Consider the following 57,378-nt stretch of genomic DNA (forward strand, 5'->3'; position numbering starts at 1 on the left):
GACCGGTTTTCGCGGGCGCTATTTCGTGCTCAAGGGCCATCTGTCGCCGCTCGACGGCTTGGGGCCGGAAGCCATCGGCATTCCCCAGTTGATGGCGCGGATCGAAGAGGCCGGCACGTTCGCCGAAGTCATCCTGGCCACCAACCCGACCGTGGAAGGTGAAGCCACGGCGCACTACATCGCCCAATTGCTCAGCAGTAAAGGCCTGATCGCCTCGCGCATCGCCCACGGCGTACCGCTGGGTGGCGAGCTGGAACTGGTGGATGGCGGGACGCTGGCGCATTCGTTTGCGGGGCGTAAGCCGATTTCGTTGTAATCGCATCAAGCCGAAAAGATCGCAGCCTGCGGCAGCTCCTACAGAAAGACACCGATCCCCTGTAGGAGCTGCCGCAGGCTGCGATCTTTTGATCTTCTATCTGTCTCTTGTAAACCAAGCAAGCGCTCGGTTAACTTCACTGACCCCTTCAGTGGAGCTCGCCGATGTCTGCCTTTCAGGAATACTTCGACCCCAGCCACCAATTGGTCCGCGACAGCGTCAGACGTTTCGTCGAGCGCGAGATTCTTCCTGATATCGAGCAGTGGGAAGAGGCCGAAAGTTTTCCTCGCGAGCTCTACCTCAAGGCCGGCGCCGCGGGGATTCTCGGCATTGGCTACCCGGAGGCTTACGGAGGCAGCCACGAAGGAGATCTGTTCGCCAAGGTTGCCGCCAGTGAAGAGTTGATGCGCTGTGGCTCTGGCGGGCTGGTTGCCGGCCTGGGGTCGCTGGATATCGGCTTGCCGCCCATCCTCAAGTGGGCCCGGCCCGATGTACGGGATCGTGTGCTGCCCCAGGTGCTGTCGGGAGAGAAGATCAGCGCCCTGGCAATCACTGAGCCCGGGGGCGGCTCCGACGTCGCCAACCTGCAAACCCGTGCTGTGCGCGACGGCGATTTCTATCGGGTCAGTGGCAGCAAGACTTTTATCACCAGCGGTGTGCGTGCGGATTTCTATACGGTTGCGGTGCGAACGGGCGAGCCAGGTTTCGGTGGCATCAGCCTGTTGCTGATCGAGAAGGGCACGCCAGGTTTCACCGTAGGACGGCAGCTGAAGAAAATGGGCTGGTGGGCGTCAGACACCGCTGAGTTGTTCTTCGATGATTGCCGAGTGCCTGTAGGAAACCTGATCGGCGCCGAGAACATGGGCTTTGCCTGCATCATGGGCAATTTCCAGAGCGAACGCCTGGCCCTGGCGTTGATGGCCAACATGACCGCACAACTGGCGCTGGAAGAGAGCCTGAAGTGGGCGCGCCAGCGCGAAGCCTTTGGCAAACCGATCGGCAAGTTTCAGGTGATCAAGCATCGCCTGGCCGAGATGGCGACCGCGCTGGAAGTGTCCCGGGAATTCACATACCGCCAGGCCGCGAAAATGGCGGCGGGGCAGGGCGTGATCAAGGAGATTTCCATGGCCAAGAATTTTGCGACGGATACCGCAGACCGGATCGTCAACGATGCGGTGCAGATTTTGGGTGGGCTGGGTTATATGCGCGAGAGTCTGGTGGAGCGGCTGTACCGCGACAACCGGATCCTGTCGATTGGCGGCGGGACGCGGGAAGTGATGAACGAAATCATCAGCAAGCAGATGGGGCTGTAATGCAAAAGATCGCAGCCTTCGGCAGCTCCTACAGGATCAAAGCCATCCCAATGTAGGAGCTGCCGAAGGCTGCGATCTTTTGATCTTTGTTACTTATCAGTCAACGCAAACTGCGTCAGGCAGAACGTAGGAATGCCCATGTCTTCCAGACGCTGCGAGCCACCCAGTTCTGGCAGATCGATGATCGCCGCCGCTTCATGCACCCGGGCGCCCATTCGGCGGATCAGGTTGGCGGCGGCGATCAGGGTGCCGCCGGTGGCGATCAGGTCATCGAACATCACCACCGAATCCCCTTCGCACAGGCTGTCGGCATGCACTTCCAGGAAGGCTTCGCCGTATTCGGTCGCATAGCCCTCGGCCAGTACGTCAGCTGGCAACTTGCCTTGCTTGCGGAACAGCACCAACGGCTTGTTCAACTGATACGCCAGTACCGAACCGATCAGGAAGCCACGGGCGTCCATCGCGCCGATGTGGGTGAAGTCAGCCTCGACGTAACGGTGGGCGAAGCTGTCCATCACCAGGCGCAGGGCCGTGGGCGACTGGAACAGCGGGGTGATGTCGCGAAAGATCACACCCGGTTTCGGGAAGTCGATGACAGGGCGGATGAGGGATTTGATGTCGAAGGAGTCGAAGACCATCGTGGTGTCCTGGCAGGGCTGCAAACGGCGAAGTATAACGGCGGCTGAACCCTTTCGCTCAGCCGCAACGTTTTGTTTCAGCCTTCCAGTGAACCACCGGCCAGGGCGCACAGCTGGATCGGGTCGATAATCCGGATTTCCTTGCCTTCTGCCGCAATCAGTTCGTTTTGCTGGAAACGGGTAAAGACCCGGGACACGGTTTCCACTGCCAGGCCCAGGTAGTTGCCGATTTCGTTGCGCGACATGCTCAGGCGGAACTGATTGGCGGAAAAACCCCGGGCGCGGAAACGTGCCGAGAGGTTGACCAGGAAGGTGGCGATGCGTTCGTCGGCGGTCTTTTTCGACAACAGCAGCATCATCTGCTGGTCGTCACGGATCTCGCGACTCATCACCCGCATCAGCTGACGGCGCAACTGCGGCAATTGCAGGGCCAGTTCGTCGAGGCGTTCGAAAGGGATTTCACACACCGAGGTGGTTTCCAGGGCTTGTGCCGATACCGGGTGCTTTTCGGTGTCCATGCCCGACAGGCCGACCAGTTCGCTGGGCAGGTGGAAGCCGGTGAGCTGTTCTTCACCACTGTCGCTCAGGCTGAAGGTCTTGAGGGCGCCAGAACGGACTGCGTAGACAGAATCGAAGGTATCGCCCTGGCGAAAGAGAAACTCGCCTTTTTTCAGCGGCCGGCCGCGTTTGACGATTTCGTCCAGCGCATCCATGTCTTCCAGATTCAGCGAAAGTGGCAGGCAAAGAGGGGCCAGGCTGCAATCCTTGCAATGGGCTTGATTATGAGCGCGCAGTTTTACTGGCTCGGACATTTCTTCAATCCTTGTGGGAAATCACACATAAGACGTAAGGGTAACTCACCATAGGATATCGAGGCCAGTCTGAGGCGCTTGCTTGCAGAATTAGATTACCCGCGAAAAGCGCTGGCGGCTGTGTTGTTCCAGATACGCGTCGAACACCATGCACACCGAGCGCACCAACAGTCGCCCGGCGGGCAGGATGGTGATCCGGTCGCGATCGAGTTCGATCAGCCCGTCTTTGGCCATGTCTTGCAATTGCGGCCAAAGATCGCCGAAGTAGCCTTGGAAATCGATGTTGAAGGCCTGTTCGATCGCGGAAAATTCCAGGCTGAAATTGCAGATCAGTTGCTGGATGACCGCACGCCGCAGCCGGTCATCGGCATTGCACAGCAGGCCGCGGCTGGTGGCCAGTTGTGACGTGGCAAGGACGTTCTGATACTCGGTCAGGTCGCTGCTGTTCTGGCAGTACAGGTCACCAATCTGGCTGATCGCCGACACGCCGAGGCCGATCAGATCGCAATGACCGTGGGTGGTGTAGCCCTGGAAATTGCGTTGCAGGGTCGATTCTTCCTGGGCAATCGCCAGTTCATCGTCGGGCAGGGCGAAGTGGTCCATGCCGATGTAGCGATAGCCGGCGCCGGTCAGTTGCTCGATGGTGCGCTGCAGCATTTCCAGTTTCTGCGCGGGTGTCGGCAGTTCATTGCTGTTGATGCGCCGTTGGGGCATGAAGCGTTCCGGCAAGTGGGCGTAGTTGAACACCGATAACCGGTCCGGTTGCAGGTTGATGACCTCTTCGACGGTGCGGGCGAAATTCTCCGGTGTCTGTCTCGGCAGGCCGTAGATCAGGTCGATATTGATCGAACGAAACTGCAAGGTACGGGCGGCATCGATCACCGCGCGGGTTTCTTCCAGGCTTTGCAGGCGATTGACTGCGCGTTGCACCGCCGGGTCGAGGTCTTGCAGGCCGATGCTGACCCGGTTGAAACCCAGTTCGCGCAGCAGGCCCATGGTCGACCAGTCGGCCTCGCGCGGGTCGATCTCGATGCCGTAGTCGCCGGAGTCGTCGTCCAGCAAATTGAAGTGTTTGCGCAAATGCGCCATCAACTGCCGCAGTTCGTCGTGGCTGAGAAAGGTCGGCGTGCCGCCACCGAAGTGCAGTTGCTCGACTTTCTGCGTAGGGTCGAGGTGGCAGGCGATCAACTGGATTTCCTGTTCCAGGCGCTGCAAATACGGCTGAGCCCGGCCTCGATCCTTGGTGATGACCTTGTTGCAGGCACAGTAATAGCAAATGTTCGCGCAGAACGGCACGTGCACGTACAGCGACAACGGGCGTTGGGCCTTGCGGCTGTCGCGCAGGGCATGGAACAGGTCGAAGGTGCCGACCTGGCTGCTGAATTGCACGGCGGTCGGATACGAGGTGTAGCGTGGTCCCGCCAGGTCATAACGGCGGATCAGATCGGTGTCCCAACGAATGGCGTCGAGCATCATGCGGGCATTCCCCCCGGATAGGCTGGCAGTGTCAGCCACTTTATGCGAGGGCGGGGTGGGGCATCTTGATTTACATCAAGATCAAAAGATCGCAGCCTGCGGCAGCTCCTACATGGATCGCGTACACCTGTAGGAGCTGCCGAAGGCTGCGATCTTTTGCTTCTAGTGCCCCATCAACCAATGCTGATGCGGCCCCGGCAAGGTCCAGATGCCGAACAGCATCACCAGCAATCCGCCCGCCATCCGCACACTGCGCTTGCGCAACACTGCGGTGACGCGCTCTGCAGCCAGGCCGGTCGCCAGCAAAACCGGCCAGGTGCCGAGCCCGAACGCGAGCATCAACAAGGCACTGTCCAGTGCGTTGCCCTGGCTGGCCGACCATAGCAAAGTGCTGTAGACCAGACCGCACGGCAGCCAGCCCCAGAGCGCGCCCAACAACAACGCACGGGGAACGTTCGACACCGGAAGCAAGCGGTTGGCGACTGGCTGGATATGCCGCCACAGGCCGCGACCGAGGCTTTCGATACGGGTCAGACCGCTCCACCAGCCGGCCAGGTACAGGCCCATGGCAATCAGCAGCAACCCGGCGAGAATACGCAGGAACATCGCCGCCGGGCTGTTGGCCACGGCCCATCCGGCCAGACCGATCAACAGTCCGGCGCAGGCATAGCTCAGGATCCGTCCCAGGTTGTAGGCCAGCAGCAGGCGGAAGCGCCGGCTGCGTTGTTCCTTGGGAATCGCCAGGGTCAGCGCGCCCATCAAGCCGCCGCACATGCCCAGGCAATGGCCGCCGCCGAGCAAGCCGAGGATCATCGCAGACACCAGCAGAGGCGCCAATTCAAGCATGGGGCGGGGCCTTGTCGTCCGTTTTGGCCGGTTGGCCGCTGGCCTCATCGACGGCGGCGGTGTGGTTCGGGTCCTGGTCGTCGAACAGGATGCTGTGGGCCGGGCCGTCGAGGTCGTCGTACTGACCGCTGTCCACCGCCCAGAAGAAGATATAGACGGCGATGGCCACGATCAGCAATGCAGCGGGGATCATCACGTATAGAGCAGGCATCTGGACTCCATGCCCGCGCGGCTCAGGCCGGCAGCGGGCGGGTTTCTGGCGTGGTGCTGGCGGCGGGCGCGCTCGGCATGCGAGTCAGGCGCAGCGCGTTCAACACCACGGTCAACGAACTGATCGACATGCCCACCGCCGCCCATACCGGCGTGATCCAGCCGAGGGCGGCGAAGGGCAACATGAGGCCATTGTACAGCCCGGCCCACAACAGGTTCTCGATAATGACCCGACGGGTGCGCCGCGCCAGGCTGAAGGCTTGTACCAGCGCGTCGAGGCGGTTGGACAGCAACACGGCATCGGCACTGGTTTTCGCCAGGTCGGTGGCCGAGCCCATGGCGACGCTGATATCCGCAGCCGCCAGCACCGGCACGTCATTGACCCCGTCCCCGAGCATCAACACCTTGCGACCTTCCTTGTGCAGTTGTTGCAGGACCTGCAGTTTATCGTCCGGACGCAAGCCGCCACGGGCTTCATCGATACCGAGTTCCGCGGCCACGCTGGCGACCATCGGCGAGCTGTCGCCGGACAACAACAGCGTGCGCCAGCCCCGCGCCTTGCACGCGGCCAACAGCGCGGGCGCATCGGCCCGCAAGCGATCATCGAGGACCAGCCAGGCCAGCGGCCCCCGGCTGTCGCCAAGCAGCAACCATTGGCCGGCTTCTTCGGGCATCGACGGCACCATGGCGCCGCTGAGTTCGCAGACGAAACGCGGTTGGCCGATGCGCAGGCGGCGCCCATCAACCAGCCCCTCCAGGCCAAGGCCCGGTGTGCCGTGGACTTCTTCGGCAGCCATCGGCGCACGACCGAAAGCACGGGCAATCGGGTGCTCGGAGCGGTTTTCCAGGGCGGCGGCGAGGCCCAGGCATTGATCGCTGTCGAGCGCTCCGAGGGGGCGGATCGAGCGTAACGCCAGGCGACCTTCGGTGAGGGTGCCGGTCTTGTCGAAAATCACTGTGTCGATCTGGTTCAGGCCTTCCAGCACATGACCACGGGTCAGCAACAGACCGAGTTTGTGCAGTGTGCCGGTGGCAGCGGTGAGGGCGGTCGGCGTGGCCAGCGACAAGGCGCACGGGCAGGTCGCCACGAGCATCGCCAGCACGATCCAGAAGGCCCGCGATGGGTCCAGTTGCCACCACAACAGGCCAATCGCGGCAGCTGCGATCAGCGACAACAGCAGGAACCATTGCGCGGCGCGGTCGGCGATTTCCGCCAGGCGCGGCTTTTCGGCCTGGGCACGATCGAGCAGGCGAACGATGGCCGAGAGGCGAGTGTCCTGGCCCAGGGCCTGGACCTCGACGGTCAGTGCGCCTTCGACGTTCATTGTGCCAGCGGTGACCGCGTCGCCCAGGGTACGGGGTTGCGGCAGGTATTCGCCGGTCAGCAGCGACTCGTCGACACTCGACTGGCCGTCGAGGATCTTGCCGTCAGCCGGGAGAATGGCGCCCGGATGAACCAGCACCTGATCGCCAATACGCAATTCACTGAGCAGAATGCGTTCGCTCTGGCCATCGGCTGTCAATCGCAGGCACGAGGCGGGCAGCAGATTAACAAGCTGTGCGGTGGCGGCGGCGGTGCGTTCGCGGGCGCGGCGTTCCAGATAACGCCCGGCCAGCAGGAACAGAGCAAACATGCCGACGGCATCGAAATACAGTTCGCCGACCCCGGTGATCGAGGTCCAGATCCCGGCAATGTAGGCGCTGCCGATGGCCAGCGACACCGAAACGTCCATGGTCAGGTGACGGGTGCGCAGATCGCGCATGGCGCCTTTGAAGAACGGCGCGCAGCTGTAGAACACAATCGGGGTGGTGAGGAACAGCGCGACCCAACGCAGGATAGTGTGCAGTTCCGGGCTGAGGTCGATGTTGAATTCAGGCCAGGTGGCCATGGTTGCCATCATCGCCTGGAACCACAGCAACCCGGCCACGCCGAGCTGGCGCAGGGCCAGGCGGTTTTCGCTGGCCAGTTGTTCGCAGGCTTGGTCGGCCTGATACGGGTGTGCGGCGTAACCGATGTGGCGCAGCTCGCTGAGGATCTGGCTCAGCGGCAATTGCCCGTCGGCCCAGCGCACGTGCAGGCGATGGTTGGACAGGTTCAGGCGCGCTTCGTCCACCGCCGGCAAGGTGCGCAGGTGTTTTTCGATCAGCCAGCCGCAAGCCGCGCAACTGATGCCTTCCATCAATAGTGTGGTTTCGGCGAGTTCACCGTCGTGGCGAACGAAGGGTTGCTGGACATCGGCACGGTCGTACAGCGCCAGTTCGTCCACCAGTTGCACCGGCAACGCTTCGGGGTTGGCCGAAGCTTCGCTGCGGTGCTGGTAATAGCTTTCCAGGCCGCCGGCAACAATGGCCTCGGCCACGGCCTGGCAACCCGGGCAGCAGAATTCGCGGGTTTGCCCCAGGACCGCAGCGGTGAAGCGGCTGCCGGCCGGGACGGGGAGCGCGCAGTGGTAGCAGGGGGTTGGGGTAGTCATCAAATATTCCGTAGGAGCTGACGAGTGAAACGAGGCTGCGATCTTTCTGGATTGATTAAAATGCAAGATCAAAAGATCGTCCGAACGCGGCCCGAGCCTTCGGCAGTTCCTACAGGTCTTCGGCACCTTGCAGCGGTTCGTCACCCAGCAGCAGGTCCTTGTCATGGCTGACCATTTCTTCTTCGAACATGCGCCAGATGTGCTCGTCCTGGGTGCCGAGCAATTCGACAAAACGCCGGCCTTCGACCTTGTCGCCCAACTGGCCGATGTAGCGGCCCTGTTCGGTTTCGCTGCGGGTCAGGGTGATCTTGCGATCCTTTTCCGGCTGGGTCGGCGAGATCAGGTTCAGCTCCAGGGTGCCGGGCTGACTGTCGCCGCTCAGGCGCAGGTCAACCTCGCCGGTCATGCCGTCGAGATGAACGCTGGCGCGCATTTTCAGGGTCTGGGCCAGCAGCTCGCGGTCGAGGGAGCGGTTGATGCCTTTGCCGGCCTCGTAGTAGTTGTCGTTGACCAGGTTGTCCGGGTTCTTCACCGCGATGGTCACCATGGACAAGGTCAGGGTCACCGAGCAGGCCAGGATCCCGATGATGATCCACGGCCAGAGGTGCTTGTACCAGGGACTTGCGGCAGTTGCTGCGGGCATGTTCAGTTCTCTCAACGATTCTGTGGGCCGATGAACCGGCTCTTGGCTTCAATGCGGACGCTGTCGTCATCGGCGTCCTTGAGGATGAATTTCACCTCGTTGGTGCTCGACGGCAGTTTTTCCGGTGCGACGGACAGTTCGGCAGGCTGGCTGACGATCTCGCCGGCCGCGACCTTGATCTCGCGTCGACCCTGCAATTTGAGATCCGGCAGGCCGGAGGCTTCGAGCAGGTAGGTATGGTCGCGCTGGTCCTTGTTCATGATTTTCAGGCTGTAGACGTTTTCGATCCGCCCTTCGGCGTTCTCGCGGTACAGCACGCGGTCCTTGCTGACATCGAAGCCCACCAGCGCACGCATGAAGAATGCCGTCACCAGCAAGCTGATCATCGCCAGCAGCACAATGGCATAGCCAATCAGGCGCGGACGCAGTTTATGGGTTTTCTGCCCGGACAGGTTGTGCTCGGTGGTGTAGCTGATCAGCCCGCGCGGGTAATCCATCTTGTCCATGATGGCGTCGCAGGCATCGATGCAGGCGGCGCAACCGATGCATTCGATTTGCAGGCCGTCGCGGATATCGATACCCGTCGGGCAGACCTGGACGCACATGGTGCAATCGATGCAGTCACCCAGGCCCTGGGCCTTGTAGTCGATGCCTTTTTTACGCGGGCCACGGCCTTCGCCACGGCGCGGGTCGTAGGAAACGATCAGGGTGTCCTTGTCGAACATCACGCTCTGGAAGCGTGCGTACGGGCACATGTAGATGCACACCTGTTCGCGCAACCAGCCGGCGTTGCCGTAAGTGGCGAGAGTGAAGAACCCGACCCAGAAGTACGACCAGCCATCCGCCTGGCCGGTGAAGAACTCGAACACCAGTTCGCGGATCGGCGAGAAGTAGCCGACGAAGGTCATGCCGGTGACGAAACCGATCAACAGCCACATGGTGTGCTTGCTGAGTTTGCGCAGGAGCTTGTTGGCGCTCATGGGCGCCTTGTCGAGCTTGATGCGTTGGTTGCGGTCACCTTCGGTGACTTTTTCGCACCACATGAAGATCCAGGTCCAGACGCTTTGCGGGCAGGTATAACCGCACCAGACCCGTCCGGCGTACACGGTGATGAAGAACAGGCCGAAGGCGGCGATGATCAACATGCCGGACAGCAGAATGAAGTCCTGGGGCCAGAAGGTGGCGCCGAAAATGAAGAACTTGCGCTCCGGCAGGTTCCACCACACGGCCTGGTGACCGCCCCAGTCCAGCCATACAGTGCCGAAATACAGCAGGAACAACAGGGCTCCGCCGGTCATCCGCAGGTTGCGAAACAGGCCGGTGAAGGCGCGGGTGTAGATTTTTTCCCTGGAGGCGTAGAGGTCGACGCTATTGTTCGCATTCTTTGTGGGTGGAGTGACGTCGTGTACCGGAATCTGGTTGCTCATCATTGCATCCCACGGCAGTGGAAAAATGCCTCGGTCAGTACGTGCCGACCGCGGTCAAAAAGGAGTGTTGCAGTGGCGCAATGATACGCCTCTCGCTCTAGCCTGCGGGTGCGACCTTTGGTCACGTTTGGCAAAATCATTTGATGGTGTAATGACTTGAATCAATTGACTTGAGAATTATGGACGGTTTTGCGCATGTCGCCGGTCATTCGGTCCACGGGTAGAAGCGTTACTACTGTGTGCGGCGATCGACAACCTCGAAGTAGGTGCCGGGCATTACCATTGGTCGAAACCATTGGACACTGCCGAACAAACAAAAGGGCCCCGCCAATTCACATTGGCGGGGCCCTTTTTTGTTGCTTCAAGCGTTTGCCTTACTCGGCGTCCGCTGCCTTCTCGCCGTGAGACAGGCTGTAGACGTAAGCGGCCAGCAGGTGAACCTTGTCGTTACCTTGCAGCTGCTCTTGCGCAGGCATCTGGCCCTGACGGCCGTAACGGATGGTCTGCTGCAGTTGAGCGAAGCTCGAACCGTAGATGAACGCTGCCGGGTGAGTCAGGTTAGGTGCGCCCATCGCCGGGGTGCCTTTGCCTTCCGGACCGTGGCACGCCACGCAGTTGGTAGCGAACAGTTTCTGCCCGGCAACCGGGTCGGCCTTGGCGCCGTCCGGAAGCTTGCGGCCATCGAGGTTGGTCAGGACAAACGCGGCCACGTCGGCCACGCCTTGCTCGCCAATCACTTCAGCCCACGCAGGCATCACCGCGTGACGGCCGCCCATGATGGTGGTCTTGATGGTTTCCGGCTCGCCGCCCCAGCGCCAGTCGGCGTCGGTCAGGTTCGGGAAGCCATAGGCGCCCTTGGCGTCGGAACCGTGGCAAACCGAGCAGTTGGAGGCGAACAGGCGGCCACCCATCTTCAGGGCTTGCGGGTCCTTGGCCACTTCTTCGATTGGCATGGCCGCGAACTTGGCGAAGATCGGACCGAACTTGGCGTCCGACCTGGCCATTTCCTTTTCCCACTCGTGAACGCCGGTCCAGCCGGTCTGGCCGTTGGCGAACGCGGTCTGCTTCTCGTTATCGAGGTAGTTGTAACCCGGCAGCAGGCCTTTCCAGTTGCCCAGGCCCGGGTACAGCACCAGGTAGCCGAGGGCGAAGATGATGGTGCCCACGAACAGCATGAACCACCATTTCGGCAACGGGTTGTCGTACTCCTCGATCCCGTCGAAGGAGTGACCAACCGTCTCGTCGGTTTGCTCGGCGCGCTGACCCTTGCGGGTGGACAGCAGCAGCCAGGTCAGGGCGAAGATGGTGCCGAGACTGAGGACTGTGACGTACAGACTCCAGAATGTAGTCATTCTTTGTTACTCCTAGAAGCTTGCTCGACGTGCTTGATGGCTTCGGGATCATCCGCGAAAGGCAGCAAGGTAGCGTCTTCAAACTCCGACTTGCGCTTGGGACTGAACACCCACAGTGCCAGTCCGATGAAGGCCACCATCACGACAACGGTGCCCAGGCCACGAATCATCCCGATATCCATCCAGATCACCGTTTGCTTTTGATGATGGTGCCCAGGCCCTGCAGATAGGCCACCAGCGCGTCCATTTCGGTTTTGCCCTTCACAGCATCCTTGGCGCCGGCGATGTCTTCGTCGGTGTAAGGGACGCCGAGCGTGCGCAAGACTTCCATTTTCTTGGCGGTGTCTTTGCCGTCGAGCTTGTTTTCCACGAGGAACGGGTAGGCCGGCATTTTCGACTCGGGCACTACGTTGCGCGGGTTGTACAGGTGCGCACGCTGCCAGTCATCGGAGTAACGACCGCCGACACGGGCCAGGTCCGGACCGGTCCGCTTGGAACCCCACAGGAACGGGTGGTCCCAGACGCTTTCACCGGCGACCGAGTAGTGGCCGTAGCGTTCGGTTTCAGCACGGAACGGACGGATCATCTGCGAGTGGCAGCCGACACAACCGTTGGCGATATAAACGTCCCGGCCTTCCAGTTCAAGGGCGGTGCGGGGCTTCATGCCCTCGACCGGCTTGTTGGTGACATCCTGGAAAAACAGCGGAACGATCTGGGTCAGGCCGCCGATGCTGACGGCGATGACCATGAAGAAGGCCAGCAGGCCAATATTCTTCTCGACTGCTTCATGCTTCATCAGTGAGCTCCAACTACGGCAATCTGTTCGGCGGCTTTGGCTTCAGCCGGGTTCGAGGCGCGTACGGTACGGAATACGTTGTAGGCCATGAACAACATGCCGGTGGCGAAGAACGCACCGCCCAGGGCACGGACGATGAAGCCCGGGTGGCTGGCTTGCAGCGCTTCGACGAACGAGTAGGTGAGGGTGCCGTCATCGTTGATTGCACGCCACATCAGGCCCTGGGTGATGCCGTTGACCCACATCGAAGCGATGTAGAGCACGGTACCGATGGTCGCGAGCCAGAAGTGGGTGTTGATCAGGCCGGTGCTGTGCATCTGCGCACGACCGAACAGTTTCGGGATCATGTGGTAGACCGCGCCGATCGAGATCATTGCAACCCAGCCCAACGCGCCGGCGTGTACGTGGCCGATGGTCCAGTCGGTGTAGTGCGACAGGGAGTTCACGGTCTTGATCGCCATCATCGGCCCTTCGAAGGTCGACATGCCGTAGAACGCCAGGGAGACGACCAGGAAGCGCAGGATCGGGTCGGTGCGCAGCTTATGCCAGGCGCCCGACAGGGTCATCATGCCGTTGATCATGCCGCCCCAGCTTGGCGCCAGCAGGATGATCGACATCGCCATGCCCAGGGACTGAGCCCAGTCCGGCAGTGCGGTGTAGTGCAGGTGGTGCGGACCTGCCCAGATGTACAGGGTGATCAGCGCCCAGAAGTGCACGATCGACAGGCGATAGGAGTAGATCGGGCGTTCGGCCTGTTTCGGCACGAAGTAGTACATCATGCCCAGGAAGCCGGTGGTCAGGAAGAAACCCACGGCGTTGTGGCCGTACCACCACTGGATCATCGCGTCCGTCGCACCCGAGTAGGCCGAGTAGGACTTGAACAGGCTGACCGGCAGCGACATGTGGTTGACGATGTGCAGCATCGCGGTCACGACGATGAACGCGCCGTAGAACCAGTTACCCACATAAATGTGCTTGGTCTTGCGCTTGACGATGGTGCCGAAGAACACCAGGCCGTAGGTGACCCAGACAATGGCCAGCAGAATAGCCAGGGGCCATTCCAGTTCCGCGTATTCCTTGGTGGTAGTGAAACCCATCGGCAAGGTAATGATCGCGCCGACGATCACCGCTTGCCATCCCCAGAAGGTGAAGGCGGCGAGGCTGTCGGAAATCAGTCGCGTTTGGCAGGTTCGCTGCACGACGTAATAAGAAGTGGCAAACAGTGCACATCCACCGAAGGCGAAAATCACCAGGTTGGTGTGCAGCGGGCGCAGGCGTCCAAAGCTCGTCCATGCCAGACCGAAGTTCAACTCCGGCCAGACCAGTTGCGAGGCAATGAAGACACCGAGCCCCATGCCAAGGATCCCCCAGACCACCGTCATGATGGCGAACTGGCGGACTACCTTATAGTTATAAGCAGTCGGACTGATTGCTGTGCTCATTCTAAGGTTCCACGGTTTGGGTGTTTTATTAGGATTAAAAATCGGCCGCAAGTATGGAGAAAGCAAGGGGTCATTGCAACGCGCCATGACCTGGGTCAATGCTTTCAAAAGCTGATTCTGCGGCCTTTCCATGCGCCGCGTAAGGACAAATTTGCCCGCGGGCAAAACGTCCCGGCGGACTGATCAGGCGAGGGGGTCAGGTCGGATGTAACGGGGTGTGTTCAAACGCAACGTTTGGCTGACCGGAGGCAACTGGCGCGACAGCCGGTATCTACCAGCCTTTGCGGCCTGTTCATCGGGCAGATTCGTCGAACACATCGTTCAGGGTCGACCTGGAACCGGCACCGGCCAGTCCGCATCGGGGGAAGCTTAGACCCGAATCCGGTGATCCGAAAGAAAGTCTGCGGGAGGGTGCGACAATGGGTCGCAAAGGGGCAGGGAACTGCCGCATCCGGGAGAATGCGGCAGCAGAGCGGTCGGGATTTATTTGCGGTTGTCTTCAGCCTGCAGGCGCTCGGTATTCAAACCGTGGGACAGGCTGTACACATACGCGGCCAGCAATTGCACCTTGTCATTGCCCAGCAGTTCGTTCTGCGCCGGCATATGGCCCTGGCGACCATGCCGAATCGTCTGCTCAAGCTGCGTCAGGCTTGTACCGTAAATGAAGCCGGCCGGGTGCGTCAGGTTCGGCGCGCCCATGGCTTCAGTGCCCTGGCCGTTTGCGCCATGGCAGGCGACGCAGGTGGTGCTGAAGGCTTGCTGTCCGGCTTGCAGGTCGACTTTGCTGTCGGCGGGCAGCGGCAGGCCGGCCAGATCATGGCGCACATAAGCGGCGACGTTTTTCACACCTTCCTCACCCAGGACTTCACCCCAGGCCGGCATCATCGCCATCCGGCCACCCATGATGGTGGTCTTGATGGTTTCTGCGCTGGCGCCCCAGCGCCAGTCGCTGTCGGCCAGGTTGGGGAAGCCGAATGCACCCTTGGCGTCCGAGCCGTGGCACACCGAACAGTTGGAGGCAAACAGGCGGCCGCCCATTTTCAGTGCCTGCGGGTCCTTGGCCACTTCTTCCACGGGCATCGCCGCGAATTTGGCGAAAATCGGTCCGAACTTCGTGTCAGCCTTGGCCATTTCCTTTTCCCATTCATGCACCCCGGTCCAGCCGTTTTCGTAGCCGGGGAGGATGCCTTTCCAGTTGCCCAGGCCGGGATAAAGGATCAGGTAGCCGACGGCAAACACCAGGGTGCCAACGAACAGCATGAACCACCATTGCGGCAGCGGGTTGTCGTACTCCTCGATGCCGTCGAAGCTGTGGCCCATGGTCTGGTCGACACTGCCCTTGGTTTCGCCCTTGCGGGTGCTGAGCAGCAACCAGGTCAGGCCGATCAGGCTGCCGATGGTCAGTACGCAGATCCACGTACTCCAGAAGGTGGTCATGGCCGGGTACTCCTTGTTGCTGATTCTTCAGTGATGTCGGGTTGTGGCTCGTCGGCGAAGGGCAGCAGGCGCGCTTCGGCGAATGCCGGGCCGCGCTTGCCGTTGAATACCCACAACGTCAGGCCGACGAAGGCCACGAACACCACGACGGTGCCGAGGCCGCGGATCATTCCAGTGCTCAATTCAAACATTGCTCACCTCTTGCTCTTGATGGCAGTGCCGAGCACTTGCAGGTAGGCGACCAGTGCATCCATCTCGCTCTTGCCCTTGAGGGAAGCGACGGCCCCGGTAATGTCCTCGTCGGTGTACGGCACGCCCAGGGTGCGCATGGCCTTGATCTTGGTTTCGGTATGACTGCTGTCGAGCTGATTGGCCACCAGCCACGGGTAGGCCGGCATCTTTGACTCCGGCACGACATTGCGCGGGTTGTACAAGTGCGCGCGGTGCCAGTCATCCGAGTAGCGCGCGCCGACCCGCGCCAGGTCCGGTCCGGTGCGTTTAGAGCCCCACAGGAAGGGGTGATCCCACACGCTTTCACCGGCCACCGAGTAGTGACCGTAGCGTTCGGTCTCGGCGCGGAACGGCCGGATCATCTGTGAGTGGCAGCCGACGCAGCCTTCGCGGATGTAGATGTCGCGACCTTCCAGTTGCAGTGCGGTGTAGGGCTTCATGCCTTCCACCGGTTTGTTGGTCACGTCCTGGAAGAACAGCGGAACGATCTGGGTCAGGCCGCCGATGCTCACCGCCAGGATCATCAGCAGCAGCAACAGGCCGACGTTTTTCTCGATAGTTTCGTGTTTCATGGCGGACTCCTCAGGCCATCTGCGCGGCAGCGGCGACTTCGGCAGGCTGCGAGGCCCGCACGGTGCGCCAGGTGTTGTAGGCCATCAGGAACATGCCGCTGAGGAAGATCGCGCCGCCCACCAACCGCACGACGAAGCCTGGGTGGCTGGCCACCAGGGTTTCGACGAAGGAGTAGGTCAGCGTGCCGTCTTCGTTCACCGCACGCCACATCAGGCCCTGGGCGATGCCGTTGACCCACATCGAGGCGATGTAGAGCACGGTGCCGATGGTGGCGAGCCAGAAGTGCGCGTTGATCAGGCCGATGCTGTGCATCTGCTCGCGGCCGAAGACTTTCGGGATCATGTGGTACAGCGCGCCGATGGAGATCATCGCCACCCAGCCCAAGGCACCCGCGTGTACGTGGCCGATGGTCCAGTCGGTGTAGTGGGAGAGGGCGTTGACCGTCTTGATCGCCATCATCGGCCCTTCGAAGGTCGACATGCCGTAGAACGCCAGCGACACCACGAGGAAGCGCAGGACCGGGTCGCTGCGCAACTTATGCCAGGCGCCCGACAGGGTCATCATGCCGTTGATCATCCCGCCCCAGCTCGGCGCCAGCAGGATCAGCGACATCACCATGCCCAGCGACTGCGCCCAGTCCGGCAGCGCGGTGTAGTGCAAGTGGTGGGGGCCTGCCCAGATGTACAGGGTAATCAGCGCCCAGAAGTGCACGATCGACAGGCGATAGGAGTACACCGGACGCTCGGCCTGTTTCGGCACGAAGTAGTACATCATCCCGAGGAAACCGGCGGTGAGGAAAAAGCCTACGGCGTTGTGCCCGTACCACCATTGCACCATCGCGTCGGTGGCACCGGAGTACAGCGAGTAGGACTTGGTGAAGCTGACCGGCAATTCCATGTTGTTGACGATGTGCAGGATCGCCACGGTGATGATGAACGCACCGAAGAACCAGTTACCGACATAGATGTGCTTGGTCTTGCGCTGCATGATCGTGCCGAAGAACACGATGGCGTAGGCGACCCAGACAATGGTGATCAGGATGTCGATCGGCCATTCCAGTTCGGCGTATTCCTTGGAACTGGTGTAGCCCAGCGGCAGGCTGATGGCCGCCAACAGAATCACCAACTGCCAGCCCCAGAAACAGAACGCGGCGATTTTCGGTGCGAACAGCCGGGTCTGGCAGGTACGTTGTACTGAATAAAACGAACTGGCGAACAGTGCGCAGCCGCCGAAGGCGAAGATCACCGCGTTGGTGTGCAGCGGGCGCAAGCGGCCGAAGCTGGTCCACGGCAAATTGAAGTTGAGTTCGGGCCAGACCAACTGGGCAGCGAGAAAAACCCCGAGCCCCATGCCGACGATGCCCCACACCACCGTCATAATGGCGAATTGGCGGACCACCTTGTAGTTGTAGGCGGTACTGATAGAAGTGTTCATGGTTCCCCATCCACGGTTCAGCCGAAGTGAGCGCACTCGCGCAAGGCAGCGCACCCTTCGGCCGGAGTTATAGGCAGACTAAAAGCGAGGCAAGCATGGACAAAGGGCACAATGCCGGTATTGACGGGGATCAATGGGCGCAGTGCGTGCGGGATCATGGATGGTTGTGGAACGCCGCCGCTGGCAAGGCTGCCGCGACGCTGATCCTCGCCCATGGCGCCGGCGCACCGATGGACAGCGACTGGATGAGCGACATGGCTGCACGCCTCGCCGCGCAAGGCCTCAACGTGTTGCGCTTCGAGTTTCCCTATATGGCGCAGCGGCGCCTCGATGGCGGCAAACGCCCGCCGAACCCGGCGCCGAAACTGCAGGAGTGCTGGCGCGGGGTGTATGCCCAGGTGCGACGTCATGTCACTGGGCCGCTGGCCATCGGCGGCAAGTCCATGGGCGGTCGCATGGCCAGTTTGCTGGCTGATGAGTTGGGCGCGGATGCGCTGGTGTGCCTGGGGTATCCGTTTTATGCCGTGGGTAAACCGGAGAAGCCGCGGGTTGAGCATTTGGCCGGACTGAAGACGCGAACCTTGATCGTGCAAGGTGAACGCGATGCGCTGGGCAATCGGGAGGCGGTCGAGGGGTACGCGCTATCGCCGGGTATCGAGGTGTTCTGGCTGGTGGCGGGGGATCATGACTTGAAGCCGTTGAAGGCTTCGGGGTTTAGCCATGAGCAGCATTTGGCGGCTGCGGCGGGGAAGGTGGTTTCATTCCTTCAGTGAAAGATGTGGTGTTGCAAATGGCCTCTTCGCGAGCAAGCCCGCTCCCACAGGGTTTTGCACTGTACATAAATTCAAGCCACACCAAATATCACTGTGGGAGCGGGCTTGCTCGCGAAGAGGCCTGTCCAGGCGATATACATTTCAGACTGGCAATAAAAAACCCGGAAGTGTTCACTGTCCGGGTTTTTATCATTCCAGCAGCAATCAGCGGTTAAACCGCTCCACCAACGAATACTGTGTATTGGCAGTCTTGGTCAGCTCTTCACTCAACAACGCCGAGTTCTGTGCCTGTTCCGAGGTCTGGTCTGCCAGTTGCGAAATGTTGCTGATGTTGCGGCTGATCTCTTCGGCCACGGCGCTTTGCTCTTCGGTCGCGGCGGCGATCTGGGTGGTCATGTCGGTGATGTTGGCCACCGCTTCACTGATCCCCACCAGTGCCTGGTCCGCTTCCAGTACCCGCGCCACGCCTTCTTCAGCTTGACGGTGCCCGGCCTCCATGGTTTGCACGGCCGTGCTGGCGGTTTGCTGGAGCTTGGCGATCAGCGCATGAATCTGCCCGGTGGACTCGCTGGTGCGTTGCGCCAGTTGACGGACTTCGTCGGCCACCACCGCAAAACCACGACCCATCTCGCCGGCACGGGCCGCTTCGATGGCGGCGTTCAGCGCCAGCAGGTTGGTCTGGTCGGCGATGCCTTTGATCACATCGACCACGCCGCCGATTTCGTTGCTGTCCTTGGCCAGTTGGGTCACGGTCACGCCGGTTTCACCGACCACCACCGACAGGCGCTGGATGGCTTCGCGGGTTTCCCCGGCGATGTCACGACCGCGACCGGTCAGGCGATTGGCTTCCTGGGTGGCGTCGGCGGTGCGTTGCACGTGGCTGGCGACTTCCTGGGTGGTGGCGGCCATCTGGTTGACCGCGGTGGCCACCTGTTCGGTTTCGACCCGTTGACGTTCCAGGCCGCTGGAGCTGTTGTGCGCCAGGGCGTCGGACTGTCTGGCCTGATCGGTCAGGTGTTCGGCCGTGTCCTGCAGACGCGTCAGGCAGGTTTTCAGGCGTGCTTCCTGGCTCAGGATGGACATTTCCAGGCGCGCCTGGGCGCCGCGACTGTCGGTGTACATCTGTGCGATCAACGGATCGGAGGTGGTTTGCTCGGCCAGGCGCAGCAAACGCTTGAGGCCTCGCTGTTGCCACTGGAGGCCCATCAGGCCCAGCGGCACCGAAAGACCGGCAGCCAGGGCAAACCCCCAATGGGAGTTCAGCGATGCACCGATCATGAAGCTCAATTGGCTGACCAGGATGAACGGCAGCCAGTCCTGCAGGATCGGCAGCCATTTATCCGAGGAGGGAATGGCCGACTTGCCCTGGTTGATGCGTTGGTAGAGCGCTTCGGCGCGGCGGATCTGTTCGGCGGTGGGCTTGACCCGTACCGACTCGTAACCGATCACCTGTTTGCCTTCGAAAACCGGTGTCACATAGGCGTTCACCCAGTAATGATCACCGGTCTTGCAGCGATTCTTGACAATGCCCATCCATGGCAAGCCTTGTTTCAGCGTGTCCCACATGTGGGCGAACACCGCGGCCGGGACGTCGGGGTGACGGACCAGATTGTGCGGTGCACGGATCAGTTCCTCTCGGGAAAACCCGCTGATCTCGACGAAAGCGTCGTTACAGTAGGTGATCATGCCCTTGGCATCGGTGGTGGAAATCAACCGTTGCTGAGCCGGGAAGGTCCGCTCGCGTTGTGTAATTGGCTGGTTGTTACGCATGGCTTTTTTAATCCGCAAGGCTTTCAAGTGCTATATCGGCGAAGCCGGCGGATTGTTGAGCTTATTTTTCGATAATCAGCGATGCGTCGCAAAATGACCCTTGCGTCAGCCGGCGAGCATCGGATAGGTGAACAGACCGAAATGCAGCAGGTTCAAGCCAAAGTGACTGGCAATGGCGGCGCCCAGCCCGCCGAACCGGTAGGCCAGGCCATAGCCGACCCCGGCCAGCGTTGCCAGCAATACCCACTGCCATCCTGCGCCGATATGGGCCAGGCCGAAGACCAATGACGCCAGCAGCAGGGCGAGAAGTTCACCGTAGGGCCGGTCTTTGAGGTGTCGGCTCAGGCCGCCCTGAATGTAGCCACGGAACAGCGCTTCTTCGACCAGCGTCACTAGCAGCAGATTGTTCAGCAACCACAGCCAGGCTTGATCCGGCCATTTCGGCGACCAGGCGATGACCCCCAACAAGAGCGCGCCGCCCAATGCCAGCATGGCGCTCAAGGTCAGGGCCAGTGCGGTGGCATACAGCGACAACCGAAGTGAACGGCGACCGACAATCCACGGACAAACCAGTAACAGCCAGAAGCCGATCAGCGGTTTGTCCAGGTTCAGGTGCATGGCGAATGACACGGCATCGTCGGTAAAACGCTGGGGATCGATAACGCGACCGTTATAGAAGCCGGGTAGCCAATGCGTCGCCAATGCCAGGGCCAGGACGATGAACAGGCCGTGGCCGAGGTAGCGGGCAAAAGGGATGTCGCGTTGGCGGACGGCGACACCTGCGACCAGCAACAGGAACACCGAAATTGCCGAGAGCCAGCCGAGATGGCCGTAGGTCAGCGCCAGGCCGTAGCCGAAGGAAAGCAGGGCCAGAAACGTCCATGGCAGGGCAATCATTTGAAGTCCTTAGAGATGAATAGCTTTTGTGGCGAGGGAGCTTGCTCCCGCTGGGCTGCGAAGCGGCCCCAATAACAATCAACCCGGTGTGCCAGATGAAATGCATCTGCAGGGCTGGCGACTGCTTCGCAGTCGAGCGGGAGCAAGCTCCCTCGCCACAGATGGGGGGTGTCCTGAGGGCTGCGATTATAAGCGCAGTCCAAATACAAACACCGCCCGAAGGCGGTGTTTGTGTCGGTCGTCCGTTACGAAGCGATCAACTGCCGCAACACGTAATGCAGAATCCCTCCGGACTTGAAGTACTCCACCTCATTGAGCGTATCGATGCGGCACAACACCTCGATCTTCTCGCTGCTGCCGTCTTCGCGGGTGATGACCAGCGTCAGGTTCATCCGTGGCGTCAGCTCGACGCCGGTCAAGCCGAGGATGTCCAGGGTCTCGCTGCCACCCAGGTTCAGGCTCTTGCGGTTCTGATCCAGCTTGAACTGCAATGGCAGCACGCCCATGCCCACCAGGTTGGAGCGGTGAATTCGTTCGAAGCTTTCGGCGACGACCGCTTTCACCCCTAGCAGGTTGGTGCCCTTGGCGGCCCAGTCGCGACTCGAGCCGGTGCCGTATTCCTGGCCGGCGATCACCACCAGTGGTGTACCTGAAGCCTGATAGCGCATGGCGGCGTCGTAGATCGACATTTTTTCGCCGGTGGGAATGTAGCGGGTGTTGCCGCCTTCCTCGCCGCCGAGCATTTCGTTGCGTATGCGGATATTGGCGAAGGTGCCGCGCATCATCACTTCATGGTTGCCACGCCGCGAGCCATAGGAGTTGAAGTCTCGCGGTTCCACGCCTTTGTCGCGCAGGTATTGCCCTGCCGGGCTGTCGACCTTGATGTTGCCAGCCGGGGAGATGTGGTCGGTGGTCACCGAGTCGCCCAGCAGTGCGAGGATCCCGGCGCCGCTGACATCCTTGACCACGGGCGGCGGGCCGCCGATGTCGTCGAAGAACGGCGGATGCTGGATGTAGGTCGAGTCGTCCTGCCAGACATAGGTCGCCGCCTGCGGAACCTTGATCGCCTGCCATTGCGCGTCACCGGCAAACACTTCGGCGTATTCCTTGTGGAACATGGCGGTGTTCACCTGATTCACGGCGTCGGCAATTTCCTTGCTGCTTGGCCAGATGTCCCGCAGGTAAACCGGGTTGCCATCCTTGTCATCGCCTAGCGGCTCGCGGGTGAGGTCGGTGCGCACCGTGCCGGCCAGCGCGTAGGCGACCACCAGCGGCGGGGAGGCCAGCCAGTTGGTTTTCACCAGCGGATGCACCCGGCCTTCGAAGTTGCGATTGCCCGAGAGTACGGAGGCCACGGTGAGGTCGGCTTGCTGGATGGCTTTCTCGATGGGCTCCGACAGCGGCCCGGAGTTGCCGATGCAGGTGGTGCAGCCATAGCCGACCAGGGCAAAGCCCAATTCATCGAGGTATTGGGTCAGGCCGGCCGCCTTATAGTAGTCGGTCACCACTTTCGAGCCGGGGGCCAGCGAGCTCTTCACCCAGGGTTTGCGTTTCAGGCCTTTTTCCACAGCCTTCTTCGCCACCAGCCCGGCCGCCATCATCACGCTGGGGTTGGAGGTGTTGGTGCAGGAGGTGATCGCGGCGATGACTACGGCGCCGTTTTTCAGGCGATAGGTCTGGCCTTCGTAGTCGTAATCCGCTTCGCCGGCCATATCGGCATTGCCGACGGCAACACCGCCACCGCCTTCGCTTTCCAGGCGGCCTTCTTCCTTGCTGGTGGGCTTGAATTGCAGGTCGGTGAAGTCGCTGAATGCTTGCGCGACGTTGGGCAGCGACACCCGGTCCTGTGGACGTTTTGGTCCGGCGAGGCTGGCTTCAACGCTGGCCATGTCCAGCGCCAGGCTGTCGGTGAAGGCGGGTTCCTGGCCGGGCAGGCGCCACAGGCCCTGGGCCTTGCTGTAGGCCTCCACCAGTTGCACCGATTCCAGGGGCCGGCCGGACAGGCGAAGGTATTCCAGCGTAATGTCGTCCACCGGGAAGAAACCGCAGGTGGCGCCGTATTCCGGGGCCATGTTGGCGATGGTCGCGCGGTCGGCCAGGGGCAGGTCGGCAAGGCCATCGCCGTAGAATTCGACGAATTTGCCCACCACGCCTTTCTTGCGCAGCATCTGGGTCACAGTCAGCACCAGGTCGGTGGCGGTGATGCCTTCCTTGAGTCTGCCGGTGAGTTTGAAACCGATGACTTCGGGAATCAGCATCGATACGGGTTGCCCGAGCATCGCCGCTTCCGCCTCGATACCGCCGACGCCCCAGCCAAGCACGCCGAGGCCGTTGATCATGGTGGTGTGGGAATCGGTGCCCACCAGGGTGTCGGGGAAGGCATAGGTGCGGCCGTCCTCGTCCTTGGTCCAGACGGTGCGGGCGAGGTATTCAAGATTCACCTGGTGGCAGATCCCGGTGCCCGGCGGCACTACGCTGAAATTGTCGAAGGCACTCTGGCCCCAGCGCAGGAACGCATAACGTTCGCCATTGCGTTGCATTTCAATGTCGACGTTCTGCTCGAAGGCGCTGCTGCTGGCGAACTTGTCGACCATCACCGAGTGGTCGATCACCAGGTCCACCGGCGACAGCGGGTTGATCCGCTGCGGATTGCCGCCGGCCTTGGCCATCGCCGCACGCATGGCGGCCAGGTCGACCACCGCCGGTACACCGGTGAAGTCCTGCATCAGCACCCGCGCCGGGCGGTACTGGATTTCGCGGTCGGAGCGACGCTCCTTGAGCCACGCGGCCAGTGCCTTGAGGTCGGCGCCGGTGACGGTTTTTTCGTCCTCCCAGCGCAGCAGGTTTTCCAGCAGGACTTTCAACGACATCGGCAGCTTGTCCAGGTCGCCCAGGCTTTTGGCGGCATCGGGCAGGCTGAAGTAGTGGTAGGTCTTGTTGCCGACTTGCAGGGTCTTGAGCGTATTCAGGCTATCGAGGGACGGCATTGCGATCACTCCTTTGAGTCCGCACGGCTACGGACAGAGGGGACGGGCAGAGGACTAAACCTAGTCCTCTTTGCTGCTTAAGGCTAATAACTGGACTCTATCGCTGAGTCCGGGGTTCCGAAGTCGGCTATCATGCGCGGGTTTTCGTGACAGGCTTTGCTTCAACGCAAGCCTGGGCATCGCGCAGTGGCCGAAATTCCTCGCCATTGCCCAGGAGTAAGAATGAACACCCTCTTTATGCATTGCCGGCCGGGCTTCGAAGGCGAAGTCTGTTCCGAGATTTCCGACCTCGCCGCGCGCTTGAACGTGGCCGGATATGCCAAGGCCAAGGCGGCAACTGCCTGCGCCGAGTTTGTCTGCACCGAAGAAGACGGCGCCGAGCGCCTGATGCGCGGGCAGCGTTTCGCCGAGCTGATCTTTCCGCGCCAGTGGGCTCGGGGGATCTTCATCGATCTGCCGGAAACCGACCGCATCAGTGTGATCCTTGCGCATATGGCGGACTTTCCTCTGTGCGGCAGCCTGTGGCTGGAAATGGTCGACACCAACGACGGCAAGGAACTGTCGAACTTCTGCAAGAAATTCGAAGTGCATCTGCGCAAGGCACTGATGGCGGCCGGCAAGCTGGTGGAAGATGCCCACAAACCGCGTTTGCTGTTGACGTTCAAGAGCGGCCGCGAAGTGTTCATGGGCCTGGCGGAGTCGAACAACTCGGCGATGTGGCCGATGGGCATTCCCCGTTTGAAGTTCCCCCGCGAGGCCCCGAGCCGCTCGACGCTGAAGCTGGAAGAGGCCTGGCACCACTTCATCCCGCGTGACCAGTGGGACGAACGCCTGCATGGCGACATGACCGGCGTTGACCTGGGTGCCGCCCCCGGTGGCTGGACCTGGCAACTGGTCAACCGCGGCATGCTGGTGACCGCCATCGACAACGGCCCGATGGCCGAAAGCCTGATGGACACCGGTCTGGTGCAGCACTTGATGGCTGACGGTTTCACCTTCAAGCCCAAGCAACCGGTGGACTGGATGGTCTGCGACATCGTCGAGAAGCCGGCGCGCAACGCTGCGATGCTGGAAGAGTGGATCGGCGACGGCCACTGCCGCGAGGCGGTGGTCAACCTCAAGCTGCCGATGAAACAGCGCTATGCCGAAGTGAAGCGCTTGCTCGAGCGCATTGCCGATGGCTTCAAGGCCCGGGGCATCAAGGTGGAGATCGGCTGCAAGCAGCTGTACCACGACCGCGAGGAAGTGACCTGCCATTTGCGCCGGCTGGATGTGAAGAAGCCGAAAACCCGCTGATCACGCAAGTCCCTGTGGGAGCGAGCTTGCTCGCGATAGCGGTGGGTCAGTTGAAATCAATGTTGACTGACCTGACGCCATCGCGAGCAAGCTCGCTCCCACAGGGTACGGCGTTATGCCATAGATGACGTTACACCCGGCAATGCGCGACAATGCCGGCCAGTTTCAGGAGTGAATCATGAGTGAAATGCTTGATACGCCGGTAGACGGCACCCTCGACGCCACCGGCCTCAACTGCCCCGAGCCGGTGATGATGCTGCACCAGCACATCCGTGACCTGGTGCCCGGCGGCCTGCTCAAAGTAATCGCCACTGACCCCTCGACCCGTCGCGACATTCCCAAGTTCTGCGTGTTTCTCGACCATGAACTGGTGGCGCAGCACGAAGATGAGGGCACCTACCTCTACTGGATTCGCAAGAAGTCTGTTTAACGGTAGCCAAAAAAAGACCTGCAAAAGCAGGTCTTTTTGTTTGTGCAATCAACCCGCCGAGCGGCTGTTACGAATCCGTCGGCGCGCACTGAGCGTCAGGCGGATCGACAGCATCAGCGCCGCACAGCTCAAACCGGCAATCAAGCCTTCCCACAGCCCGCTCGGGCCGCTGGCCGGACCGAACAAGTCGGTCAGTCCCAGCACGTAGCCGACCGGCAGGCCGATGCCCCAATAGGCGAACAAGGTCAGGATCATCGTCACCCGGGTGTCCTGGTATCCACGCAGCGCACCCGCGCAGATCACCTGGATGGCATCGGAAAACTGGTACAGCGCGGCGTACACAATCAACATCGACGCAATCTGGATCACGGCCTTGTCAGGCGTGTAGATCGACGCGATAGGTTCGCGCAGGAGCAGGATCAGGGCCGCCGAGAACGCCGCGAACACCAGTGCCGCGCCGAGCCCGACCTTCGCCGCGAAGCGCGCCTGCCAGGGATTACCGGCTCCCAGTGCCTGGCCGACGCGCACGGTCACCGCCATGCCCAGCGAATAAGGAATCATGAACAGCAACGAGCTGATATTCAGGGCGATTTGATGCCCGGCCACCACGGTGGAGCCAAGGCTGCCGATCAACAGGGCAATGACCGCGAAGATGCTGGACTCGGCGAACACGGCGATACCGATCGGCAGGCCAATGCTGACCAGACGCTTGATCACGGCCCATTTCGGGCGGTCGAAGCGTACCAGCACACGGGTGCGGGCATAGAAGGGGGCCCAGAAGGTCCAGCCGGCCATGCTCAACGCCATGAACCACATCACAATGCCGCTGGCCCAGCCGCACCCGACGCCGCCCAGGGCCGGTGCGCCGAAATGGCCATAGATCAACGTGTAGTTCAACGGGATGTTCAGCAGTAGCCCGCACAAGCCGATGACCATGCTCGGGCGGGTACGGCCCATGCCATCGCTGTAGCAGCGCAGCACGTAATAAAACGCCATGCCCGGCAAGCCGAAGGCGATCCCGTGCAGGTACCCCATGCTCGGCTCGATCAATTGCGGATCGACTTTCATCCAGTGCAGGATTGGCTCGGCGCCGAGCAGCAGGCCACTGCCGATCAACCCGACACACAGTGCCAGCCACAGCGCCTGGCGTACCAGCGGGCCGATTTCGTCAAGTTGCCCGGCGCCAAAGCGTTGCGCGACCTTGGGGGTGGTGGCCAGCAGGACGCCGGACATCAACAGGTAGACCGGAATCCAGATCGAATTGCCCAAGGCCACCGAGGCCAGGTCCCGTGGGCTGACGCGGCCGGCCATCACCGCATCGACGAAGCCCATGGCCGTGGTTGCCAGTTGCGCGATCATGATCGGCAGGGCCAGGCTGAGCAGGCCTTTTAGCTCCAGGCGAACGGGGGTCGTCCGCGCCGGAGCAATGGCGGCGGTATTCTCAATTACAGGATTCAATGGCGAAACGTCCAAAAGGTATTGATGCACAGGCGCGCATTCTACGCGTTGACGCGGCAGTCAGGAAAAGACCCGTGTTACCGATTTGTAATCAAAACCTGTGGGAGCGGGTTTGCTCGCGAAGGGGGAGTGTCAGTCACCATTAATGTTGCCTGGCACACTGCTTTCGCGAGCAAGCCCGCTCCCACAAAGTAACTTGCGCTTCAGACACAAGTGAACAATGCCCGCTGGCCCACCACCCGCATCTACGCCTAAACTGCCGATCCGCCAAAGGAGCCTGCCATGCTGATTGTTGCCGACGAAAATATCCCCCTGCTCGATGCCTTCTTCGAGGGTTTCGGCGAAATCCGCCGGGTACCGGGTCGTGCCATCGACCGCGCCACGGTCGAGCAGGCCGATGTTCTGTTGGTGCGTTCGGTGACCAACGTCAATCGCGCTCTGCTCGAGGGCAGCAAGGTGCGCTTTGTCGGTACGTGCACCATCGGCACCGATCATCTGGACCTGAATTACTTCAAACAGGCCGGCATCACCTGGTCCAGCGCACCGGGCTGCAATGCCCGTGGCGTGGTCGACTATGTGCTCGGCAGCCTGCTGACCCTGGCCGAAATCGAAGGCGTCGACCTGACCCGGCGTACTTACGGGGTGGTTGGTGCTGGCGAAGTGGGTGGGCGGCTGGTCAAGGTCCTGCAAGGCCTGGGCTGGAAAGTGCTGGTGTGCGATCCACCTCGGCAAGCGGCGCAAGGAGGGGATTACGTCAACCTCGAGCAGATCATCGATGAGTGCGACGTCATCAGCCTGCACACGCCATTGACTAAGCAGGGCCAGCAATCGACCTGGCACTTGTTCGATGAACAACGTCTGAATCAGCTCCGGTCCGGCACCTGGCTGATCAACGCCAGTCGCGGGCCGGTGGTCAACAACGCGGCACTGCGCGATGTGCTGCTGGAGCGCGAAGACCTGCAAGCAGTGCTCGATGTCTGGGAAGGCGAGCCTGAGGTCGACGTGGCGCTGGCCGAGCTCTGCGTGCTGGCAACGCCACACATTGCCGGTTACAGCCTCGACGGCAAGCAGCGGGGCACCGCGCAGATTTATCAGGCGTATTGCGATTTCCTCGGGCAACCGGCCCGCGTCAGCCTGGGCGATTTGCTACCGGCACCGTGGCTTTCGCACGTGACCCTCAATGCCCAAAGCGACCCGGCCTGGGCGTTGGCGATGCTGTGCCGTGGCGTGTATGACCCGCGTCGTGACGATGCCGATTTCCGTCGCAGCCTTGTCGGCAGTGTCAGCGAGCAGCGTGCGGCATTCGATGTGTTGCGCAAGCAATACCCGTCGCGCCGCGAGATCGACGGGTTGCAGGTGCGGATCGAGGGGGATGCGCCGCAGTTGCAGCGTATTGTGGCGGCGTTGGGGGCGACACTGGTTTAAAGACCGCATTGGCCTTATCGCGGGCAAGCCCGCTCCCACAGGAGCCGCGTTGGATACAAATGTTGTGTACGACCCGGATCCCCTGTGGGAGCGGGCTTGCTCGCGAAGGGCGCGCCACAGTCCCGGATTGGATAAGCAGGCATAAAAAACCCGGCCAACAATGGGCCGGGTCAAGAAGACGGTGGCTATATCACTTTTGTTCGGCAGGTTTGACCAATCGCTTTTCCAGTTCGCTGCAAGCTTTCTGGATCATTTCTTCAGTGATCGGTACTTCGCGACCCTGCTCGTCAATAATCGAGCAACCCAGAGACTGGTCTGGTTGCGTGCGGATCACTTGAATCTTGTCATCGCTGCTGTGTTGCAAGGACATGGCCTGTCTCCTCATCAGGTTGTTAGCTCACTGTAGAACCGCCAGGTGACCGGGCTATGACAACTCCCTGCGATCTTTCCGGGGGGACAGAACCAGTCCAGCAGAAATGCCTTCGCCTGGCTACCCGAACTTTAGACCAATAGCGTCTAGCCTCTAGTGTTGGTGGACATAATCAACCGGACTCATTGTGATTTGCAGCGAGCCACCCCATTGAGCGGTATAGGCTGACCCTAATGACTGCCTTGTCCAGGATAATTACGATGCTCTCTGCCCGTCACCGCCGTGCCATTCGCCTGGCCAGCCGTTTCATTGCGCCGTATCGCTGGCAGGCCATTGGCGCCTTGCTGGCGTTGATCGCCACCGCCGGCATCACCTTGTCCATGGGGCAGGGCATCCGCCTGCTGGTGGACAAGGGGTTCATGACCCAGTCACCGCACCTGCTCAATCAGTCCATCGGTCTGTTCATGGTGCTGGTGGCGGGGTTGGCGATCGGAACCTTTGCACGGTTTTACCTGGTGTCGTGGATCGGCGAGCGCTGCGTCGCCGACATCCGCCGCAACGTGTTCAATCACCTGATTTACCTGCATCCGGGGTTTTACGAAGACAATCGCAGCTCGGAAATCCAGTCCCGCCTGACCGCCGACACCACGCTGCTGCAATCGGTCATCGGCTCTTCGCTGTCGTTGTTCCTGCGCAATCTGTTGATGGTGATCGGCGGGATCATCCTGTTGTTCATCACCAACCCCAAGCTCACCAGCATCGTGGTGGTTGCCTTGCCCTCGGTGATCGCGCCGATCCTGATCTTCGGGCGCCGGGTGCGTAACCTCTCACGCCTGAGCCAGGACCGGATTGCCGATATCGGCAGCTATGTGTCCGAAACCCTGGGCCAGATCAAGACCGTGCAGGCCTACAACCATCAGGCCCAGGACGAGCGCCGGTTTGCCGTGACCGTGGAAGAGGCGTTCAACACCGCACGCAAGCGCATCTTCCAGCGGGCCTGGCTGATTACCCTGGTGATCGTGCTGGTATTGGGCGCGGTCGGGGTGATGCTCTGGGTCGGCGGCATGGACGTCATCGCCGGGCGGATTTCCGCCGGCGAGCTGGCGGCGTTCGTGTTCTACAGCCTGATCGTCGGCAGCGCGTTCGGTACCTTGAGCGAAGTGATTGGCGAGTTGCAGCGGGCAGCCGGCGCGGCCGAGCGGATTGCCGAGTTGCTGCGCTCAGAAAACATCATCCTGGCGCCAGTGGCGGGCGCGGTGAAACTGCCTGAGCGTGTCGAAGGCCAGTTGCAACTGCACAATGTGCGTTTTTCCTACCCGTCGCGGCCGCAAAGCTATGCTGTCGACGGCTTGAGCCTGACCGTCAATGCTGGTGAGACGCTGGCGCTGGTCGGGCCATCAGGGGCCGGTAAATCCACGGTGTATGACTTGCTGCTGCGATTTTACGACCCGGCCGAAGGGCGCATCCTGCTCGATGGCGTGCCATTGACTCAACTCGACCCGCTGGACCTGCGCCGCTGTTTCGCCCTGGTGTCGCAAACCCCGGCGCTGTTTTTCGGCAGCATTGAAGAAAACATTCGCTACGGCAATCCACAGGCGACCTTGGCCGAGGTGCAGGAGGCGGCAAAAATCGCTTACGCCCATGACTTTATCGAAGCCATGCCCAACGGTTACCAGACTCATCTGGGGGACGGCGGTCTCGGCTTGTCCGGTGGCCAGCGCCAACGCCTGGCCATCGCCCGCGCGTTGCTGGTGGACGCGCCGATCCTGCTCCTGGACGAAGCCACCAGCGCCCTCGATGCCCAGAGCGAACACCTGATCCAGCAGGCGCTGCCAAGCCTGATGAAAAACCGCACCACCCTGGTGATAGCCCATCGCCTGGCCACGGTGAAAAACGCCGATCGCATCGCAGTGATGGATCAGGGGAAGCTGGTAGCGGTGGGCACGCATCAGGAGCTTATCGCCAGTAATGCGTTGTATGCGCGGTTGGCGGCGTTGCAGTTTAGTGATGGACATGAAGCGGCATGAATGACTACTGATGAATGACGCCCGGTTCGGGCATTATGTCGTCCTCTGTTATGAGCCCGGATGAGGATATGAGCCGTTATCAACCACCGCTGACCTTGACGACGAAAATGTTGTCGCTGATCGCCGATATCAGCGAACAGATCGGTCAGCTTACGGCTATGGACGAACGCCTGCAGACACCTCAGTTACGTCGTGGCAATCGGATTCGAACGATTCAGGCTTCTTTGGCCATCGAAAACAATTCGCTGAGCATCGAGCAGGTGACTGCCGTTCTGGCAGGGCAGCGTGTGCTGGGGTTGCCTCGGGAAATCCAGGAAGTACGAAATGCGTTTGCTGCTTACGAAGCCATGCCTGATTGGCAGCCAAGTAGCCGGACCGATTTACTGCGTGCCCATGAATTGCTGATGGGCGGATTGATTGATGAATACGGGCAGTTTCGTCGAACCGGCGTGGGTATCTATCGTGGCGATAAGTTGATCCATATGGCGCCGCCGCCGAGTCGCGTTGTGCACTTGATTGATGATTTGTTGGCGTGGCTTGGTGCCTCGGACTGGCATCCGCTGATTACCAGCTGCGTCTTTCATTATGAATTTGAGTTCATCCATCCCTTCGCTGACGGTAACGGACGTATGGGACGCCTTTGGCAAACCCTGATACTCAGTCAGTGGCGCCCGGTATTATCTTATTTGCCGGTTGAGGCCGTGATTCGGGATCAGCAGGAGGCGTACTACGCGGCATTGTCGGCGGCCGATCTTTTGGCCGAATCAACGCCTTTCGTAGAGTTCATGTTGCGAGCCATGAGCCTTGCACTATCGGAGGCGGTACAGGGTGAGCCAGAAATCGACCCAGTAACCGACCCAGTAAGCGACCCAGTAGAGAAGTTGCTTTCTGCGCTGCATCTTAACGGTCCGCGAAAGATCAGCGAATTGATGGCTGACATCGGATTGGTGCACAAGGCGACCTTTCGGACTAACTATCTCAGGCCTGCATTAGCGGTCGAATGGATAGAGATGACCCATCCTGAGTCGCCAAGTAGTCCAGCACAAAAGTATCGCCTGACCCAGCTTGGAAAACAGGTCTTCGCACGGCTCAAGTCGGCAAAGAAATTCTGAGCAACAAAAAAAGCCCGCATCTGTGATGCGGGCTTTTTTTGCGGGTCGATTTGAATCATTGATCGTCGAAATACCGCTCATGCCAGTCCACGATCGGCTGTGGTGAATTGAGCTTCTCGCCATAGATCACCGAATACGACAGCACGTTTTGCACATACTGGCGGGTTTCGTCGAACGGAATGCTTTCCACCCACACGTCGAAACTCAAGTGATCGGCGCCGCGCAGCCATTGGCGCACTCGGCCGGGGCCGGCGTTGTAGGCGGCGGAGGCGAGGACGCGGTTGCCGTTGAACTGGCTGTGCACCTGGCTCAGATACGCGGCGCCGAGCTGGATGTTCTTGTCCGGATCCAGCAGTTGCTGTGGCGAGCTGTAGGGAATGCTGAACTTGCGCGCGGTTTCCTTGGCGGTGGCGGGCATCAGTTGCATCAGGCCCGAGGCGCCGACCCCGGAGCGGGCGTCGTCCATGAACGCACTTTCCTGGCGGGTGATGGCGAACGCCCAGCTCGGATGCAGGCCGCGGTTCTTCGCTTCACGCACCAGCGTATTGCGGTGGGCCATCGGGAAACGGATATCCAGGTCATCCCAATACTGGGCCTGACTGATGGTGCGGATCGCCGGGAAATACCATTTCAGGTCGTAGGCCAGTTTGGCCTGGGCGACCATTTCGTCGCGGCTGAAGTGGCGGCTGACGTGGTACCACTCGCGGCGACCGTCGACAATTTGCCCGCGAGCGTGCAGTTCAAGGGCGCGACGCACGCCGGGAGTGTTGCGCACCTTGTTGATGGTGGCCTGGCTGAGTACCAGCGGTTTGTTGAGCAGCGAGTAGGGCGACTGTGAGCGATCGGCGGCGAGGAAGCCATAGAAGTCGCGTTCGCGGGCCAGGTTTTTATAGAGTGTCTGCGCTTCCGGATTCTGCGGTTGCGCCAGTTCCAGGCTGCGGGCCTGCCAGTAACGCCAGCGGTTGGTGGTGGCCAGGTCCTGGGGCAGGCGGCGGGTCAACTGGTAGGCATCGTCCCAGCGCGCCAGGCGCAGGAGCAGGCGCAGGCGCCATTCGGAAACCGTGTTGTCGCGCAGTTCCGGATCGTATTTGGTCATGACGTCCAGGGCACGACCGTCGAAACGTTTGGCGAGGCTCAGCCCGATTTCCCGGGCGATCGCGACTTTTTCATCCCGGGAGAAATGCATGCTGCTGGCGTAACCGTCGAGCAGGTTCATGGCCCTGTCCGGATCCTGGCGAGCCAGGCGGCGCAGGCCGAGGCTGACCACGTCGGACATGGCTTCATCGGCCGGGGCGAAGCGTGACGGCTGGTTGAGCAGTTCCGGTTTCTGCGCCACGTCCACCAGCAAGCGACCGCGAGGTGCGAGGGTGGTCATGCCATTGACCAGGCTGTTGGCCAGCGGATAGTTGCGCGCCTGGGCGGCGAGTTTCGCGCGTTCCCAGCGTTTTTGCTCGGTCAACTGGCCATCGGCGGCCCACATGCCGAACAGGGCATCGCAGGCTTCGGGCTGGGATTTGCCGGTCAGCCAGAGCTTTTCAGTGTTGGCATAACCTTCGGCCTTGAGGTTGTGGCTGATCTGGTACTGCGCATTCAGGCAGTCCAGTTCGGTGAAGTTCATTTTCGGGTCGTAATACTTGACGAAGGTCGCCCAATCGCCCCGGTCTGCCAGCCAGCGCAACCAGCGCAGTTTCATCCAGTTGGCCTGGGGCAGGTCGCCGTGTTCGGCGAGGAATTTCTCGATTTCGGCGTTGCTCGCGGTTTTCAGGCGCGCGGTCAGCTCGTCGTACGCCAGGTAGGGTTCCAGCGGATAATCGGCGAGGGCCTGGCTGTAACGGAAATACGGGCCGCTATCGCCCTTGGCCAGGGCGCGCTTGGCTTCATCGTAATACTGGCGTTGGGTGGACAGGTCCACCGCCTGGGCGGATTGAACGGCAGCGGCAGACAGTAAAAAAGCAGATAAAAGATTGAAAAGGCGACTGCGCATGAGACGTCCGGGCAGAGAAAAATCATGACAAGCGCGGGCCAGGCCCGCGCTGAATTGTCTGTAGCTTAGCCTTTTGCCAGCAGCCGGTGAAAGCTTTGCGGGTCTTACCGCATCAGTTCGCAACATTTGTCCTTCAGAGTGCTGCGAGAGTGAAATTGCCGGCCTTCTGAAGCCTCAAGTCAGGTAGAATGCGCGCCCGGTTTTTGGAGAAGCTCATGACCCTGCTCAAATTCAGCGATGTGTCCCTTGCTTTCGGCGCTATGCCGTTGTTGGACAAGGTGTCCTGGCAGATCGCCCGTGGTGAGCGGGTGTGCATCATCGGCCGCAACGGCACTGGCAAGTCCAGCATGATGAAGCTCGTCAAGGGCGACCAGAAGCCCGATGACGGCTCCGTTTGGCGCGCACCCGGGCTCAAGATCGGCGAATTGCCGCAAGAATTGCCGGTGGCCGACGAGCGGACAGTGTTCGACGTAGTGGCCGAAGGCCTGGATGGTGTTGGCGCCTTGCTCGCCGAATATCACCACCTGAGCCAGAACATCGTCACCGACGCCGATCTGGATAAACTGATGCACGTCCAGCACGACCTCGAAGCCCGCGATGGCTGGCGTTTGCAGACCCTCGTCGACAGCACCTTGAGCCGCCTGCAACTGCCGGCCGACAAGACCCTCGCCGAGTTATCCGGCGGCTGGCGTCGTCGCGTCCTGCTGGCCCAGGCCCTGGTGTCCGAGCCGGACCTGCTGCTGCTCGACGAACCGACCAACCACCTGGACATCGGTGCCATCGCCTGGCTTGAAGAAGCGCTGAAGGATTTCCAGGGCGCCGTGCTGTTCATCACGCACGACCGTTCTTTCCTGCAGAACCTGGCAACCCGCATCCTCGAACTGGATCGCGGTGGCCTGATCGACTGGAACGGCGACTACGCCAGCTTCCTGGTGCACAAGGAAGCTGAACTCGCTGCCGAAGCCACTGCCAACGCGCTGTTCGACAAGCGCCTGGCCCAGGAAGAAGTGTGGATTCGCCAGGGCATCAAGGCCCGTCGCACCCGTAACGAAGGTCGTGTCCGTGCACTGAAAGCCTTGCGCGTCGAGCGTAGCGAGCGTCGTGAGCGTACCGGCAAGGCCAACATTCAGCTCGATACCGCCGACAAGTCCGGCAAGCAGGTCATGGTGCTCGAGAATGTGAGCTTCGCTCACCCGGGCGGGCCGTTCCTGATCAAGGACTTCTCCATGGTGCTGCAGCGTGGCGACCGTATCGGCCTGCTTGGCGCCAATGGTACCGGCAAGACCACCCTGCTGAAACTGATGCTCAGCGGCTTGCAGCCGACCAGCGGCAAAGTTGAAGAGGGCACCCGGATCGATGTCGCCTACTTCGACCAGTTGCGCCATCAGCTGGATCTGGAAAAGACCGTGATCGACAACGTGGCCGAAGGTCGCGACTTCATCGATATCGATGGCCAGAGCCGCCACGTGCTGAGCTACCTCGGCGACTTCCTGTTCAGCCCGCAGCGTGCCCGCACGCCGGTCAAGGCGCTGTCCGGTGGTGAGCGTGCCCGTCTGTTGCTGGCCAAGCTGTTCAGCAAGCCGGCGAACCTGCTGGTACTCGACGAACCGACCAACGACCTCGACGTCGAAACCCTCGAATTGCTCGAAGAGGTCTTGCTGACCTTCAACGGCACCGTACTGATGGTCAGCCACGACCGGGCATTCCTCGACAACGTGGTTACCAGCACTCTGGTCTTCGAAGGTGAAGGCAAGGTTCGCGAGTACGTCGGTGGCTATCAGGACTGGCTGCGTCAGGGCGGCTCGCCGCGCCTGCTGGGCGTGACCGAGAGCAAGTCCGGCAAGGCCGACCTGAACTCCGCGGTGGTGAAGGCCGAGCCTGCGCCGGTTGCGGCAGCGGTCGAAGCGCCAGTGGCAAAGAAAAAGCTCAGCTACAAGTTGCAGCGCGAGCTGGAAGCGTTGCCGGGGCAGATCGAAGCCATGGAGCAGCAGATTGCCGCCGTTGAAGCGCAGATGGCGGATGCCGGTTTCTACCAGCGTCCTGCGGCCGAAACGGCAGCGGTGATTGCTCAGTTGGAGCAATTGCAGGCTGAGCTCGACATCATGGTCGAGCGTTGGGCCGAGCTGGATGCCTGATTGATCCTGCAATAAAAAAGCCCGGCGCTCAGTGATGAACGCCGGGCTTTTCATATGCAATGCGATCTGCGGGCTGCCGTAGATCCAATGTGGGAGCAAGCCCGCTCCCACAATGATTTGTGTTGTCAGCTTTTGGTTTGCAGGCGTACAGCAAGCACATCGCAAGGCGCGCCGTGCAGCACGTCATTGGCGGTGGAGCCCAGCAGCAGTGCCAGGCCGTGCCGGCCATGGCTGCCCACCACGATCAGGTCGCAGGTTTGCTCCTTGGCCAGGTGGTGGATCTCCTGGCGTGGCTGGCCGTAGGTCAGGTGGCTGTATTCCCTGGAGAGCTCCGGATATTTCAGGATCAGGCGGTCAAGACGCTCCTTGGCCTGATCGAACTGCTGTTGTTGCAGTTGTGACAGGTCCATCGGCACGTCGCCGCCGAAGGCCATCGCCATCGGCTCGACAATGTGCACCAGCGACAATTTCGCACCGTTGCTCACCGACAGTTCGCGAGCGCGGTGAATCACAGGGTCGCACTCTTCGGTCAGATCTACAGCGACCAGAATATGGTTGTAGGGCATGAGGTGCTCCTCCTGAGGGATGCAATATTGGTAAGTATGGCTGGTTTCAAGCGCATTGGTTCCAAAGTGACACAATGGGCTCATTCAAATTCGGGAGTACAGATATGACGGTCTGGATAGTGGTGTCAATCCTGTTGGTGGTGCTGAGCCCACTGGCATGGTTGCGGCCGTCGCGAGTTCAGAGCGGGCGAATAGCCTTGCGGATGGAGGCCCGGCGCATCGGACTGGCCATGCAATTGGCACCTCAGGAGTGGCCACACTGGCTCAGCCAGGAGCCGCCGAGCCCTTGCGCCCAGTACCATCGTCCGCGGCGCGGCCGTCAGCCGACGTGCTGGAGTTACTGGCAAAAATCACCGGGTGTCTGGGTCAATCAGTGGCAGGAAATCTGTGAAGATCGTTCGTTGCTCGATCATTTCGAAAAATTGCCAGGCAATGTCTTCAAGGTCGAGGCCGACAAGCAAATAATCGCCTTGTATTGGGGCGAGAAGGGCGAGGCCGAGGTTTTGCAACGGATCGATGCCACCCTCAAGGCGCTGGCCTGACACCGCAGCCAGTAAAAATCATCAGGCAATAAAAAGCCCGACAAAATCATCGGGCGGGTTGGCCAGGCAGGCCGGTAATCGGTGTTGGCTGATCTTACGCTGGGCATTCGCCAAAAGCGTTCACAATTTTCCTCCAGGTTTCGCCAGCGTAGCTTGTTAAACACGGGCTGCAGCGAATTAGGGCGAATTTTCTAACAATTGATTCTATGAATGACCTTGCATGTTTCGGCGTGTTTAAGGTCTTCGCAGTACGGATATGACCGGAAAGTCGCGTTTCAACCCGTGTTTTGGGCGATTGACAATTGTCGGAAATTCCGTGAAGGTGACGTACCCAAATCAAACGGGCGTATGAATTGAGCGTTTGTATTTCAGACCGCTCCTACAGAATCCCGACTATCGCGTTGGCGGGTGTGCCGGGGGAATGGGCGTAGCATTGACGATCAACGTCCCTGCCAAGCCGTTCGCCTGCGTCCGACGTGTACTGTTCAGCTTCCATATCGTGGAGATCAGTTGATGATTTACGAAGGTAAAGCCATCACGGTTAAGGCTCTTGAAAGTGGCATCGTCGAACTGAAGTTCGACCTCAAGGGTGAGTCCGTCAACAAGTTCAACCGTCTAACCCTGAACGAACTGCGTCAGGCCGTAGACACCATCAAGGCAGATGCTTCGATCAAGGGCGTGATCGTCAGCAGTGGCAAGGACGTGTTCATCGTCGGCGCCGACATCACCGAATTTGTCGACAACTTCAAGCTGCCGGATGCAGAACTTGTTGCTGGCAACCTCGAAGCCAACAAGATTTTCAGCGATTTCGAAGACCTCAACGTCCCGACTGTTGTTGCCATCAACGGCATCGCGTTGGGTGGCGGTCTGGAAATGTGCCTGGCGGCGGACTACCGCGTCATGTCCACCAAGGCCAAGATCGGTCTGCCGGAAGTCAAGCTGGGCATCTACCCAGGCTTCGGCGGTACTGTGCGCCTGCCGCGCCTGATCGGTGCCGACAACGCCATAGAGTGGATTGCCGCCGGCAAGGAAAACCGTCCTGAGGACGCGCTGAAAGTCGGCGCCGTCGACGCAGTGGTAGCTCCTGAGCAGCTGCAGAACGCCGCGCTGGAACTGATCAAGCGCGCCATCTCCGGCGAGTTCGACTACAAGGCCAAGCGCCAGCCGAAGCTGGAAAAACTCAAGCTGAACGCCATCGAACAAATGATGGCTTTCGAAACCGCCAAGGGTTTCGTGGCCGGTCAGGCTGGCCCGAACTACCCGGCGCCGGTTGAAGCGATCAAGACCATCCAGAAAGCCGCGAACTTCGGTCGCGACAAGGCGCTGGAAATCGAGGCTGCCGGTTTCGTCAAGCTGGCCAAGACCTCTGCCGCGCAGAGCTTGATCGGCTTGTTCCTGAACGATCAGGAACTGAAGAAAAAGGCCAAGGCCTACGACGAAATCGCCAAGGACGTGAAGCAGGCCGCCGTACTGGGCGCCGGCATCATGGGCGGCGGTATCGCCTATCAGTCGGCTTCCAAAGGCACGCCGATCCTGATGAAGGACATCAACGAGCACGGTATCGAGCAGGGTCTGGCCGAAGCCGCCAAACTGCTGGTTGGCCGCGTTGATAAAGGTCGCATGACCGCCGCGAAAATGGCTGAAGTGCTCAACGGCATTCGTCCAACCCTGTCCTACGGTGATTTCGGTCACGTGGACCTGGTGGTGGAAGCGGTCGTCGAGAACCCCAAGGTCAAGCAAGCGGTACTGGCTGAAGTCGAAGACAAGGTCAAGGAGGACACCATTCTGGCGTCCAACACCTCGACCATTTCCATCACCTTGCTGGCCAAGGCCCTCAAGCGTCCGGAAAACTTCGTCGGCATGCACTTCTTCAACCCGGTGCACATGATGCCGCTGGTGGAAGTGATCCGTGGCGAGAAGTCCAGCGAGTTGGCGGTTGCCACCACCGTTGCCTACGCCAAGAAAATGGGCAAGAACCCGATCGTCGTCAACGACTGCCCGGGCTTCCTGGTCAACCGTGTCCTGTTCCCGTACTTCGGCGGTTTCGCCAAGCTGGTCAGCGCCGGTGTGGACTTCGTCCGTATCGACAAGGTCATGGAAAAATTCGGCTGGCCTATGGGCCCGGCCTACCTGATGGACGTGGTCGGCATCGACACCGGTCACCACGGTCGTGACGTGATGGCTGAAGGCTTCCCGGACCGCATGAAGGACGACCGTCGCTCGGCCGTCGACGTGCTCTACGAAGCCAAGCGCCTGGGCCAGAAGAACGGCAAGGGCTTCTACGCCTACGAGACCGACAAGAAAGGCAAGCAGAAGAAAGTCGCCGATCCCTCGGTACTGGAAGTGCTCAAGCCGATCGTTTACGAACAGCGCGAAGTCACCGACGAAGACATCATCAACTGGATGATGATCCCGCTGTGCCTGGAAACCGTGCGTTGCCTGGAAGACGGCATCGTCGAAACCGCTGCCGAAGCCGACATGGGTCTGGTCTACGGTATCGGTTTCCCTCCATTCCGTGGCGGTGCGCTGCGCTACATCGACTCGATCGGTGTGGCAGAGTTCGTTGCCCTGGCTGACCAGTACGCTGACTTGGGCGCGCTGTACCACCCGACCGCGAAGCTGCGCGAAATGGCCAAGAACGGCCAGAGCTTCTTCGGTTAAGCGCCCCCAACTAGAGTGAGAGTGAACTTATGAGCTTGAATCCTAGAGACGTCGTGATTGTCGACTTCGGTCGTACTCCGATGGGCCGCTCCAAGGGCGGCATGCACCGCAACACCCGCGCCGAAGACATGTCGGCGCACCTGATCAGCAAACTGCTGGAACGTAACGTCAAGGTCGACCCGAACGAAGTGGAAGACGTGATCTGGGGCTGTGTGAACCAGACCCTGGAGCAGGGCTGGAACATCGCGCGCATGGCGTCGCTGATGACCCAGATCCCGCACACCTCGGCCGGCCAGACCGTCAGCCGCCTGTGTGGCTCGTCCATGAGCGCACTGCACACTGCCGCGCAAGCGATCATGACCGGCAACGGTGACGTTTTCGTGGTGGGCGGCGTCGAGCATATGGGTCACGTGAGCATGATGCACGGTGTCGATCCGAACCCGCACATGTCGCTGTACGCGGCGAAAGCCTCGGGCATGATGGGCCTGACCGCGGAAATGCTGGGCAAGATGCACGGCATCACTCGCGAACAACAGGACGCTTTCGGCGTGCGCTCCCACCAACTCGCCCACAAGGCGACCGTGGAAGGCAAGTTCAAGGACGAAATCATCCCGATGCAGGGCTACGACGAGAACGGTTTCCTGAAAACCTTCGACTACGACGAAACCATTCGTCCGGAAACCACCCTGGAAAGCCTGGCGGCTCTGAAGCCGGCGTTCAATCCGAAGGGCGGCACCGTGACAGCCGGTACCTCGTCGCAGATCACCGATGGTGCCTCGTGCATGATCGTGATGTCGGCGCAGCGCGCACAGGACCTGGGCATCCAGCCTCTGGCGGTGATTCGTTCGATGGCGGTGGCAGGTGTGGATCCGGCAATCATGGGCTATGGTCCAGTACCGGCCACACAAAAAGCATTGAAGCGCGCGGGTCTGGGTATCTCCGACATCGACTTCTTCGAGCTCAACGAAGCTTTCGCCGCACAGGCCTTGCCAGTGCTGAAAGATCTGAAAGTGCTCGACAAGATGAACGAGAAGGTTAACCTGCACGGCGGCGCGATCGCCCTGGGCCACCCGTTCGGTTGCTCCGGTGCGCGTATCTCCGGCACTTTGCTCAATGTGATGAAGCAGAATGGCGGTACCTTCGGGGTAGCCACCATGTGCATTGGTCTCGGCCAAGGCATCTCCACCGTCTTCGAACGCGTTTAAGCGTCTCGTTGATGGAAGCCGGGGCCAAGTGCCCCGGTTTTTGTTTTTCCGGATTTATTTTTGTTTTTATTTTGAAAAAATTCAGCGAGGGCCAAAGCATGCCGATACAACCTGGGCTCTACCAACATTACAAAGGTCCGCAGTACCGCGTATTCAGTGTTGCGCGGCATTCGGAAACCGAAGAAGAAGTGGTCTTCTATCAAGCCCTGTATGGCGATTACGGCTTTTGGGTGCGTCCCTTGAGCATGTTCCTGGAGTCCGTCGAAGTTGACGGCGAACAGGTGCCACGCTTTGCTTTGGTGCAGGCCGAAGAAAGCCTTTTCAACAAGCCATAAGCTGGGTGCGCGCAAAACCCTGCGCTTGACCTCACCTTGTTGCCACTATATATAGCGGTGCCGCGTCAGGCGCCAACCGCCTTTCACTTCTCGAATTCAGGAATTTTCTGATCCATGGGCAAATCGCTGGTCATTGTGGAATCCCCGGCTAAGGCCAAGACCATCAACAAGTATTTGGGCAACGAATACGTGGTGAAGTCGAGTATCGGCCATATCCGAGACCTGCCCACCAGCGGTTCGGCTAGCGCCAGCAAAGAGCCAGCCGCCAAGCGCGGCAAGGCTGCCGCGGGTGAAGTGCCGGCACTGTCGCCGAAAGAAAAAGCGCGCAAGCAGCTGGTCGCTCGCATGGGGGTCGATCCGGACCATGGCTGGAAAGCCAAGTACGAGATCCTCCCGGGCAAGGAAAAGGTCATCGAAGAGCTGCGCCGGCTCGCCAAGGATGCTGACACCATCTATCTCGCAACCGACTTGGACCGCGAGGGGGAAGCCATTGCCTGGCACCTGCGCGAAGCCATCGGTGGTGACGACACCCGCTACAAGCGCGTGGTGTTCAACGAAATTACCAAGAAGGCGATCCAGGAAGCCTTCTCGAAGCCAGGCGAACTGGATATCGACCGCGTTAACGCCCAGCAGGCGCGTCGTTTCCTCGACCGCGTCGTGGGCTACATGGTTTCGCCGCTGCTGTGGGCCAAGATCGCTCGCGGTCTGTCTGCCGGTCGCGTGCAATCGGTTGCCGTGAAGCTGGTGGTCGAGCGCGAACGTGAAATCCGTGCGTTCATCCCGGAAGAGTACTGGGAAGTCCACGCCGACCTCGGCACCGCCAAAGGCGCGACCGTGCGTTTCGACGTGGCTCGCGAAAAGGGCGAAGCCTTCAAGCCGCTCAACGAAACCCAGGCCATGGCTGCACTGGAGAAGCTCAAGGCTTCCAGCTACAGCATCGTCAAGCGCGAAGACAAACCGACCAGCAGCAAGCCGTCGGCGCCGTTCATCACCTCCACCCTGCAACAGGCCGCGAGTAACCGCCTGGGCTTCGGTGTGAAGAAAACCATGATGATGGCCCAACGTTTGTACGAAGCCGGCTACATCACTTATATGCGTACCGACTCCACGAACCTTTCGGTTGATGCCGTGGCAATGGCGCGTACTTATATTGAAGGCGAGTTCGGCAAGAAGTACCTGCCGGAAACCCCGAACGTCTACAGCAGCAAGGAAGGCGCACAAGAGGCTCACGAAGCGATTCGTCCGTCCGACGCCAATACCGAGCCAAGCAAGCTGTCGGGCATGGAGCGTGACGCTGAGCGCCTCTACGAGCTCATCTGGCGCCAGTTCCTCGCTTGCCAGATGCTGCCGGCGCAATACCTGTCGACCACGGTCACTGTGGGTGCCGGCGACTTCGAGCTGCGCGCCAAGGGCCGCATCCTGAAGTTCGACGGTTACACCCGCGTCATGCCGCAAATCGCCAAGCCAGGCGATGACGACGTACTGCCGGACATGGCCCAGGGCGACGCGATGAAGCTGATCAAGCTTGATCCGACCCAGCACTTCACCAAGCCGCCGGCGCGTTACTCGGAAGCCAGCCTGGTAAAAGAAATGGAAAAACGCGGCATCGGTCGTCCTTCGACCTACGCGGCGATCATTTCGACCATCCAGGACCGCGGCTACGTGGCGCTGCACAACCGTCGTTTCTACTCGGAAAAGATGGGTGACATCGTCACCGAGCGTCTGGCGGAGAGCTTCTCCAACCTGATGGACTACGGTTTCACCGCCGGCATGGAAGAGCATCTCGATGACGTGGCCCAGGGCGAACGCGACTGGAAAAACGTGCTCGACGAGTTCTACGGCGACTTCAAGAAGAAACTCGAAGTAGCCGAAAGCCCGGAACACGGCATGCGCGCCAACCAGCCCGTCATGACTGACATTCCGTGCACCACCTGCGGCCGGCCGATGCAGATCCGTACCGCGTCGACCGGTGTGTTCCTCGGTTGCTCGGGCTACAGCCTGCCGCCGAAAGAGCGCTGCAAGGCCACCGTCAACCTGGTGCCGGGCGACGAAATCGCCGCGGACGACGAGGGTGAGTCGGAGTCGCTGGTGTTGCGTGGCAAGCATCGCTGCCCGATCTGCAGCACGGCGATGGATGCCTACCTGCTCGATGAAAAGCGCAAGCTGCACATCTGCGGTAACAACCCGGATTGCGATGGCTACGAAATCGAAGAGGGCACTTATCGCATCAAGGGCTATGAAGGTCCGAGCCTGGAGTGCGACAAGTGCGGTAGCGAGATGCAGCTCAAGACCGGCCGTTTCGGCAAGTTCTTCGGTTGCACCAATGCTACTTGCAAGAACACCCGCAAGCTGCTGAAGAGCGGTGATGCGGCGCCGCCGAAGATGGATCCGGTGAAGATGCCTGAGCTGAAATGCGAAAAGGTCAACGACACCTACATCCTGCGCGACGGTGCATCCGGTCTGTTCCTGGCCGCCAGCCAGTTCCCGAAAAACCGCGAGACCCGTGCTCCGCTGGTGATGGAAATCATCCCGCACAAGGACGAGATCGATCCGAAGTATCACTTCCTCTGCGAAGCACCGAAGAAAGATCCGGATGGCCTCCCGACTGTGATTCGTTACAGTCGCAAGACCAAGGAGCAGTACGTGCAGACCGAAGTCGACGGTAAGCCGACTGGCTGGAAAGCGTTCTACGACGGCGGCAAGTGGACGGTCGAAGACAAGCGTCCGGCTGCGAAGGCGTAAAGCGTCGCGGCACTGAAAAGGCCGCATGAGAACCCTCGGGTTTTCATGCGGCCTTTTTTGGTGCTCCTGCAAAGAAGGGGGGCTTGCGGTTGGATCGGCTGATCCTCGACACTGTCCAACCTGCATGAAGCAATTATTTCGTTGTGGAGGCTGCCGTCATGGCCCACGAACTGTATACCCGCACCAATCAGAAGATTTATTTCGCCGGCTTGTCGCTCGAAGCGCTGGCTCGCACTGAAGAGGGGCGGGCGATGAATTCGCTGGCGCTGATCCAGGCCGGACGCGAATCCACGCTGTTTCACCTGTACGGTGCGCTGTTGGGCCTGTGTCACGAAATCGCCGGTTTCTATCGCTTGCCTCAGGCCAATGCGCCCCGTGCAGAGATGTTGCTGACTCGCGAGGTGCTGGACACCATCGCCATTCCGGAAATGGCTGAGCTGGTCGAACTGGCCAATAATCCGGAAACCTGGCTGGCCAAGCTGTTGGCCGCCCATGCTGCATTGTTTCAGCCGCCACGCGCGCCTCACAAGCCGAAAGGGGACGTGACCCAACCTCTGATCCAGGCTGTCAATCTGGATGAAGAGGAGGCACCGCAAGAGCTGAGTCGGGAGGAGCTGGAGAGCTGGCGTCAGAATCTGAAAGGATTGGCGATCCGCTTTCGCGAAGGCCTGAACGAGTGCTGACAGAAACAGTTTTGGGACGGCATCTGGTCAAGATCCCGAGCGAAGCCTGGCCGATGCCTATATAATCCCCGCCTTTCGTGGAGAACAGTCCTTTATGCCAACGTCCTTTCTAGAAATTGTCGAGTTACCAGACGGCCGTATCGAGCTGCGCAGGGCCGAGGACGAGGGTTCTCTGGTTACTTTGGATTTCTCCGAGGACGCCAAGGCATTCCTGCAAGGGCAGCACGTGGAAGTCGCCAAGGCGATGTTGAGCGTGGGTGTTCAGATGGCCGGTCGCCTGGTTGAAGGCGAATTCGACAAGGAAGAGGGGTCGCGGGTTCTTCATTGACCCCCCGTCTGTCGCTTTTCTTGATGTCGTTACTCATCGGCTTCTCTGTCCCTGGAGAAGCCTTGCGCGGTGAAGCGCGCGTCTTGTCTGCCGGTTAACCCAGTCGAATATTCAGGCTTTGAGCGTCCCCGGTGCGGGCGGCGCTGATCAGTTGTTGCCGCGATTGGGAGCTCAACGGGTTGATCCAGCTGACCACCGTGTGGCTGCGACCCAGGCGCAGGGCTTCGCAGGTCAGTTGCTGGGCGCTCTGGGTGCCCCGTGGTTGCAGCAACAGAATGCGCTCGCGGTTGAGGCCGGCATCTCGCAGCCAGGCTTGAGTCAGGCTGGCGGGCGGTGCGATCAGTGTCAGCCAGCGTGCGTCCTGGTCCTGGCTCAATTCCCTGAGGATCGGTGCCAGGAGGCTCAGGCAGTTCCCGGCTGCACCACGCAGTGACAGCTCGCTGAAAACGTCAGGTTCGGCGCTCCAGGGGGACTCGACTACGTCTTTCAGGATCGGCGCCAATGGCTGTGCCATGAACGCTTCGAACAACGGCAGTTGGGTTTGCTGTGGTGATGTCTGTGGGAACTGCATGGTGCCTCCTTTAGCGGCGAATGACGCCGACACTCAAGCCTTCGATCACCAGTTCCTGGTCTTGAAGGTTCACTTCAATAGGGGCGAACTCGGGGTTCTCGGCGATCAGCCAGACTTTGCTGCCGTCACGCTTGAAGCGCTTGACGGTCACTTCGTCGCCGATTCGCGCAACCACGATCTGGCCGTTGCGGGCTTCGCGGGTGGTGTGGACCGCCAGCAGGTCGCCGTCGAAAATGCCGATATCCTTCATGCTCATCCCGTGGACGCGCAGCAGGTAGTCGGCGCGCGGATGGAAGAAGGCGGGATTGATGTTGCAGGATTCTTCGATGTGTTGCTGCGCAAGAATCGGAGCGCCGGCCGCGACCCGGCCAATGATCGGCAGGGTGGAGTCGTCGGCCTTGGCTTCGAAACCGGGGATGCGAATGCCACGGGAGGCGCCAGGCGTCATTTCGATTGCACCCTTGCGAGCCAGTGCCTTGAGGTGTTCTTCCGCCGCATTGGGCGACTTGAAGCCCAGTTCCTGAGCGATTTCCGCACGGGTGGGTGGATACCCGTTGTCTTCCAGGCAGCGCTTGATGAAGGCCAGAATCTCTGCTTGTCGTGGCGTCAGCTTTAGCATATCGATCGCTCTGTTTTTTTATACAGTGACTGGGATTATATACAGTGAGGCGATCTTGGCAATGCTCCTTTTTTCAGTCGCCGCCGGACGGTCAAACAGTCAGTGGATTGAAGCTTCGCCGTTGTGTGGTTAAATGTCTGACCGACCATTCCCGAAACGAACTGCCAGACTTGACAATGCACAGGCTGAAACGTATGTTTCAAACAAGTGTTTGTCAGGCGGAGTAGCCATGGCCCAGTCGGAAACCGTTGAACGCATTCTTGATGCAGCCGAGCAGTTGTTCGCGGAAAAAGGTTTCGCCGAAACCTCGTTGCGTCTGATCACCAGCAAGGCGGGTGTCAACCTGGCGGCGGTGAACTATCACTTCGGTTCGAAGAAGGCGTTGATCCAGGCGGTTTTCTCGCGGTTCCTCGGTCCGTTCTGCATCAGCCTCGATAAAGAGCTGGAGCGGCGTCAGGCCAAGCCTGAAATCAAGCCGACCCTCGAAGAGTTGCTGGAAATCCTCGTCGAGCAGGCGCTGGTGGTGCAGCCGCGCAGCGGCAACGACCTGTCCATCTTCATGCGTTTGCTGGGGCTGGCGTTCAGTCAGAGCCAGGGGCACTTGCGGCGTTATCTGGAAGACATGTACGGCAAGGTGTTCCGCCGCTACATGATGCTGGTCAACGATGCGGCGCCGCGTATCCCACCTATCGAACTGTTCTGGCGTGTGCACTTCATGCTGGGTGCGGCGGCGTTCAGCATGTCCGGTATCAAGGCCTTGCGCGCGATTGCCGAAACCGACTTCGGCGTGAACACCTCGATCGAGCAGGTCATGCGCCTGATGGTGCCGTTCCTGGCTGCCGGCATGCGCGCCGAATCCGGCGTTACCGACGCGGCCATGGCCACTGCCCAGCTGCGTCCGCGTAGCAAATCGACACCGGTTGCCGCCAAGGTTTAACCGCGCACGGGTGGGCGCGGCAGCTGACATCCGCTAAGCTAACCGCCCATGCCGACTCTCGTTTTGAACCCGTTTCCCATTGATATCGCCGACCTGCCGGGCACAGCGTCTGGCGGCGAATTCGTGTGGGCCGGGTTTTCTGTTATCAAGGAATTTCTATGACTGCTGGCTTGCAAGGCTCGTTGATGGTGGACGTCGCCGGTACCTGGCTGACCGCTGAAGATCGCCAATTGTTGCGCCAGCCCGAAGTGGGTGGCCTGATCATCTTTGCCCGTAACATCGAGCATCCGCGTCAAGTGCGCGAGCTGAGTGCGGCCATTCGCGCCATTCGTCCCGATCTGCTGCTGGCGGTGGATCAAGAGGGCGGCCGCGTGCAGCGCCTGCGCCAGGGTTTCGTGCGCTTGCCCGCCATGCGCGCCATTGCCGACAACCCGAACGCCGAATACCTGGCCGAGCAGTGCGGCTGGATCATGGCGACCGAAGTGTTGGCCGTTGGTCTGGACCTGAGCTTCGCCCCGGTGCTCGACCTGGATTACCAGCGCAGCGCCGTTGTCGGCACTCGCTCGTTCGAAGGTGATCCCGAGCGCGCGGCCTTGCTCGCGGGTGCATTCATCCGCGGTATGAACAGCGCAGGCATGGCGGCTACCGGCAAGCACTTCCCCGGCCACGGCTGGGCTGAAGCGGATTCCCACGTCGCGATCCCCAACGACGAACGTAGCCTCGACGAGATTCGCGCCAATGACCTGGTGCCGTTTGCCAAACTGAGCAAGCAACTGGCCGCGGTCATGCCGGCCCACGTTATTTATCCACAGGTCGATTCCCAGCCCGCCGGTTTCTCCCGACGCTGGTTGCAGGACATCCTGCGTGGCGAACTGCAGTTCGATGGCGTGATTTTCAGTGATGACCTGTCCATGGCGGGCGCTCACGTGGTCGGCGATGCCGCCAGCCGTATCGAAGCGGCGCTGACTGCCGGTTGCGACATGGGCCTGGTGTGCAACGACCGTGCGGCCGCCGAACTGGCCTTGAGCGCTGCGCAACGCCTGAAGGTCAAGCCTTCCGAGCGCATTGCACGGATGCGCGGCCAGTCGTTCGCCAGCACCGAATACCGTCAGGACCCGCGCTGGCTGGCCGCTGTCGGCGCGCTCAAAGAAGCTCAATTGATTGATTAAGGACTGTTCGTTATGACGGTTTACGCGATTATCGGTGGCACTGGCCTGACTCAACTCGAAGGCCTGAGCATTCGCCAGTCACTGGCAGTGGACACGCCTTATGGCGCACCTTCGGCCGAGGTTCAGATCGGCGAGTATGCCGGCAAGGAAGTACTGTTCCTCGCGCGTCACGGCCATCCCCATCGTTTTCCGCCGCATCAGGTCAACTACCGCGCCAACCTCTGGGCGCTGAAGCAGGCCGGTGCCGAAGCCATTCTGGCGGTCAATGCCGTGGGTGGCATCCATGCCGCCATGGGCACCGGGCATTTTTGCGTGCCACATCAGTTGATCGACTACACCAGCGGTCGTGAGCACACCTACTTTGCCGATGACCTGGTGCACGTCACCCATATCGACTTCAGCTATCCCTATAGCGAACCGTTGCGCCAGCAACTGATTGCGGCATTGGCGGTGGAAGGCGTGGGTTACAGCAGTCATGGCGTGTATGCCTGCACTCAAGGGCCGCGACTGGAGACAGTGGCTGAAATCGCCCGACTGGAGCGCGACGGCTGCGACATCGTCGGCATGACAGGTATGCCGGAAGCGGCCCTGGCCCGCGAGCTGGAACTGGATTACGCCTGTCTGGCGCTAGTGGTGAACCCGGCGGCGGGCAAGTCGACGGCGGTGATTACCATGGCCGAGATCGAGCAGGCGTTGCATGACGGCATGGGCAAGGTGAAATCGACGTTGGCGCGGGTGCTCAAGGGCTGAGCCCCACTTGATACCGCGTTGACCCCATCGCGAGCAAGCTCGCTCCCACAGTGTCCGCGTCGAACACAACTTTTGCGGACATCACTGAACCTGTGGGAGCGAGCTTGCTCGCGATGGCGGTCTAAAAAACGCCGAAAGTCTCAACGTTTTTCGAGGTTTTCCGGCAGCGGCGCAAACAGCGCCTCGATATCATCGTTTTGCAGCTTCCAGTCCCCGGCCTTGCGCCCATCCAGCACACCGGCCGCGAGGTCGGATTTTTCCTTTTGCAGGTGCTGAATCTTTTCTTCCACCGTGCCGCGCGCGATCATTTTGTAAACGAACACCGGCTTCTCCTGGCCGATGCGATACGCGCGGTCGGTCGCCTGGTTTTCCGTCGCCGGGTTCCACCACGGGTCGTAATGAATCACCGTGTCCGCCTCGGTCAGGTTCAGGCCAACGCCACCGGCCTTCAGGCTGATCAGAAAAATCTGACGCTTGCCGCTCTGGAATTCCTTCACTGGAGTACGGCGGTCGCGGGTCTGGCCGGTTAGCAGGGCGTAGGCCACGCCGCGTTTGTTCAGTTCGTCTTCGATCAGCGACAGCATTGAAGTGAACTGCGAGAACAGCAGGATTCGTCGACCTTCCTCGAACAATTCCTCGAGCATTTCCATCAGGCTGTCGAGCTTGCCCGACGTGCTGCCACGGCTTGGCGGGGTCGCCTCGTTGACCAGGCGCAAATCGCAACACACCTGACGCAGCTTGAGCAGGGCTTCGAGAATAATGATCTGGCTGCGGGCCACGCCTTTGCGGGTGATCTCGTCGCGGACTTTCTTGTCCATGGCCAGGCGCATGGTTTCGTACACATCACGCTGGGCCTCGTTGAGTTCGACCCAGTGAATGATCTCGGTTTTCGGCGGCAACTCGGTCGCCACCTGTTCCTTGGTGCGGCGCAGCAGGAAAGGTTTGATCCGACCGTTGAGGTGCGCAAGCCTGACTTCGCTGGTGCGTTTTTCAATCGGCACGCGGTAATCGCGGTTGAAGCTTTTGACGTCGCCCAGCCAGCCGGGCAGGAGGAAGTGAAACAGTGACCAGAGTTCACCGAGGTGGTTTTCCAGCGGCGTACCGCTCAGGCACAGGCGCTGTCGGGCATTGAGCTCGCGGGCAGCCTGGGCGGCCTTGCTGGTCGGGTTCTTGATGTATTGCGCTTCATCCAGCACCAATATGTGCAAGGGCTGCGCCGCCAGGCGTTCGACATCCTTGGGCAGCAGCGCATAGGTGGTCAGGATCAGATCGTAGTCAGCCAGCTTGTCGAAGTGCTTTTTGCGGCCGGCACCGTACAGCGCCAGTACCTTGAGCTGCGGCGTAAAGTGCGCCGCTTCGTCGAGCCAGTTGGGGATCAGGCTGGTCGGCATCACCACCATGCACGGCCGATCCAGGCGGCCGGCGTTTTTCTCGCTCAGCACATGGGCCAGTGTCTGTAGGGTTTTGCCCAGGCCCATGTCGTCCGCGAGAATTCCACCCACCTCCAACTGCCGCAGTGATTGCATCCAGCTCAAGCCTTCGAGCTGATACGGACGCAGCGTCGCATTCAGGCCTTCCGGGGCGATGGCCGTGTGGTCCTTGATGTCGCGCAGGCGCTGGGCAAAGGTGCGGATCTGTTCGCCACCCTCCCACAGTAGCGGCATGTCTTCCAGCGGGTTCAGGCGCGTGGCATCGGCCTTGCTCAGGCGCAGCGTGGTGTCGCCGGGCTCCTGCAGGTAGAACTCGCCAAGGGTGGCCAGCACCGGTTTCAAGCGGCCGAAGGGCAGGGCGACTTGTAATGGGCCGTGCTCGGAATTCGGGCGATTGGGGATATTCACCAGGATCAGCTCGTCGTCGCGGCGTCGGGCGAGGCGTTCCGGGTTGAGGATTTCGGTGTGGGAGCGCATCAGGTTGAGCAGGATCGGCAACAGGCTCAGGCGTTCGCCGTTGACGATGATCCCCAGTTCCAGGTCGAACCAGTCGCGCTCCGGCGCTTGTTCGACGGTGGCGTACCAATCGTCTACCGCTGTCAGGTCGAACCCGAAGTCCTCGTCGATCTGCAACTCCCAGCCCTGGGCGCGCAACTTCGGCAGTTCATTGAGGGTAAAGGTCAGCCAGGCGCTGTCATTGACCATCTCGAACAGCTCGCCGGCGCTTTCCGGCAAGGCCTTGCTTTGCCGGGTGGCGACTTTGAAGCCGAGGATTCGCAGCTGTTCCCGGTAGGACTGTTCCACGTCCGGGTGGCGTTTTATCCGCAGCGTCTGGGTTTCCTGGCGAATCAGGATGTCGGTGTTTTTCTGCCCGCTGACGTACTCGTCCAGGTAACTGAAAGACAGCGCCGCGCGATGCTGGATGTAACGCTGCATTCGACCGTTGCGCGGTTCGAAGGCGCTAAACTCGATGCTCGCCAGCCATAGGCGCGGTACCGGTTGCACATTGTCCACCAGCACTTGCGGCGGGGCTTTCGGGCTGCGGTTTTCCAGGACGGCCTGGAGCTTTTCCAGGAGTTCGGCGTCTTTGGCGGCAGCGGGGTAGTCGAGGGTTTCCTGCACTTGCAGGAGCACCGCCGCGCAATGTTTGCAGTTGCTGTGGACCGGGCAGGAGCAGGTGGCGTCGACCATCAGCAGCGTGCCTTTGGCTGACTCGCGCAGGCGAATGGTCTGACGGTAAACGTTACCGCCAGAGCCTTCACACGCGGCGACGATGGTTGCGTCGCCGGCCTCGACGATCCTGACGCGATTCTCCAGCGCGTAACGGCGACCACGCTCCAGGCTCTGTTCCTTGAATCGGCTGACCCAGGACGGTGCGAGGGGTTTGCTCAGGGTCGCGGACATAGGGAATCAGTCCGGAATTTCTTCGGGAGCTGCTCGGGGTGCGGGGGCGGTCAGCGAGGTGATCTTGATCAACAGGCCGAGGTGGCCGTTATCGAGAAAATTCAACTGGCCGTTCTTGGTGTGGCTTTCCTGTTTCAGGCGCTCGCTGGCGGTCACCATGCCATTGGCATCGATCTGGTTGACCCAGAAATCGGCGTCGACGTCGGTAAAACGTCCCAGTTTCATGTTCAGTGTGCCCTCGATCGGGAACTGACCATATTGTTCCTTACCGTCGCTGACCGCCACTTTGCTGGCCGTTTCACCGAGGGGTTGTTGCCAGGCCTTGTGCAGCAACACCGTGTAGTCGGCGCTGCTGGTGAGTTTTTCCACCTCGCCATTGAGGCTTGGCGTGCGCAGGCTGTCGGGGCTGACCGGTTGGGCGCCCGCCGCCCAGTCTTCCGGCGCGGCGCGGCTGACAATCGCCGGCACGGCGTTTTGACGGACCAGAATCATTTCGACCTGATACAGGTCATCGGCAAATGCCGTGGGTGCGACCAGCGTTGGCATCAACAGGGTCAGCAGGGTCAGTGAGCGAAACAGGCGCATGCGGCGTCCTTCAAGCAGTTTTCGGAACGAGGCGCTCGAACAGCGCCTCTACAGTATTAAAGCGCTCTTCCGGGCGCTCCATCGGAACCATGAACTTGAACATCGTGGCGCCTTCGAATTTGTAGCGTTTTGGCTGGCTCTGGATCAGTTTGATCAGGGTCAGCGGGTCGACCGGCGTCTGTGCGGCGAACTCGACGCGACCGCCCTGGGGGCCGCCATCGACTTTCTTGATGCCCAGTTGCTCGGCCTGCAATTTCAATGCAGTGATACGGATCAGGTTCTTGGTCGGTTCCGGCAACAGGCCGAAACGGTCGATCATCTCCACCTGCAAATCCTTGAGGCCGTCCTCGTCGGTGGCCGAGGCAATGCGCTTGTAGAGAATCAGGCGGGCGTGGACATCCGGCAGGTAGTCTTCCGGAATCAACGCCGGTACCCGCAAGTTGACTTCCGGACCGCCGCCGAGCGGTTGATCGAGGTTCGGTTGCTCGCCCTTGCGGATCGACTTCACCGCGCGCTCGAGCATTTCCATGTACAGCGTGAAGCCGACAGCCTGGATCTGCCCGCTCTGGCCGTCGCCGAGCAGTTCGCCGGCGCCACGGATTTCCAGGTCGTTGGTGGCGAGCACGAAGCCCGCGCCGAGGTCCTGGGTGTTGGCAATCGCTTCCAGGCGCTTTTCCGCGTCCGGGGTGATTTGCTGGCGTGGCGGTGTCAACAGGTAGGCATAGGCCTGGTGGTGGCTGCGTCCGACCCGGCCGCGCAATTGGTGCAACTGTGCCAGGCCGAACTTGTCGGCACGCTCGATGATGATGGTGTTGGCGCTTGGTACGTCGATGCCGGTCTCGATGATGGTCGAGGCGATCAGCACGTTGAAGCGCTTGTGGTAAAAGTCGCTCATCACCTGTTCGAGTTCGCGTTCGCGCATCTGCCCGTGGCCGATGCCGATCCGTGCTTCCGGCACCAGTTCGGCGAGGTCGGCGGCGCATTTCTCGATGGTCTTCACGTCGTTGTGCAGGTAGTAGACCTGGCCGCCACGCAGCAACTCACGCAGCAAGGCCTCTTTGACCGTGCTCTTGTTCTGTTCCATGACGAAGGTGCGGACCGACAGGCGGCGGGCCGGCGGCGTGGCGATGATTGACAGGTCGCGCATGCCCGACACCGCCATGTTCAGCGTGCGCGGGATCGGCGTGGCGGTCAGGGTCAGGATGTCGACTTCGCTGCGCAGGGCCTTGAGCTGTTCTTTCTGGCGCACGCCGAAACGGTGTTCCTCGTCGATGATCACCAGGCCAAGGTTTTTGATCTTCACGTCGTCCTGCAGCAGCTTGTGCGTGCCGATGACGATGTCGATCTTGCCTTCGGCCAGGTCCGCGACTGCCGCATTCACTTCCTTGGCCGACTTGAAGCGGCTCATCACTTCCACGGTTACCGGCCAGTCGGCAAAGCGGTCGCGGAAGCTGTTGTAGTGCTGCTGGGCGAGCAGGGTGGTCGGCACCAGGATCGCCACCTGGCGACCGCCGTGCACGGCGATGAACGCGGCGCGCATCGCCACTTCGGTCTTGCCGAAGCCGACGTCGCCACATACCAGGCGATCCATCGGCCTGGGCGCAAGCATGTCTTCGCGCACCGCGTCGATGGTGGTTTGCTGGTCCGGGGTTTCTTCGAACGGGAAGCCGGCGCTGAAGGTGGCGTAGTCGGCCTTCGGGTCGGCGAAAGCGTAGCCTTCGCGGGCGGCGCGGCGGGCATAGATGTCGAGCAACTCGGCGGCGACGTCGCGCACCTGTTCGGCGGCTTTGCGCTTGGCTTTCTGCCAGGTCTCGGAACCGAGGCGGTGCAGTGGGGCCAGGGCATCGTCGCTGCCGGTGTAGCGAGCGATCAGGTGCAGGTTGGCCACCGGTACATAAAGCTTGGCGCCTTCGGCGTATTCCAGGGCGAGGAATTCAGCGGCCTGGCTGTCGATTTCCAGGGTCGCCAGGCCCAGGTAGCGGCCGACGCCGTGGTCGATGTGCACCACCGGCGCACCTTCGCGCAGCTCGGTGAGGTTCTTGATGACGGCATCGTTGTTGGCATCGGCGCGCTTTTCGCGGCGACGGCGCTGCATCACGCGCTGGCCGAACAACGGGCTTTCCGCGACAAGGGCCAGGGCCGGGTCATCGAGCAGCAAGCCTTCGTCGAGCGGGGCGATGGTGATCGCCAGGCGTTCCTTGCCGGCGACAAAGTCCGGCCAGCTGTCGACGGTTTTCGGTCGCAGCTTCAAGCGTTCCAGCAGTTCCAGCAACACTTCGCGGCGACCTGCCGATTCGGCGGTGAACAGCACGCGACCGGGGAACTGGTCGAGGAACTCCGCCAGTGCCGCCAGCGGTTGGGTGGCCTTGGCTTCGATGGCCAGGTTCGGCAGCTCGCGAGCGGGGAAGCGCTCGCGACCGCCACCGCTTTCCACATCCTGTTGACTGGCCACCACGCGCGGCCAGTTCTTCAGGCGCGCGAAGCAGTCTTCCACCGGCAGGAACAGTTCGGCGGGCGGTAATAAAGGACGGGACGGGTCGACGCGGCGTTCTTCATAGCGATTGCGTACGTCGTTCCAGAAGTTTTCCGCGGCCTGTTCGATGCCGGGCAGCGAGAACACTTGGGTGTCCTGGGGCAGGTAATCGAACAGCGTCGAGGTTTCTTCGAAGAACAGCGGCAGGTAGTACTCGATGCCGGCCGGGGTAATCCCGCTGCTCAAATCCTGGAAAATCGGGCAGCGGCGGAAATCGACATCGAAGCGCTCGCGAAAGCGCGCCTTGAAGCGAGTGACCGCTTCTTTTTGCAGCGGGAATTCCTTGGCCGGCAACAGCTTGACCGAATCAACCTTGTCGATCGAGCGCTGGTTCTCCGGGTCGAAGGTGCGCAGGGTTTCGATTTCGTCGTCGAACAGGTCGATGCGATACGGCAGTTTGCTGCCCATCGGGAACAGATCGATCAGCGAGCCGCGAACGGTGAACTCGCCGTGCTCATACACCGTATCGACGTAGCGATAGCCCGTGGCTTCAAGCCGGGTGCGCATTTGCTCGACGTCGAGCTTCTGGCCGATGTCCAGCACCAGGCTGCTGCCGAGCAGGAATTTGGTCGGCGCGAGGCGATGCAGGGCGGTCGTGATCGGCACCACCAGCACGCCATGGCTCAGTTCCGGCAGCCGGTACAGGCTGGCGATGCGCTGGGAAATGATGTCCTGGTGCGGCGAGAACAGGTCGTAGGGCAGGGTTTCCCAGTCCGGAAAGTGCAATACGGGCAAATCCGGGGCGAAGAAACCCAGCTCCTGTTCCAGCCGTTCGGCACTTTGGCTGTCGGCGGTCAGCAGCAGGGTAAAGCGCTTGGCAGCGCTGGCGGCCTCGGCGATGGCCAGGCTCAGGGCGGCACCGGGCAGGTTGCCCCAGTGCTGTTTACCTGCCGCGGCAGGGAGAAGCGGTAGACGCAGAACGGGCACGGAAGGTTGAGCTCCAAGCGTTGCGACAAAGTCGGCAATTGTAGCGGTCAACGATGCCGCCTGTCAGTTGCTGACTGTGTCTAAAGCACGGGTTTGGTGAAATGTAGTGGTAAAGACAAAATCCGGCGTTTTTTTGCCATGAATTATTGAATATGTAGTGGCAAAAACAACGAGTGTTACGGAGGGTTACGGATAACGACGCGCGGCCTCCAAAAAATTGACTGCGCTGAAAGCCCCGGTTTTATTGGGTTTGCGCGGGGCGTAATTTTTTTGAACGACGAATTGTTACGTAAAGCACGACGGGCGCGCATTGCTACCGCTGTCACTCGGCGGCATAATGTAGCCCCTTTTTTCTGCCCCTACATGTGGAAGGTTCCCGTGACTCAGAAGCCCGACCAGTGTCTTGGTGAATGGATCGACCGTGAAGCACTCGCAGAAGCGATGATTCCGCTTATCGGTCAGCTCTACCGCAATAACAACGTGGTGAGCTCGATCTATGGCCGCAGCCTGATCAATCGTTCAGTCATTGCGATTCTCAAAGCTCACCGCTTTGCTCGTCACCGTCAGTCCGACGAAAGCGAGCTGTCCGTCCACGAAACATTCCCGCTGATCAAGGCGATGAGCGAACTCAAGCTCGGCGCCGCTTCGGTGGACCTGGGCAAGCTGGCGGCCAAGTTCAAGGCCGAAGGCAATGGCCGTACTGCCGAGCAGTTCGTCCGTGAAGAACTGGCTGACGTGGTTGGCCAGCAAAACGCATCGGCCCGCAAAGGCACCGACGTTGTCCTCTACGGCTTCGGTCGTATCGGCCGTCTGCTGGCGCGCATCCTGATCGAGAAAACCGGTGGCGGCGACGGCCTGCGCCTGCGCGCCATCGTTGTCCGCAAGGGCGCCGAGAACGACCTGGTCAAGCGTGCCAGCCTGCTGCGCCGCGACTCGGTCCATGGTCCGTTCGATGGCACCATCACCATCGATGAAGCCAACAACACCATCACCGCCAACGGCAACCTGATCCAGGTTATCTACGCCAAGAGCCCGGCCGAAGTCGACTACACCCAGTACGGCATCGAAAACGCCCTGATCGTCGACAACACCGGTGTATGGCGTGACGCTGACGGCCTGGGCCAGCACCTGGCCTGCCCGGGCGCTGCCCGCGTGATCCTCACCGCACCTGGCAAGGGCGCGCTGAAGAATATCGTGCATGGCATCAACCATGGCGAAATCACCCCTGACGACAAGATCATCTCGGCGGCTTCCTGCACCACCAACGCCATCGTGCCGGTGCTAAAGGCAGTCAACGACAAGTACGG

The 57,378-nt window shown here is 60.7% G+C and carries 48 protein-coding genes (2 of these 48 only partly in view); 20 read left to right on the forward strand and 28 right to left on the reverse strand.

The features are described 5' to 3' along the window. Positions 1-316 carry the 3' portion of a recombination mediator RecR gene (recR, locus tag AB4O40_RS26660; protein WP_008050204.1) on the forward strand. Its footprint begins 287 nt before the window's first position, so 316 of the gene's 603 nt are visible here — the last part of the coding sequence; its start codon lies beyond the left edge, outside the window; its stop codon occupies positions 314-316. 164 nt (positions 317-480) lie between these two features. Next, positions 481-1,629 carry an acyl-CoA dehydrogenase family protein gene (locus AB4O40_RS26665; protein ID WP_056721954.1) on the forward strand — a complete coding sequence of 383 codons (1,149 nt, stop codon included), beginning with the start codon at positions 481-483 and terminating at the stop codon, positions 1,627-1,629. Between the two features lie 89 nt (positions 1,630-1,718). On the opposite strand, the gene AB4O40_RS26670 is transcribed toward AB4O40_RS26665, so the two are convergent. The 16 genes from AB4O40_RS26670 to ccoN (AB4O40_RS26745) form a co-directional block, all read right to left on the reverse strand. Then, positions 1,719-2,267: an adenine phosphoribosyltransferase gene (locus AB4O40_RS26670; protein ID WP_027921719.1), complete on the reverse strand. Its 549-nt coding sequence runs from the start codon at positions 2,265-2,267 to the stop codon at positions 1,719-1,721. Positions 2,268-2,344: 77 nt separating this feature from the next. Further along, positions 2,345-3,079 (reverse strand): fumarate/nitrate reduction transcriptional regulator Fnr, encoded by a 735-nt coding sequence (fnr, locus tag AB4O40_RS26675; protein WP_056721956.1) that lies wholly within the window; start codon positions 3,077-3,079, stop codon positions 2,345-2,347. Positions 3,080-3,169: 90 nt separating this feature from the next. Beyond that, positions 3,170-4,552, reverse strand: coding sequence for an oxygen-independent coproporphyrinogen III oxidase (hemN, locus tag AB4O40_RS26680; RefSeq protein WP_223542401.1), 1,383 nt, complete (start codon positions 4,550-4,552; stop codon positions 3,170-3,172). Positions 4,553-4,717: 165 nt separating this feature from the next. Further along, positions 4,718-5,401 carry a sulfite exporter TauE/SafE family protein gene (locus AB4O40_RS26685; protein WP_409078449.1) on the reverse strand — a complete coding sequence of 228 codons (684 nt, stop codon included), beginning with the start codon at positions 5,399-5,401 and terminating at the stop codon, positions 4,718-4,720. Further along, entirely contained in the window at positions 5,394-5,612 is a 219-nt protein-coding gene (gene ccoS / locus AB4O40_RS26690) for a cbb3-type cytochrome oxidase assembly protein CcoS (protein WP_056721958.1), read from the reverse strand. Before ccoS ends, AB4O40_RS26685 begins: the two co-directional genes overlap by 8 nt. 22 nt (positions 5,613-5,634) lie before the next feature. Beyond that, positions 5,635-8,085, reverse strand: coding sequence for a heavy metal translocating P-type ATPase (locus AB4O40_RS26695; protein ID WP_460057265.1), 2,451 nt, complete (start codon positions 8,083-8,085; stop codon positions 5,635-5,637). Positions 8,086-8,194: 109 nt separating this feature from the next. Further along, entirely contained in the window at positions 8,195-8,728 is a 534-nt protein-coding gene (locus AB4O40_RS26700) for a FixH family protein (RefSeq protein WP_056721963.1), read from the reverse strand. Positions 8,729-8,739: 11 nt separating this feature from the next. Continuing rightward, positions 8,740-10,155, reverse strand: a complete 1,416-nt coding sequence (gene ccoG / locus AB4O40_RS26705; RefSeq protein WP_056721965.1) for a cytochrome c oxidase accessory protein CcoG — start codon at positions 10,153-10,155, stop codon at positions 8,740-8,742. A 374-nt stretch (positions 10,156-10,529) separates the two neighbouring features. After that, entirely contained in the window at positions 10,530-11,507 is a 978-nt protein-coding gene (gene ccoP / locus AB4O40_RS26710) for a cytochrome-c oxidase, cbb3-type subunit III (RefSeq protein WP_409078448.1), read from the reverse strand. After that, positions 11,504-11,689: a CcoQ/FixQ family Cbb3-type cytochrome c oxidase assembly chaperone gene (locus AB4O40_RS26715; RefSeq protein ID WP_003175465.1), complete on the reverse strand. Its 186-nt coding sequence runs from the start codon at positions 11,687-11,689 to the stop codon at positions 11,504-11,506. Before AB4O40_RS26715 ends, ccoP (AB4O40_RS26710) begins: the two co-directional genes overlap by 4 nt. Positions 11,690-11,694: 5 nt before the next feature. Beyond that, entirely contained in the window at positions 11,695-12,303 is a 609-nt protein-coding gene (gene ccoO / locus AB4O40_RS26720) for a cytochrome-c oxidase, cbb3-type subunit II (protein WP_009042961.1), read from the reverse strand. After that, positions 12,303-13,745, reverse strand: a complete 1,443-nt coding sequence (ccoN, locus tag AB4O40_RS26725) for a cytochrome-c oxidase, cbb3-type subunit I (RefSeq protein WP_056721968.1) — start codon at positions 13,743-13,745, stop codon at positions 12,303-12,305. Before ccoN (AB4O40_RS26725) ends, ccoO (AB4O40_RS26720) begins: the two co-directional genes overlap by 1 nt. 483 nt (positions 13,746-14,228) lie before the next feature. Continuing rightward, on the reverse strand, positions 14,229-15,182 hold the full coding sequence (gene ccoP / locus AB4O40_RS26730; protein WP_056721969.1) for a cytochrome-c oxidase, cbb3-type subunit III: 954 nt from the start codon (positions 15,180-15,182) through the stop codon (positions 14,229-14,231). Then, complete coding sequence (locus tag AB4O40_RS26735) at positions 15,179-15,373, reverse strand: cbb3-type cytochrome oxidase subunit 3 (protein ID WP_056721971.1); 195 nt, start codon at positions 15,371-15,373, stop codon at positions 15,179-15,181. Before AB4O40_RS26735 ends, ccoP (AB4O40_RS26730) begins: the two co-directional genes overlap by 4 nt. Positions 15,374-15,376: 3 nt before the next feature. Continuing rightward, positions 15,377-15,985 carry a cytochrome-c oxidase, cbb3-type subunit II gene (gene ccoO / locus AB4O40_RS26740; protein ID WP_008020035.1) on the reverse strand — a complete coding sequence of 203 codons (609 nt, stop codon included), beginning with the start codon at positions 15,983-15,985 and terminating at the stop codon, positions 15,377-15,379. 10 nt (positions 15,986-15,995) lie between these two features. Further along, the gene (gene ccoN, locus AB4O40_RS26745) at positions 15,996-17,420 is read right to left on the reverse strand and encodes a cytochrome-c oxidase, cbb3-type subunit I (RefSeq protein WP_056721973.1); all 1,425 of its coding nucleotides are present in this window, start codon (positions 17,418-17,420) and stop codon (positions 15,996-15,998) included. Positions 17,421-17,515: 95 nt separating this feature from the next. Between ccoN (AB4O40_RS26745) and AB4O40_RS26750 the strand changes: the two genes are divergently transcribed. Next, a complete protein-coding gene (locus AB4O40_RS26750; RefSeq protein ID WP_460057254.1) occupies positions 17,516-18,193 on the forward strand; it encodes an alpha/beta family hydrolase in 678 nt (225 codons plus the stop codon). 204 nt (positions 18,194-18,397) lie between these two features. On the opposite strand, the gene AB4O40_RS26755 is transcribed toward AB4O40_RS26750, so the two are convergent. The 3 genes from AB4O40_RS26755 to acnA form a co-directional block, all read right to left on the reverse strand. Continuing rightward, a complete protein-coding gene (locus AB4O40_RS26755) occupies positions 18,398-19,963 on the reverse strand; it encodes a methyl-accepting chemotaxis protein (RefSeq protein WP_056721976.1) in 1,566 nt (521 codons plus the stop codon). 105 nt (positions 19,964-20,068) lie between these two features. Then, on the reverse strand, positions 20,069-20,860 hold the full coding sequence (locus tag AB4O40_RS26760; RefSeq protein ID WP_223542345.1) for a CPBP family intramembrane glutamic endopeptidase: 792 nt from the start codon (positions 20,858-20,860) through the stop codon (positions 20,069-20,071). A gap of 245 nt (positions 20,861-21,105) precedes the next feature. After that, positions 21,106-23,847 carry an aconitate hydratase AcnA gene (gene acnA, locus AB4O40_RS26765; RefSeq protein WP_460057249.1) on the reverse strand — a complete coding sequence of 914 codons (2,742 nt, stop codon included), beginning with the start codon at positions 23,845-23,847 and terminating at the stop codon, positions 21,106-21,108. A 222-nt stretch (positions 23,848-24,069) separates the two neighbouring features. Here acnA and rlmM point away from each other — a divergent pair, with 222 nt between their 5' ends. Together rlmM and tusA are read left to right on the forward strand one after the other, a co-directional pair. After that, the gene (rlmM, locus tag AB4O40_RS26770) at positions 24,070-25,143 is read left to right on the forward strand and encodes a 23S rRNA (cytidine(2498)-2'-O)-methyltransferase RlmM (RefSeq protein WP_056721982.1); all 1,074 of its coding nucleotides are present in this window, start codon (positions 24,070-24,072) and stop codon (positions 25,141-25,143) included. Between the two features lie 178 nt (positions 25,144-25,321). After that, positions 25,322-25,573, forward strand: a complete 252-nt coding sequence (gene tusA, locus AB4O40_RS26775; protein ID WP_056721984.1) for a sulfurtransferase TusA — start codon at positions 25,322-25,324, stop codon at positions 25,571-25,573. A gap of 48 nt (positions 25,574-25,621) precedes the next feature. Here tusA and AB4O40_RS26780 read toward each other — a convergent pair whose 3' ends face one another. After that, a complete protein-coding gene (locus tag AB4O40_RS26780; RefSeq protein ID WP_056722306.1) occupies positions 25,622-27,031 on the reverse strand; it encodes an MATE family efflux transporter in 1,410 nt (469 codons plus the stop codon). A gap of 282 nt (positions 27,032-27,313) precedes the next feature. On the opposite strand from AB4O40_RS26780, the gene pdxB reads away from it, so the two are divergent. Then, positions 27,314-28,456, forward strand: a complete 1,143-nt coding sequence (pdxB, locus tag AB4O40_RS26785; RefSeq protein WP_056721986.1) for a 4-phosphoerythronate dehydrogenase PdxB — start codon at positions 27,314-27,316, stop codon at positions 28,454-28,456. Between the two features lie 190 nt (positions 28,457-28,646). On the opposite strand, the gene AB4O40_RS26790 is transcribed toward pdxB, so the two are convergent. After that, complete coding sequence (locus tag AB4O40_RS26790; RefSeq protein WP_046041374.1) at positions 28,647-28,826, reverse strand: PA1571 family protein; 180 nt, start codon at positions 28,824-28,826, stop codon at positions 28,647-28,649. A gap of 260 nt (positions 28,827-29,086) precedes the next feature. Between AB4O40_RS26790 and AB4O40_RS26795 the strand changes: the two genes are divergently transcribed. Both AB4O40_RS26795 and AB4O40_RS26800 read left to right on the forward strand, forming a co-directional pair. Next, positions 29,087-30,853 carry an ABC transporter transmembrane domain-containing protein gene (locus tag AB4O40_RS26795; RefSeq protein ID WP_460154619.1) on the forward strand — a complete coding sequence of 589 codons (1,767 nt, stop codon included), beginning with the start codon at positions 29,087-29,089 and terminating at the stop codon, positions 30,851-30,853. 68 nt (positions 30,854-30,921) lie between these two features. Further along, positions 30,922-31,965 (forward strand): Fic family protein, encoded by a 1,044-nt coding sequence (locus AB4O40_RS26800; protein ID WP_056722307.1) that lies wholly within the window; start codon positions 30,922-30,924, stop codon positions 31,963-31,965. Positions 31,966-32,020: 55 nt separating this feature from the next. On the opposite strand, the gene AB4O40_RS26805 is transcribed toward AB4O40_RS26800, so the two are convergent. Continuing rightward, a complete protein-coding gene (locus tag AB4O40_RS26805; protein WP_056721990.1) occupies positions 32,021-33,949 on the reverse strand; it encodes a transglycosylase SLT domain-containing protein in 1,929 nt (642 codons plus the stop codon). A 215-nt stretch (positions 33,950-34,164) separates the two neighbouring features. Between AB4O40_RS26805 and AB4O40_RS26810 the strand changes: the two genes are divergently transcribed. Further along, positions 34,165-36,084: an ATP-binding cassette domain-containing protein gene (locus AB4O40_RS26810; protein ID WP_056721991.1), complete on the forward strand. Its 1,920-nt coding sequence runs from the start codon at positions 34,165-34,167 to the stop codon at positions 36,082-36,084. A gap of 125 nt (positions 36,085-36,209) precedes the next feature. Here the strand turns inward: AB4O40_RS26810 and AB4O40_RS26815 are convergent, their stop codons facing one another. Further along, the gene (locus AB4O40_RS26815) at positions 36,210-36,650 is read right to left on the reverse strand and encodes a universal stress protein (protein WP_007974054.1); all 441 of its coding nucleotides are present in this window, start codon (positions 36,648-36,650) and stop codon (positions 36,210-36,212) included. A 104-nt stretch (positions 36,651-36,754) separates the two neighbouring features. Between AB4O40_RS26815 and AB4O40_RS26820 the strand changes: the two genes are divergently transcribed. The 7 genes from AB4O40_RS26820 (at position 36,755) to AB4O40_RS26850 (ending at position 45,146) form a co-directional block, all read left to right on the forward strand. Continuing rightward, on the forward strand, positions 36,755-37,192 hold the full coding sequence (locus AB4O40_RS26820; RefSeq protein WP_223542347.1) for a hypothetical protein: 438 nt from the start codon (positions 36,755-36,757) through the stop codon (positions 37,190-37,192). Between the two features lie 513 nt (positions 37,193-37,705). Further along, positions 37,706-39,853, forward strand: a complete 2,148-nt coding sequence (gene fadB, locus AB4O40_RS26825) for a fatty acid oxidation complex subunit alpha FadB (protein WP_056721995.1) — start codon at positions 37,706-37,708, stop codon at positions 39,851-39,853. A 29-nt stretch (positions 39,854-39,882) separates the two neighbouring features. Beyond that, positions 39,883-41,058: an acetyl-CoA C-acyltransferase FadA gene (gene fadA, locus AB4O40_RS26830; RefSeq protein WP_008023006.1), complete on the forward strand. Its 1,176-nt coding sequence runs from the start codon at positions 39,883-39,885 to the stop codon at positions 41,056-41,058. Positions 41,059-41,156: 98 nt separating this feature from the next. Continuing rightward, a complete protein-coding gene (locus AB4O40_RS26835) occupies positions 41,157-41,393 on the forward strand; it encodes a DUF1653 domain-containing protein (protein ID WP_008050054.1) in 237 nt (78 codons plus the stop codon). A 114-nt stretch (positions 41,394-41,507) separates the two neighbouring features. Continuing rightward, entirely contained in the window at positions 41,508-44,135 is a 2,628-nt protein-coding gene (topA, locus tag AB4O40_RS26840) for a type I DNA topoisomerase (protein WP_046041393.1), read from the forward strand. 158 nt (positions 44,136-44,293) lie between these two features. Then, positions 44,294-44,818, forward strand: coding sequence for a DUF6586 family protein (locus AB4O40_RS26845; protein WP_056721996.1), 525 nt, complete (start codon positions 44,294-44,296; stop codon positions 44,816-44,818). Between the two features lie 94 nt (positions 44,819-44,912). Beyond that, positions 44,913-45,146: a hypothetical protein gene (locus AB4O40_RS26850; RefSeq protein ID WP_046041430.1), complete on the forward strand. Its 234-nt coding sequence runs from the start codon at positions 44,913-44,915 to the stop codon at positions 45,144-45,146. 94 nt (positions 45,147-45,240) lie between these two features. Here AB4O40_RS26850 and sulA read toward each other — a convergent pair whose 3' ends face one another. Both sulA and lexA read right to left on the reverse strand, forming a co-directional pair. Then, complete coding sequence (sulA, locus tag AB4O40_RS26855; protein ID WP_056721998.1) at positions 45,241-45,717, reverse strand: SOS-induced cell division inhibitor SulA; 477 nt, start codon at positions 45,715-45,717, stop codon at positions 45,241-45,243. A gap of 10 nt (positions 45,718-45,727) precedes the next feature. After that, the gene (lexA, locus tag AB4O40_RS26860) at positions 45,728-46,336 is read right to left on the reverse strand and encodes a transcriptional repressor LexA (protein ID WP_007995278.1); all 609 of its coding nucleotides are present in this window, start codon (positions 46,334-46,336) and stop codon (positions 45,728-45,730) included. 229 nt (positions 46,337-46,565) lie between these two features. Here lexA and AB4O40_RS26865 point away from each other — a divergent pair, with 229 nt between their 5' ends. The 3 genes from AB4O40_RS26865 to AB4O40_RS26875 all read left to right on the forward strand — a co-directional run bounded on the left by AB4O40_RS26865 (position 46,566) and on the right by AB4O40_RS26875 (position 49,192). Next, positions 46,566-47,273, forward strand: coding sequence for a TetR/AcrR family transcriptional regulator (locus AB4O40_RS26865; RefSeq protein ID WP_056722000.1), 708 nt, complete (start codon positions 46,566-46,568; stop codon positions 47,271-47,273). A 158-nt stretch (positions 47,274-47,431) separates the two neighbouring features. Next, the gene (nagZ, locus tag AB4O40_RS26870; protein WP_056722002.1) at positions 47,432-48,442 is read left to right on the forward strand and encodes a beta-N-acetylhexosaminidase; all 1,011 of its coding nucleotides are present in this window, start codon (positions 47,432-47,434) and stop codon (positions 48,440-48,442) included. A 12-nt stretch (positions 48,443-48,454) separates the two neighbouring features. Next, positions 48,455-49,192 carry an S-methyl-5'-thioinosine phosphorylase gene (locus tag AB4O40_RS26875; protein ID WP_460057229.1) on the forward strand — a complete coding sequence of 246 codons (738 nt, stop codon included), beginning with the start codon at positions 48,455-48,457 and terminating at the stop codon, positions 49,190-49,192. 140 nt (positions 49,193-49,332) lie between these two features. Here the strand turns inward: AB4O40_RS26875 and AB4O40_RS26880 are convergent, their stop codons facing one another. From AB4O40_RS26880 to mfd, 3 genes are read right to left on the reverse strand one after another with little or no spacing between them, the layout of a single operon-like run. Then, entirely contained in the window at positions 49,333-52,026 is a 2,694-nt protein-coding gene (locus AB4O40_RS26880) for an SNF2-related protein (protein ID WP_414914693.1), read from the reverse strand. 6 nt (positions 52,027-52,032) lie between these two features. Continuing rightward, the gene (locus AB4O40_RS26885; RefSeq protein ID WP_056722008.1) at positions 52,033-52,611 is read right to left on the reverse strand and encodes a CsiV family protein; all 579 of its coding nucleotides are present in this window, start codon (positions 52,609-52,611) and stop codon (positions 52,033-52,035) included. Positions 52,612-52,621: 10 nt separating this feature from the next. Next, complete coding sequence (gene mfd, locus AB4O40_RS26890) at positions 52,622-56,071, reverse strand: transcription-repair coupling factor (protein ID WP_056722009.1); 3,450 nt, start codon at positions 56,069-56,071, stop codon at positions 52,622-52,624. Positions 56,072-56,434: 363 nt separating this feature from the next. Between mfd and AB4O40_RS26895 the strand changes: the two genes are divergently transcribed. Then, on the forward strand, positions 56,435-57,378 hold the 5' portion of the coding sequence (locus tag AB4O40_RS26895; protein ID WP_056722011.1) for a glyceraldehyde-3-phosphate dehydrogenase. The gene runs 520 nt beyond the window's last position; the window shows 944 of its 1,464 coding nt (coding positions 1-944); it begins with the start codon at positions 56,435-56,437; its stop codon lies beyond the right edge, outside the window.

The organism is Pseudomonas sp. S2_F07 (genome assembly GCF_054668325.1).

What these genes read in the sequence shown, in the direction of transcription:
- AB4O40_RS26665 (WP_056721954.1), top strand. Translation starts at nt 481, where the DNA reads ATGTCTGCCTTTCAGGAATACTTCGACCCCAGCCACCAATTGGTCCGC.
- AB4O40_RS26670 (WP_027921719.1), bottom strand. Translation starts at nt 2,267, where the DNA reads ATGGTCTTCGACTCCTTCGACATCAAATCCCTCATCCGCCCTGTCATC.
- fnr (WP_056721956.1), bottom strand. Translation starts at nt 3,079, where the DNA reads ATGTCCGAGCCAGTAAAACTGCGCGCTCATAATCAAGCCCATTGCAAG.
- hemN (WP_223542401.1), bottom strand. Translation starts at nt 4,552, where the DNA reads ATGCTCGACGCCATTCGTTGGGACACCGATCTGATCCGCCGTTATGAC.
- AB4O40_RS26685 (WP_409078449.1), bottom strand. Translation starts at nt 5,401, where the DNA reads ATGCTTGAATTGGCGCCTCTGCTGGTGTCTGCGATGATCCTCGGCTTG.
- ccoS (WP_056721958.1), bottom strand. Translation starts at nt 5,612, where the DNA reads ATGCCTGCTCTATACGTGATGATCCCCGCTGCATTGCTGATCGTGGCC.
- AB4O40_RS26695 (WP_460057265.1), bottom strand. Translation starts at nt 8,085, where the DNA reads ATGACTACCCCAACCCCCTGCTACCACTGCGCGCTCCCCGTCCCGGCC.
- AB4O40_RS26700 (WP_056721963.1), bottom strand. Translation starts at nt 8,728, where the DNA reads ATGCCCGCAGCAACTGCCGCAAGTCCCTGGTACAAGCACCTCTGGCCG.
- ccoG (WP_056721965.1), bottom strand. Translation starts at nt 10,155, where the DNA reads ATGAGCAACCAGATTCCGGTACACGACGTCACTCCACCCACAAAGAAT.
- ccoP (WP_409078448.1), bottom strand. Translation starts at nt 11,507, where the DNA reads ATGACTACATTCTGGAGTCTGTACGTCACAGTCCTCAGTCTCGGCACC.
- AB4O40_RS26715 (WP_003175465.1), bottom strand. Translation starts at nt 11,689, where the DNA reads ATGGATATCGGGATGATTCGTGGCCTGGGCACCGTTGTCGTGATGGTG.
- ccoO (WP_009042961.1), bottom strand. Translation starts at nt 12,303, where the DNA reads ATGAAGCATGAAGCAGTCGAGAAGAATATTGGCCTGCTGGCCTTCTTC.
- ccoN (WP_056721968.1), bottom strand. Translation starts at nt 13,745, where the DNA reads ATGAGCACAGCAATCAGTCCGACTGCTTATAACTATAAGGTAGTCCGC.
- ccoP (WP_056721969.1), bottom strand. Translation starts at nt 15,182, where the DNA reads ATGACCACCTTCTGGAGTACGTGGATCTGCGTACTGACCATCGGCAGC.
- AB4O40_RS26735 (WP_056721971.1), bottom strand. Translation starts at nt 15,373, where the DNA reads ATGTTTGAATTGAGCACTGGAATGATCCGCGGCCTCGGCACCGTCGTG.
- ccoO (WP_008020035.1), bottom strand. Translation starts at nt 15,985, where the DNA reads ATGAAACACGAAACTATCGAGAAAAACGTCGGCCTGTTGCTGCTGCTG.
- ccoN (WP_056721973.1), bottom strand. Translation starts at nt 17,420, where the DNA reads ATGAACACTTCTATCAGTACCGCCTACAACTACAAGGTGGTCCGCCAA.
- AB4O40_RS26750 (WP_460057254.1), top strand. Translation starts at nt 17,516, where the DNA reads ATGGACAAAGGGCACAATGCCGGTATTGACGGGGATCAATGGGCGCAG.
- AB4O40_RS26755 (WP_056721976.1), bottom strand. Translation starts at nt 19,963, where the DNA reads ATGCGTAACAACCAGCCAATTACACAACGCGAGCGGACCTTCCCGGCT.
- AB4O40_RS26760 (WP_223542345.1), bottom strand. Translation starts at nt 20,860, where the DNA reads ATGATTGCCCTGCCATGGACGTTTCTGGCCCTGCTTTCCTTCGGCTAC.
- acnA (WP_460057249.1), bottom strand. Translation starts at nt 23,847, where the DNA reads ATGCCGTCCCTCGATAGCCTGAATACGCTCAAGACCCTGCAAGTCGGC.
- rlmM (WP_056721982.1), top strand. Translation starts at nt 24,070, where the DNA reads ATGAACACCCTCTTTATGCATTGCCGGCCGGGCTTCGAAGGCGAAGTC.
- tusA (WP_056721984.1), top strand. Translation starts at nt 25,322, where the DNA reads ATGAGTGAAATGCTTGATACGCCGGTAGACGGCACCCTCGACGCCACC.
- pdxB (WP_056721986.1), top strand. Translation starts at nt 27,314, where the DNA reads ATGCTGATTGTTGCCGACGAAAATATCCCCCTGCTCGATGCCTTCTTC.
- AB4O40_RS26790 (WP_046041374.1), bottom strand. Translation starts at nt 28,826, where the DNA reads ATGTCCTTGCAACACAGCAGCGATGACAAGATTCAAGTGATCCGCACG.
- AB4O40_RS26795 (WP_460154619.1), top strand. Translation starts at nt 29,087, where the DNA reads ATGCTCTCTGCCCGTCACCGCCGTGCCATTCGCCTGGCCAGCCGTTTC.
- AB4O40_RS26800 (WP_056722307.1), top strand. Translation starts at nt 30,922, where the DNA reads ATGAGCCGTTATCAACCACCGCTGACCTTGACGACGAAAATGTTGTCG.
- AB4O40_RS26805 (WP_056721990.1), bottom strand. Translation starts at nt 33,949, where the DNA reads ATGCGCAGTCGCCTTTTCAATCTTTTATCTGCTTTTTTACTGTCTGCC.
- AB4O40_RS26810 (WP_056721991.1), top strand. Translation starts at nt 34,165, where the DNA reads ATGACCCTGCTCAAATTCAGCGATGTGTCCCTTGCTTTCGGCGCTATG.
- AB4O40_RS26815 (WP_007974054.1), bottom strand. Translation starts at nt 36,650, where the DNA reads ATGCCCTACAACCATATTCTGGTCGCTGTAGATCTGACCGAAGAGTGC.
- AB4O40_RS26820 (WP_223542347.1), top strand. Translation starts at nt 36,755, where the DNA reads ATGACGGTCTGGATAGTGGTGTCAATCCTGTTGGTGGTGCTGAGCCCA.
- fadB (WP_056721995.1), top strand. Translation starts at nt 37,706, where the DNA reads ATGATTTACGAAGGTAAAGCCATCACGGTTAAGGCTCTTGAAAGTGGC.
- fadA (WP_008023006.1), top strand. Translation starts at nt 39,883, where the DNA reads ATGAGCTTGAATCCTAGAGACGTCGTGATTGTCGACTTCGGTCGTACT.
- AB4O40_RS26835 (WP_008050054.1), top strand. Translation starts at nt 41,157, where the DNA reads ATGCCGATACAACCTGGGCTCTACCAACATTACAAAGGTCCGCAGTAC.
- topA (WP_046041393.1), top strand. Translation starts at nt 41,508, where the DNA reads ATGGGCAAATCGCTGGTCATTGTGGAATCCCCGGCTAAGGCCAAGACC.
- AB4O40_RS26845 (WP_056721996.1), top strand. Translation starts at nt 44,294, where the DNA reads ATGGCCCACGAACTGTATACCCGCACCAATCAGAAGATTTATTTCGCC.
- AB4O40_RS26850 (WP_046041430.1), top strand. Translation starts at nt 44,913, where the DNA reads ATGCCAACGTCCTTTCTAGAAATTGTCGAGTTACCAGACGGCCGTATC.
- sulA (WP_056721998.1), bottom strand. Translation starts at nt 45,717, where the DNA reads ATGCAGTTCCCACAGACATCACCACAGCAAACCCAACTGCCGTTGTTC.
- lexA (WP_007995278.1), bottom strand. Translation starts at nt 46,336, where the DNA reads ATGCTAAAGCTGACGCCACGACAAGCAGAGATTCTGGCCTTCATCAAG.
- AB4O40_RS26865 (WP_056722000.1), top strand. Translation starts at nt 46,566, where the DNA reads ATGGCCCAGTCGGAAACCGTTGAACGCATTCTTGATGCAGCCGAGCAG.
- nagZ (WP_056722002.1), top strand. Translation starts at nt 47,432, where the DNA reads ATGACTGCTGGCTTGCAAGGCTCGTTGATGGTGGACGTCGCCGGTACC.
- AB4O40_RS26875 (WP_460057229.1), top strand. Translation starts at nt 48,455, where the DNA reads ATGACGGTTTACGCGATTATCGGTGGCACTGGCCTGACTCAACTCGAA.
- AB4O40_RS26880 (WP_414914693.1), bottom strand. Translation starts at nt 52,026, where the DNA reads ATGTCCGCGACCCTGAGCAAACCCCTCGCACCGTCCTGGGTCAGCCGA.
- AB4O40_RS26885 (WP_056722008.1), bottom strand. Translation starts at nt 52,611, where the DNA reads ATGCGCCTGTTTCGCTCACTGACCCTGCTGACCCTGTTGATGCCAACG.